Annotated in this window: 43 protein-coding genes and 2 tRNA genes (1 of these 45 running past the window's edge); 30 read left to right on the forward strand and 15 right to left on the reverse strand. The window is 41.4% G+C overall.

The genetic code is table 11. The annotated features are described in order from the left end of the window. Positions 1 to 48: 48 nt before the first annotated feature. Both OCI93_RS16600 and OCI93_RS16605 read right to left on the reverse strand, forming a co-directional pair. Positions 49 to 125 (reverse strand) — tRNA-Asn (locus OCI93_RS16600). Between the two features lie 19 nt (positions 126 to 144). Continuing rightward, positions 145 to 221: transfer RNA gene (locus tag OCI93_RS16605), tRNA-Asn, on the reverse strand. A 1,027-nt stretch (positions 222 to 1,248) separates the two neighbouring features. On the opposite strand from OCI93_RS16605, the gene OCI93_RS16610 reads away from it, so the two are divergent. The 3 genes from OCI93_RS16610 to OCI93_RS16620 all read left to right on the forward strand — a co-directional run bounded on the left by OCI93_RS16610 (position 1,249) and on the right by OCI93_RS16620 (position 8,257). Next, positions 1,249 to 2,628 (forward strand): MATE family efflux transporter, encoded by a 1,380-nt coding sequence (locus OCI93_RS16610; protein WP_261591779.1) that lies wholly within the window; start codon positions 1,249 to 1,251, stop codon positions 2,626 to 2,628. Then, positions 2,625 to 4,637 carry an excinuclease ABC subunit UvrB gene (uvrB, locus tag OCI93_RS16615; RefSeq protein WP_261591780.1) on the forward strand — a complete coding sequence of 671 codons (2,013 nt, stop codon included), beginning with the start codon at positions 2,625 to 2,627 and terminating at the stop codon, positions 4,635 to 4,637. The genes OCI93_RS16610 and uvrB overlap by 4 nt, the downstream gene beginning before the upstream one ends. Positions 4,638 to 5,329: 692 nt before the next feature. Then, positions 5,330 to 8,257, forward strand: a complete 2,928-nt coding sequence (locus tag OCI93_RS16620) for a TonB-dependent receptor domain-containing protein (RefSeq protein ID WP_261591781.1) — start codon at positions 5,330 to 5,332, stop codon at positions 8,255 to 8,257. Between the two features lie 82 nt (positions 8,258 to 8,339). Here the strand turns inward: OCI93_RS16620 and OCI93_RS16625 are convergent, their stop codons facing one another. Both OCI93_RS16625 and OCI93_RS16630 read right to left on the reverse strand, forming a co-directional pair. After that, positions 8,340 to 10,559 carry a TonB-dependent receptor gene (locus tag OCI93_RS16625; RefSeq protein ID WP_261591782.1) on the reverse strand — a complete coding sequence of 740 codons (2,220 nt, stop codon included), beginning with the start codon at positions 10,557 to 10,559 and terminating at the stop codon, positions 8,340 to 8,342. A 431-nt stretch (positions 10,560 to 10,990) separates the two neighbouring features. Continuing rightward, positions 10,991 to 13,315: a DEAD/DEAH box helicase gene (locus OCI93_RS16630; protein WP_261626857.1), complete on the reverse strand. Its 2,325-nt coding sequence runs from the start codon at positions 13,313 to 13,315 to the stop codon at positions 10,991 to 10,993. A gap of 107 nt (positions 13,316 to 13,422) precedes the next feature. Here OCI93_RS16630 and OCI93_RS16635 point away from each other — a divergent pair, with 107 nt between their 5' ends. Together OCI93_RS16635 and OCI93_RS16640 are read left to right on the forward strand one after the other, a co-directional pair. Then, entirely contained in the window at positions 13,423 to 14,253 is an 831-nt protein-coding gene (locus OCI93_RS16635; protein ID WP_261591784.1) for a M90 family metallopeptidase, read from the forward strand. A 107-nt stretch (positions 14,254 to 14,360) separates the two neighbouring features. Then, entirely contained in the window at positions 14,361 to 17,537 is a 3,177-nt protein-coding gene (locus OCI93_RS16640) for an amidohydrolase family protein (protein ID WP_261626858.1), read from the forward strand. A 203-nt stretch (positions 17,538 to 17,740) separates the two neighbouring features. Here OCI93_RS16640 and OCI93_RS16645 read toward each other — a convergent pair whose 3' ends face one another. The 7 genes from OCI93_RS16645 to pspF form a co-directional block, all read right to left on the reverse strand. Next, positions 17,741 to 20,494: a tetratricopeptide repeat protein gene (locus tag OCI93_RS16645; protein ID WP_261591786.1), complete on the reverse strand. Its 2,754-nt coding sequence runs from the start codon at positions 20,492 to 20,494 to the stop codon at positions 17,741 to 17,743. Positions 20,495 to 21,079: 585 nt separating this feature from the next. Beyond that, entirely contained in the window at positions 21,080 to 21,841 is a 762-nt protein-coding gene (locus tag OCI93_RS16650; protein WP_261591787.1) for an ATP-binding cassette domain-containing protein, read from the reverse strand. Then, positions 21,826 to 22,833 carry a peptide ABC transporter ATP-binding protein gene (locus tag OCI93_RS16655; protein WP_261591788.1) on the reverse strand — a complete coding sequence of 336 codons (1,008 nt, stop codon included), beginning with the start codon at positions 22,831 to 22,833 and terminating at the stop codon, positions 21,826 to 21,828. Before OCI93_RS16655 ends, OCI93_RS16650 begins: the two co-directional genes overlap by 16 nt. After that, the gene (locus OCI93_RS16660) at positions 22,833 to 23,726 is read right to left on the reverse strand and encodes an ABC transporter permease subunit (RefSeq protein WP_261591789.1); all 894 of its coding nucleotides are present in this window, start codon (positions 23,724 to 23,726) and stop codon (positions 22,833 to 22,835) included. The genes OCI93_RS16655 and OCI93_RS16660 overlap by 1 nt, the downstream gene beginning before the upstream one ends. Beyond that, the gene (locus OCI93_RS16665) at positions 23,713 to 24,747 is read right to left on the reverse strand and encodes an ABC transporter permease (RefSeq protein WP_261591790.1); all 1,035 of its coding nucleotides are present in this window, start codon (positions 24,745 to 24,747) and stop codon (positions 23,713 to 23,715) included. The genes OCI93_RS16660 and OCI93_RS16665 overlap by 14 nt, the downstream gene beginning before the upstream one ends. Continuing rightward, positions 24,747 to 26,351: an ABC transporter substrate-binding protein gene (locus OCI93_RS16670; protein ID WP_261591791.1), complete on the reverse strand. Its 1,605-nt coding sequence runs from the start codon at positions 26,349 to 26,351 to the stop codon at positions 24,747 to 24,749. Before OCI93_RS16670 ends, OCI93_RS16665 begins: the two co-directional genes overlap by 1 nt. Before the next feature lie 2 nt (positions 26,352 to 26,353). After that, on the reverse strand, positions 26,354 to 27,439 hold the full coding sequence (pspF, locus tag OCI93_RS16675; RefSeq protein WP_261591792.1) for a phage shock protein operon transcriptional activator: 1,086 nt from the start codon (positions 27,437 to 27,439) through the stop codon (positions 26,354 to 26,356). 186 nt (positions 27,440 to 27,625) lie between these two features. Here pspF and pspA point away from each other — a divergent pair, with 186 nt between their 5' ends. From pspA to OCI93_RS16715, 8 genes are all read left to right on the forward strand, one after another. Further along, positions 27,626 to 28,288, forward strand: coding sequence for a phage shock protein PspA (pspA, locus tag OCI93_RS16680; protein WP_261591793.1), 663 nt, complete (start codon positions 27,626 to 27,628; stop codon positions 28,286 to 28,288). Positions 28,289 to 28,364: 76 nt separating this feature from the next. Then, the gene (pspB, locus tag OCI93_RS16685) at positions 28,365 to 28,595 is read left to right on the forward strand and encodes an envelope stress response membrane protein PspB (protein ID WP_261591794.1); all 231 of its coding nucleotides are present in this window, start codon (positions 28,365 to 28,367) and stop codon (positions 28,593 to 28,595) included. Beyond that, entirely contained in the window at positions 28,592 to 29,005 is a 414-nt protein-coding gene (pspC, locus tag OCI93_RS16690; protein ID WP_261591795.1) for an envelope stress response membrane protein PspC, read from the forward strand. Before pspB ends, pspC begins: the two co-directional genes overlap by 4 nt. A gap of 77 nt (positions 29,006 to 29,082) precedes the next feature. Continuing rightward, a complete protein-coding gene (locus OCI93_RS16695; RefSeq protein WP_261626859.1) occupies positions 29,083 to 30,489 on the forward strand; it encodes a YcjX family GTP-binding protein in 1,407 nt (468 codons plus the stop codon). After that, positions 30,486 to 31,541 (forward strand): YcjF family protein, encoded by a 1,056-nt coding sequence (locus tag OCI93_RS16700; RefSeq protein WP_261626860.1) that lies wholly within the window; start codon positions 30,486 to 30,488, stop codon positions 31,539 to 31,541. The genes OCI93_RS16695 and OCI93_RS16700 overlap by 4 nt, the downstream gene beginning before the upstream one ends. 150 nt (positions 31,542 to 31,691) lie before the next feature. Then, positions 31,692 to 32,879, forward strand: a complete 1,188-nt coding sequence (locus OCI93_RS16705) for a trans-sulfuration enzyme family protein (RefSeq protein ID WP_261591798.1) — start codon at positions 31,692 to 31,694, stop codon at positions 32,877 to 32,879. Between the two features lie 209 nt (positions 32,880 to 33,088). Further along, complete coding sequence (phhA, locus tag OCI93_RS16710; protein WP_261591799.1) at positions 33,089 to 33,886, forward strand: phenylalanine 4-monooxygenase; 798 nt, start codon at positions 33,089 to 33,091, stop codon at positions 33,884 to 33,886. An 11-nt stretch (positions 33,887 to 33,897) separates the two neighbouring features. After that, positions 33,898 to 34,242 carry a 4a-hydroxytetrahydrobiopterin dehydratase gene (locus OCI93_RS16715; RefSeq protein WP_261591800.1) on the forward strand — a complete coding sequence of 115 codons (345 nt, stop codon included), beginning with the start codon at positions 33,898 to 33,900 and terminating at the stop codon, positions 34,240 to 34,242. Positions 34,243 to 34,298: 56 nt separating this feature from the next. Here OCI93_RS16715 and OCI93_RS16720 read toward each other — a convergent pair whose 3' ends face one another. Next, the gene (locus tag OCI93_RS16720; protein WP_261626861.1) at positions 34,299 to 36,545 is read right to left on the reverse strand and encodes a S9 family peptidase; all 2,247 of its coding nucleotides are present in this window, start codon (positions 36,543 to 36,545) and stop codon (positions 34,299 to 34,301) included. Between the two features lie 480 nt (positions 36,546 to 37,025). Between OCI93_RS16720 and OCI93_RS16725 the strand changes: the two genes are divergently transcribed. Then, on the forward strand, positions 37,026 to 37,763 hold the full coding sequence (locus OCI93_RS16725) for a pteridine reductase (RefSeq protein ID WP_261626862.1): 738 nt from the start codon (positions 37,026 to 37,028) through the stop codon (positions 37,761 to 37,763). A 94-nt stretch (positions 37,764 to 37,857) separates the two neighbouring features. Here the strand turns inward: OCI93_RS16725 and dapD are convergent, their stop codons facing one another. The 3 genes from dapD to map are packed head-to-tail and all read right to left on the reverse strand — an operon-like array spanning position 37,858 to position 42,152. Then, positions 37,858 to 38,685 (reverse strand): 2,3,4,5-tetrahydropyridine-2,6-dicarboxylate N-succinyltransferase, encoded by an 828-nt coding sequence (dapD, locus tag OCI93_RS16730; protein WP_261591803.1) that lies wholly within the window; start codon positions 38,683 to 38,685, stop codon positions 37,858 to 37,860. A gap of 11 nt (positions 38,686 to 38,696) precedes the next feature. Beyond that, positions 38,697 to 41,315 carry a [protein-PII] uridylyltransferase gene (glnD, locus tag OCI93_RS16735; RefSeq protein ID WP_261591804.1) on the reverse strand — a complete coding sequence of 873 codons (2,619 nt, stop codon included), beginning with the start codon at positions 41,313 to 41,315 and terminating at the stop codon, positions 38,697 to 38,699. A gap of 9 nt (positions 41,316 to 41,324) precedes the next feature. Next, on the reverse strand, positions 41,325 to 42,152 hold the full coding sequence (map, locus tag OCI93_RS16740) for a type I methionyl aminopeptidase (RefSeq protein WP_261591805.1): 828 nt from the start codon (positions 42,150 to 42,152) through the stop codon (positions 41,325 to 41,327). 227 nt (positions 42,153 to 42,379) lie between these two features. Here map and rpsB point away from each other — a divergent pair, with 227 nt between their 5' ends. The 16 genes from rpsB to dnaE all read left to right on the forward strand — a co-directional run. Continuing rightward, positions 42,380 to 43,108, forward strand: coding sequence for a 30S ribosomal protein S2 (gene rpsB, locus OCI93_RS16745; protein ID WP_261591860.1), 729 nt, complete (start codon positions 42,380 to 42,382; stop codon positions 43,106 to 43,108). 104 nt (positions 43,109 to 43,212) lie between these two features. Then, complete coding sequence (gene tsf / locus OCI93_RS16750) at positions 43,213 to 44,064, forward strand: translation elongation factor Ts (RefSeq protein WP_261591806.1); 852 nt, start codon at positions 43,213 to 43,215, stop codon at positions 44,062 to 44,064. Between the two features lie 148 nt (positions 44,065 to 44,212). Continuing rightward, positions 44,213 to 44,950: a UMP kinase gene (pyrH, locus tag OCI93_RS16755; protein WP_261591861.1), complete on the forward strand. Its 738-nt coding sequence runs from the start codon at positions 44,213 to 44,215 to the stop codon at positions 44,948 to 44,950. A 23-nt stretch (positions 44,951 to 44,973) separates the two neighbouring features. Beyond that, entirely contained in the window at positions 44,974 to 45,531 is a 558-nt protein-coding gene (frr, locus tag OCI93_RS16760) for a ribosome recycling factor (RefSeq protein ID WP_261591807.1), read from the forward strand. A 133-nt stretch (positions 45,532 to 45,664) separates the two neighbouring features. Beyond that, positions 45,665 to 46,438 (forward strand): isoprenyl transferase, encoded by a 774-nt coding sequence (locus OCI93_RS16765; protein WP_261626863.1) that lies wholly within the window; start codon positions 45,665 to 45,667, stop codon positions 46,436 to 46,438. A gap of 12 nt (positions 46,439 to 46,450) precedes the next feature. Then, positions 46,451 to 47,317: a phosphatidate cytidylyltransferase gene (locus tag OCI93_RS16770; RefSeq protein ID WP_261591809.1), complete on the forward strand. Its 867-nt coding sequence runs from the start codon at positions 46,451 to 46,453 to the stop codon at positions 47,315 to 47,317. After that, positions 47,314 to 48,513, forward strand: a complete 1,200-nt coding sequence (gene ispC / locus OCI93_RS16775; RefSeq protein ID WP_261626864.1) for a 1-deoxy-D-xylulose-5-phosphate reductoisomerase — start codon at positions 47,314 to 47,316, stop codon at positions 48,511 to 48,513. The genes OCI93_RS16770 and ispC overlap by 4 nt, the downstream gene beginning before the upstream one ends. After that, positions 48,506 to 49,858, forward strand: a complete 1,353-nt coding sequence (gene rseP, locus OCI93_RS16780; protein ID WP_261626865.1) for a sigma E protease regulator RseP — start codon at positions 48,506 to 48,508, stop codon at positions 49,856 to 49,858. Before ispC ends, rseP begins: the two co-directional genes overlap by 8 nt. Positions 49,859 to 49,929: 71 nt before the next feature. After that, entirely contained in the window at positions 49,930 to 52,401 is a 2,472-nt protein-coding gene (gene bamA / locus OCI93_RS16785) for an outer membrane protein assembly factor BamA (protein WP_261626892.1), read from the forward strand. A gap of 10 nt (positions 52,402 to 52,411) precedes the next feature. Further along, positions 52,412 to 52,930, forward strand: a complete 519-nt coding sequence (locus OCI93_RS16790) for an OmpH/Skp family outer membrane protein (protein ID WP_261591812.1) — start codon at positions 52,412 to 52,414, stop codon at positions 52,928 to 52,930. Between the two features lie 2 nt (positions 52,931 to 52,932). After that, entirely contained in the window at positions 52,933 to 53,970 is a 1,038-nt protein-coding gene (lpxD, locus tag OCI93_RS16795) for a UDP-3-O-(3-hydroxymyristoyl)glucosamine N-acyltransferase (protein WP_261591863.1), read from the forward strand. A 14-nt stretch (positions 53,971 to 53,984) separates the two neighbouring features. Then, positions 53,985 to 54,437: a 3-hydroxyacyl-ACP dehydratase FabZ gene (gene fabZ / locus OCI93_RS16800; protein ID WP_261591813.1), complete on the forward strand. Its 453-nt coding sequence runs from the start codon at positions 53,985 to 53,987 to the stop codon at positions 54,435 to 54,437. Between the two features lie 2 nt (positions 54,438 to 54,439). Next, the gene (gene lpxA, locus OCI93_RS16805) at positions 54,440 to 55,210 is read left to right on the forward strand and encodes an acyl-ACP--UDP-N-acetylglucosamine O-acyltransferase (protein ID WP_261591814.1); all 771 of its coding nucleotides are present in this window, start codon (positions 54,440 to 54,442) and stop codon (positions 55,208 to 55,210) included. Positions 55,211 to 55,291: 81 nt separating this feature from the next. Next, a complete protein-coding gene (lpxB, locus tag OCI93_RS16810) occupies positions 55,292 to 56,446 on the forward strand; it encodes a lipid-A-disaccharide synthase (RefSeq protein ID WP_261591815.1) in 1,155 nt (384 codons plus the stop codon). Then, entirely contained in the window at positions 56,436 to 57,032 is a 597-nt protein-coding gene (gene rnhB, locus OCI93_RS16815) for a ribonuclease HII (protein ID WP_261591816.1), read from the forward strand. Before lpxB ends, rnhB begins: the two co-directional genes overlap by 11 nt. Before the next feature lies 1 nt (position 57,033). After that, a protein-coding gene (gene dnaE, locus OCI93_RS16820) for a DNA polymerase III subunit alpha (protein WP_261626866.1) crosses the window boundary here: on the forward strand, positions 57,034 to 57,671 show its 5' end (the start). Its footprint extends 2,854 nt past the window's final position; 638 of the gene's 3,492 nt are visible here — the first part of the coding sequence; its start codon is at positions 57,034 to 57,036; the stop codon falls past the right edge of the window.

Genomic DNA, 57,671 nt, shown 5'->3' on the forward strand with positions numbered 1-57,671 from the left:
CCGTCGCTCTAACCAACTGAGCTAAGGGGGAACGATTACATTAACGATTGGCTCCCCCTCCCCGACTCGAACGGGGGACCTGCGGATTAACAGTCCGTCGCTCTAACCAACTGAGCTAAGGGGGAATCGTTATGATGAAAAACTTGGCTCCCCCTCCCCGACTCGAACGGGGGACCTGCGGATTAACAGTCCGTCGCTCTAACCAACTGAGCTAAGGGGGAAGCGTGTATCTCTCAACGGGGCGAAATATTAATGACCCCATAGCAAGGTGTCAACTAATAAAGTGACATAAAACTAAAAAACTGTCTTATTCGCTGCTTTTATACCCGATTTGCTGAAATTTATTGCAATTAGGTTTCGTGACAGAGTATTTGCTTAAGTGGTGAAACTTAGTCGATAGTCTAAATTTTGTATCAAACGTGCGATTATTAAGCTTTTGAGTTGATTATTAGTCGAATAGGGTGTTTTATAAACTTTTCTTTTTGATCTACATTGTGAGTACAAGATCGTTGATAAAAGATCAGGTAGAAGGAGAGTAAAATTTGTGCTCAATTTTGCTTGGTGCGCGATTGTTGTGTGCTACCACCCTATGAAAGCAGCATAGATTATCTGTGTATATTTTAAAGTGTATATAAAACAGAGGGTTAATTATTTGTTTTGTTTAACTAAATAAACTGGGGTAGTTTAAGGTACGAAAGGGGGTGGCTTTTTTTATAATGTTTTTCGTTGTGCTGCAAGCAGTTTTGATGAGAGATCAACTTGTCAGTATTAGCAGCTTGAAAATGATCTCTCTGCAGAGCCTTATTTTATTGGTGTTTATTGACTTATCCACGGAATCTGTGGATAACATTGTTTATTAATATTTAAGAAGTGTGTCAAAGCTATGAAAATAGAGCCCTGCGAGCATTTCAATATATTTCCTTAAATTATTTTTTACCCATAAAATCAATTGCTTATTAAAATCGCTTTTTATTGGCGCAGATTTTGATATAAGTGAACTTTTTATGACCAAAACGCCCTTTTGTTGTGCAAAAAAAATACGCTTAGGTGTTAAAGGTGTAACTAATTTGTCATTTAAAGGGGTTTTGTGCGCTTTTAGCCAGTAACTCGGTCTATTCAAGGCGAAAGTCATTGTTCTATGCATATTTAAAGTAAAAAGAGCAACGATAAAATGATTGATGAATTGACTGGGTTTAAAGCCTGGGATGATTTAAAATACCCGGCTTATTATAGGAGAACACGCATCATATGTCGTCTGTGCACAATCCAAATAAAGACAATGATATCTTAAGTGCAGATATCGCCACTACTTTGAAACGAATGACCATACCAATGATTTTTGGCATGATCACCTTAATGATGTTTAATATTGTAGACACGTTTTTTATTAGTATGTTGGGCACTGAACAGTTGGCTGCTGTCAGCTTTACTTTTCCAGTGACGTTTACGGTAATAAGCCTTGCAATAGGACTTGGTATTGGCACCTCGGCGGTGATAGCTAAGGCACTTGGAGAGAATAATATTGCAGAGGCAAAATTTGATGCGACGATTGCACTGTTAATATCAGCGGTCTTTGTATTTTGTTTATCGGTGCTTGGCTTTTTGTTCATTGACCCTATCTTCAAGTTATTAGGTGCTAATCATCAAGTTATGCCTTATATCTATGATTACATTTCAATTTGGTTTTTAGGCAGTGTCTTTTTAATTACACCGATGATTGGTAACTCAGTGTTGCGTGCCAGCGGTGATACTAAAACACCAAGTTTTATCATGGGATTTGCAGGTTTGATAAATGCGGCTCTTGACCCTCTTCTGATATTTGGCGTTGGACCATTTCCTGAGTTAGGTATTAAGGGTGCAGCAGTAGCAAGTGTTATAGCATGGTCGGTTGCTATGGTGATCATTTTGTATTTGCTAGCAATTAAAAAGCGTTTACTCAGCTTGCAAGGCGATCAGCAAGGTGTAGTTAGTGCAAGTCGAAAAATACTCAAGATTGGCTTTCCTGCTGCGGGAGCGAATATGCTAACCCCTTTGGCTATGGCAGTTATGACTGCCATTGTTGCAAGTTATGGGCCAGAGGCTGTTGCAGCTTTTGGTGTAGGCAGTCGTATAGAATCAATAGCAAGTTTAGTCGTTTTGGCTTTATCAATGACTTTACCTCCTTTTGTTAGCCAAAACTTCGGTGCGGGAAAATATGATAGGGTTCAGCAAGCTTACAAACAAACGCTAAAATTTGTTATGTTGTGGCAGCTCTTTATTTATCTTTTATTGTTGGTATTTTCAGGTCTGATCAGTCGTACTTTTGGTAATGAGCCTGAAGTTGTGCGTGTAATAGAACTGTTTATCTATATCATGCCGCTGGGTTACGGGCTACAAGGCATTATTATTTTAACTAATTCGTCATATAATGCGTTGCATAAGCCTATGAATGCACTAGCATTGAGTGTAGTAAGATTGTTTGTTTTTTATGTGCCCTTTGCCTATTTGGGCGCTTTACTTGGAGATCTGACTGGTCTATTTATCGGCGCCGCAGTTGGTAATTTGGTAACGGCGTTAGTTGCGTATAAGTGGTTTAATAGTAGCCTAGCGAGAATGCAAAACGCATCATTGAAGGAGTATGCAAGATGAATGATGAATTTAAATTAGTATCACCGTTTTCTCCAAGTGGCGATCAACCTACCGCAATTGCACAGTTATGTGATGGCTTAGAGGCAGGACTGGCGCATCAAACATTATTAGGTGCAACGGGTACTGGTAAAACGTTTACCATGGCCAATATTATTAGTAACTTGAACCGCCCAACCATCATTATGGCACATAATAAAACGCTAGCAGCGCAGCTTTATGGAGAAATGAAAGAGTTCTTTCCTGATAATGCGGTGGAGTACTTTGTATCTTATTACGATTACTACCAGCCAGAAGCTTATGTGGTTGCCAGCGACACCTTTATAGAAAAAGATGCGTCAATTAATGAGCATATCGAGCAAATGCGGTTATCAGCAACTAAGGCATTACTGGAGCGCAGAGACACGATTATTGTAGCATCGGTATCAGCTATTTATGGTTTGGGTGACCCTGACTCATACATGAAAATGATGTTGTTACTTAAAGTGGGTGATAGCGTTGATCAACGCGATATGCTCCGACGCTTAGCGGAGTTGCAGTATACTCGAAATGATATGGACTTTAGCCGAGGCACTTATAGAGTGCGTGGTGAGGTAATTGATGTTTTTCCTGCAGAGTCAGACTCTTACGCTATTCGTGTTGAAATGTTTGATGATGAAATTGAGCGTATCAGTATGTTTGACCCGCTCACGGGCGCGGTTGAGAAACATTTAATTCGTGCTACGATTTATCCAAAAACTCACTATGTAACGCCACGCGAAAAAATTCTAGGTGCCATTGAGAATATCAAAGTCGAACTAAAGTCACGTCGTGCACAGTTACTTGATAACAATAAACTGGTTGAAGAACAGCGGGTTGCTCAACGCACGCAGTATGATATTGAAATGATGACTGAACTGGGTTATTGCTCTGGCATTGAAAACTATAGTCGTTATTTGTCGGGTAGAACGCCTGGCGAGCCGCCGCCAACATTACTTGATTATTTACCTGATGAAGCGTTAATGATCATTGATGAGTCACACGTTACTGTGTCACAAATTGGGGCTATGTATAAGGGCGATAGAAGTCGCAAAGAGAACCTAGTGGAATATGGTTTTAGGTTACCTTCGGCTATGGATAACCGGCCTTTAAAGTTTGATGAATTTGAAGCTATCGCACCGCAGACTATTTATGTATCAGCCACGCCTGGTGATTTTGAAATGGATAAATCAAATGGTGATGTGGCAGAGCAGGTGATCCGGCCAACAGGTTTGCTCGACCCTGAACTTGAAGTGCGTCCAGTTTCAACTCAAGTAGATGATTTATTGTCTGAAATATACCTACGTGTCGAGAAAAAAGAACGCGTATTGGTCACCACGCTTACCAAGCGAATGTCAGAAGACTTAACTGATTATTTAAATGACCACGATGTAAAAGTGCGCTATTTACATTCGGATATAGATACGGTTGAACGAGTAGAGATCATTCGAGATTTACGCAAGGGTGTATTTGATGTGTTAGTAGGCATTAACTTACTTCGTGAAGGTTTAGACATGCCTGAAGTGTCGTTGGTCGCTATTTTAGATGCTGACAAAGAAGGTTTTTTACGTTCTGCACGGGCGCTTATTCAGACTATAGGTCGTGCTGCGCGCCATTTAAATGGTAAAGCTATTTTGTATGGCGATGTGATCACCAAATCAATGCGCAAGGCCATTGATGAAACTGACCGACGCCGTACTATTCAACATGCATACAACCAAGAGCATGGTATTGAACCTCAAGCACTGGTGAAGAAAATCACCGATGTGATGGATATAGGCGAAGAGGTAACCGAACAAAGCACTGTGACTACTATGCACAAAAAGCTGGGTAAAGGCCAAACAGCGATTAGCGACCCTAAACAACTTGCAGCACAAATAAGTGAGCTTGAAACTAAGATGATGCATCATGCCCGTGAACTTGAGTTTGAGCAAGCGGCTAAAGTACGTGACCAAATTCATGAGCTGCAACAGCTGTTATTAGGTATATCTTAAAATCAAACGTGTATTCAATGTAAATAAACAGCCTGTGAAATAAAACTATTTTTTGGTAAAAATTGATACTATGTGGCGCATTTACGTCATATTCTGGTAAACATGCCCTAATTGTATTAAATAAATGACCCTATTTTACGACAGATAAGTAGCTTAGTAACTAGGCAAAAATTTCGGTATGTTGTTATTCTACAAGAGTCATTTTTAACGCAGTTAATGAGTCTGTTAGTTCGCTAAAAAGATCAATTGTTTTAATGAAATTGGTATTACACATTGTATCGTTAATTTTATCATTTGCGATTTTATGTATAAGTTCAATTTTAAAAGCCGCCACTAGTGTAATTACTTGTCGTTGTTTAAAACCTGTCTCCACTTCTCTTTAAAGTTACCCTGATATTAAGTATAATTCTTTAAGTTCATGATAATTAGTTGAATAATCCTATTTGACAACCTTGGTTGAGTAATTACTAAAGTGTGTGTTACATACATTATTGGCTTAGAGTAACGATTTAATTTGAGTTTTGTAAAAAAATAGATACATTTTTGTTTTAATTGGTAAAAAAATATATCTCAATTATTTTTGTGTTGGTAGTTAATGTTGTAAATATAGGAACTGAGGGTGTGAAACATTTTGATACAACTCTTGTTACATCCTACGGATAATAAATAATTCAAACAAAAGGGATAACACAATGTTTGCTAAAAATAAAATTGCTAGCGCAATGCAAACTTATTGTCTAATTGCTACGGCTTTGTCGGGCTCAGTATTAGCAGAAGAACAGAAACAACCATCACAAGAGCTCGAAAAAATTCAGGTAACTGGCTCAAGAATTGCCCGTTATGAGCTATCGCAACCATCACCAACAATCACTATAACAAGTGAGCAAATTGAACAGGCTGGGATCCCAGATCTTGCATCTGTTCTTGCTGAATTACCTGCAATCGGCGCGACAGGAACGCTTCGAGCAAACACCGGTAGTAGTGAAAATGCAGGGTCAAGCTCAATTGACTTACGTCGTTTAGGAACCGATAGAACACTGGTACTTGTTAACGGTAAGCGACATGTTGCTGGTCAACAAGGTTCTGCAGTGGTCGACCTTTCAACAATTCCGACGGCAATGATTAAGCGTGTTGAGGTAATCACGGGCGGTGCATCGGCTATTTATGGTTCAGATGCAGTATCAGGGGTTGTTAACATCATTACTCGTGATGATTTTGAGGGCCTTGAACTTAAGGCAAGCTTTAGTGATTCACTTCACGGTGTTGGAAATCAAAGCAAAACGTTTAGCCTTGTTGGTGGTGTTTCTACCTCTGATGGCAAAGGTAATGCAACAGTATACATAACCAAAGACACGGTTAATGAGGTGATGGAACGTGATATGCCCCATTATAGTGAAAGCAGCTATGTTGCAAACCCTGCAGATACGGGGGAAGACGATGGTATTGTTGATAGAATATGGGCGCCAAATATCCTTTCTGAATGGATAAGCCAAACCAGTGTTTTAGATTTTATTGGGTCTAATTATACATTTGATAATGCTGGCAATGGTCAGTTAATGCCAGTAAGGGGATTATCTAACTCAGCTGCATTTGGTAGCTTCCCAGATGGGTGTGAGTTGTGTTTTTCGACCACTCGTTATGAAAACTTTTTGCCTGAGCGTGATAAAGTCTCCGTCGGCTCCTTTTTTAACTATCAACTGAGCGATAATGTTAAGTTTTATTCTGATGTAAAATTTGTCCGCTCTGATATTTTTCAGCAAGCTCAACCTGCATATCGTTTTGGTGAAGGTGATACCGTTAACCTACTTGAAAACCCTTATGTACCTGACGAGGCAGTAGACTACTTTGCAGATAAAGATATGCAAGTGGTTACAATCAATAAATTTTTTGATGAAATAGGCAACCGAGAAGCCCGCAATAAGCGAGAAACTTTTAGACTAGTATCTGGTATTGCAGGAGACTTTACGCTCAGTGATACATTATTTGATTATGATGTTTATTATTCTTATGGTCGTACTGAGAATGATCGTGTACAAGCAAATGATCTTATTATAGGAAACTGGGTTGCTGCGTTAGATACTGTGATCGATCCAGAAACAGGTCTGGCAGATTGTCGCTCTAATGTTGCGTCGAAACAAGGTGAAGGTTATTCAAATCCTGCTACTGTCGATGTTAATAACTGTGTACCTTACAACCCATTTGGTTATGATCAAGCATCTGATGAAGCAAAGGCTTGGATTAGTGCCAATGTCACTAGAGAAGATACAATAAAGCAAAGGTATTTTGGTGGCTCTATCTCATTTGATAGTATGGAGTGGTTTGAGTTGCCCGGTGGTGCAATGGGCATGGCATTAGGTTATGAAAAACGTTGGGAGTCTTCAGGCTCTATAACGGATGAGTTAACTAAATCTGGTGCACTGAATGAAGTAGCAACACCTGATACATACGGTCAGTATGATGTGTCAGAGTGGTTCGTAGAAGTTAACTTACCTTTACTTTCAGATGCGTTTCTTGCTCATGAACTAAGCCTAGATGGTGCATTTCGTCGAGCTGATTATTCTCATGCAGGTGAAGTAGATGCATGGAAAGTTGGCTTTATGTGGTCTCCGTTTGAAGGTTATAGCTTGCGTGGTACATACAGTGAGGCGGTAAGGGCCCCGAATGTGACTGAAGCATTTTCTCCGCGTAGTCCTGACTTTGCACGTGTTTGGGATCCATGTGATAACACGCGACTTGCTAACAACCCTAACAGAGCTGCAAATTGCGCAGCATTGGGTATTCCTGCAGATCATGTTGGACAAGATAATGCGAGTAAGCGGGTAATTTTGGGTGGTAATCCAAACCTTACACCAGAAGAGTCAACCTCATTTACAATCGGTTTTGTTGCAACTGCGTTTGAAGACTTATCTTTTAGTATTGATTACTACGATATTGAAATTACAGATGCTATTCAGTCTATTGAACCTCAAACAGTTGCTAATAATTGTGTAGATGGTCCAGAGCTAGACCCACAATTTTGTGGTCAAATAAGGCGTGATCCAAGTAATAACTCTATCACGTTTGTAGAGTCAGGCTACCTTAATACCGCTAAATTAGCACTCTCTGGTGTAGAGGCCGATATTAACTATAAATTTGATTTAGCTGATCTTTCATTACCTGGTCAAGTAAAACTGAATTTGTTTGTTAATCATGTGTTGGATTACGATTCATTTGAATTTCAAAATAGACCAGATGTCAGAGACCGAGAAGATGGACAGATGGGTGACCCAACATGGCAAGCTACGTTCAGGGCTAGCTATAAATTGGATGATATAAATGTAACATGGAGTAGCAGGTTTATAGACAGATCTGCCATTATTGACTTACGTGAAGGTGTTAACTCGCAAGGGAAACAATTAGGTGATAATGAAGAAGATAGGCAATACGCTTATGCTCCAAGTATGACATATCATGATGTTTCTGCTCGATATTCAGGACTAAATAAATTAAGCCTAGAAGTGGGTATTCGTAATGTATTTGATAAAATATTACCAGAATACGTTGGTGGGGCAGGTGTAGACTCTGCTATTTATGATCCATGGGGTCGAAGAGCTTTCGTAAATATAAGTTATAGATTCTAAGCGATAGTTTAGAAAAGGCCATAATTTCAAATTATGGCCTTTTTAATTTAAACAAAACCTTAGGTAAGCTTAAAGAGAGTAATTAGAATGTAGCGCGATAGCGTACACCAAACTCGCTGGCGTCGTTGCTCTTGATAACTAAAATGTAGTCACCTGTGTTTATGCGTGCATCATCATAGCGCTCATCAAATATATTACGACCATATAATGAGATATCCCAGTTGGCATTCACTGGTGCATATGAGATATCAAAATTAGTGGTGGTACGGTCATCAATTTGCGTCATACGGCGTGGGTCTGAACTCGGTTCACCATACATGCCATCACGATAAGAAATATCCATGCGTGCTGTAACCGCTGCGCCATTGCTTAACTCAAATTCATAAGAAGGGCTGATTGATGCGGTCCACTCAGGTGTAAGCGGTGCGACTGGCTTAACCCCATTTTGTTCTTGCACGTCTACATCCATAAAGCCAAAGCTTGAGTGCACAGTGAAACGGTCCGTTACATAATAGGTGCTTTCAAACTCAACACCGCGCGAGGTTTGCTCAACAATCAAGTTGTTAGTATCAAAACCTGCGTCAGTTACCACGTTAACTTGATAAGGTAAGTCATCATACTCGGTATTGAAAAACGCCACGCTCATGCTGAAATCATCTGTTAGCTGGCCCTTAAAGCCGGTTTCATAGTTGATTGCACTGATGTTGTCGCTGGCCAAAAAGGCATTATTAGCACGAACCGCTGCAGCGGCTTCTTCTTGCTTATCAAAACCACCGGCACCAAAGAACTGACCAATTAAAAAGTAAGGGCGGGCAGGGTACTGACCTGATTGATAACCCGTCTGTACGGTAGTATACCAATTTAAGCCACTCTCAAAGGTGTAGTTGGCGGCAAGTTCCCAAGAAATTTCATCCCACTCACGGCTTGAGTAAATAGTGCCAACAGGATCGAATACATTAGTAGACGCTGATTTGTCATCTTCGGTATAACGCACACCACCAGAGATACGAAGGTCATCAGTGGCGTCATAACCTACATTTACAAATACTGCGCGGCTTGTGGTTTCTTGGTCAAGCTCTAGCTTGGTTGGGCCACCATCAAAGCTTGCTTCTGATGCATCTTGACGGTTGCTACCTTCTTCATTAAACCAGTAAACGCCAGTGACAAAATCAGCACGGCCTAAATAGCCTGTCAGTTGTAACTCAACTGAGGTTTGATCTGCCCTACCACGCTCAGGGTAGTGATCAAGCGCTGCTGCTGTACTGTCATCATCAAGGCCTGCCTTGTACTCAGATGAGCGTTTAGAGAAGATGAATTTAGTCCCATAATCAGCTGTAATATCGTATTCAGCTGTGAATGAAACACCATTGGCTTTGTTTGAAACGGTTGACGTTTCCATCGTGCTAGTAGCGTTATCGTATGGGTCTATTGTGGTATCTGTATTGCGTAGGCCATTTTTATATAAACGGCCGTTTGGCATTTCGTCAATCAACGTGGTGTAAGGGCGAGTACCGCCTTCACCATCGTTTGCATCGGCAGTAAATACAAGGCGTAAATCTTCGCTGGCATTGTATTTGATTGAAACACGACCATGAAACTCTTGGTTTTCACCTACGTCATACTCTGCATTTGGTAAATTTACGAATTCACCCAACCCACCACGACGGTTAAAGCCCATATTAAAGTTAAAGGCTAAGTCTTCGCTAACAGCTTGGTTTGTGAAAATACTGCCTTTTAGACGACCACGAGTGCCTACTTCAGTGCTTACTTTAGTCACCGCGTCTTGATCTGGCTGCTTAGTAATGATGTTAATCGCGCCACCAATTGAGTTACGACCGTAAAGTGTGCCTTGTGGACCACGTAATACTTCAATACGCTCAATGTTAGCTAGGTTCCAATTTTGGCCTACTTGGCGGCCTAAATATACGCCATCTACATATACGCTTACGCCAGGGTCTGTGGTGATCAAATGATCTTGCAGACCTATACCACGAATGAACGGGTTAGCTGAAGAATTGTGACCTGCTGAAAAGCCAGTGATATTTAAATTAGGAACAAATTTACCCACATCAGTAATGTCTGAGATACCTTGTGATTCAAGGTCATCACCTGAGAATGCACTCATAGCAATGGGTACTTCATAAATAACTTGCGAGCGTTTGGTTGCCGTTACAGTAATGGCTTCAATTTTTGATTTCTCAACTTGTGCCTCTGCTGCCATTACTGACGCTGCAGAAAAATTTGCCAGTGCTACTGCTAATGCGCCTGCAATTGGGTTTAAGTTACGTACTGTGGTGCTCATATTTGTTCCTCAGAAACGGTTAAAATTTTTAAATCTCGTGTGTTTCGGTTATGACGATGTGACTCGCCGCGAGGAATCTTGCTACGCGGGAAACGCCAACCGTTGAATGCAGTTAATATAAGCTTCATGATGTAAAATACGCGCGTGAAAAAACGCAACCCCCTGTGGGAGACTGCTATTAAATTCTTTATAAGGCTAATTACAAAAATGAAAGGCCAGCAAAAGCTGCTATTCGATTGGGCGGGCATTATACAATCACACGTAATAACTTGGCAATAAAAATTAGTTAGGCTGTTCGGTTGGCGTGCCTTTTTTGAATACATTTATTAAAAAAAAGCACGAAAACGTAAAAATTAACTCAATTGTGTTCTGTTAGCGCAAAGCGTGCAGTGAAGTACACTCATGAAGAACTGGTGAACGTTTTGATATTGTTACTTTACATCAACTACTTTACTGGCTTTTTTGTATCGTATTTTAAAGCCAGGCCAAGCGGGAATCTCCCATTTTTTTGGGGCTTCCTTGCGATTACCACTGACGTAATTTAATAAAATACGTTTGGCGGTAAATGAGTACTCAACTTGCATTAATAAATCGTTGAGCTTTACATGCAGTGGGTGCTTTTCGATAAACGGCTCAAGCTGCCAAGTTTCAAGCTGTTGGTAGAATAGGTCTTGTGGTTCAATCAGTGCAATATCATCTTGTTCACACAGTCCAATTTCTCCGAGTTTATCGTGTAAATATTGTTTTGGTGAAATTATTTCACAAGGCGTGTTGTGAGCTTGATAATACAGCTGATGCTGAGCAAGCGACTGGGTAATTTGCTCACCTGCTGGTACGAGTAATTTGTCACTTAAAATCAAGTTTACACAAGCATCAATCAAAATATTGCCACTGGCTTTTATAAGCTGTTCATTAAGGTGTCGACCAGCAAAAGTTTGTACACATCTCACCATAATTTGGCCGTCATCTACAGTGGCACCTAAGATTTGCTGTTGTCCTAAATTAAGTTGTGCCACCATTTGTAAGGTAATCGGTGCATTGACAGTGGCAAGTGTCATGGCTTGTTTTGTGCCTTTGCCCGCTAATGCGTATGTGTCGATGACCAACATCGCTTCGCAATTGTCTTTGATGCGAGTTTCTTTTGCTGGTATCACTTCACTGTCGCCATTACCAAATGCGCCTCTGCGATTATTACGCTTTACAAATACCCAGTCGGGTTTTGCTGTTGCGATTGCTTGCACTAGCTTAGTTCTGTCATAGCTTGCGGCATGTTTGCGCTCTGGTAGGTCAAAAGCAAGGCGCAGCTGGTCGCTAAATTGCTTGGCTTCTCGCATTGCATCATGGTCGAAATCAACACAACTCAGTTGTTCACGTACCAAGGCAATTGCCAGCTCTAAGTCGCAATGATTCGGAAGTTGTTTATTCAGCTCTTCTTTGCGCTCGGTATTGCTGGGCAGCTGATAAACGCGAGCAGGCACACTGAGTACTGCAACTGCGTCAACCATCGCTTGTTGTAACGATTTACTGGGCATGGCATTAATTATATAGGCCAGTTCGGCATCAACTGGGAGTGGATAGAGCGCTTTACCAAGTTCAGTGGCTTGTTGTTGCTCATCTATGGCAGCAATTTTTATTAACTTACTTAGAGCTGCTGTTTTTGAGGTTTCTGGTAGTGCTTCAATAAACTCTAAACTATCAACTCCATTACTTGAACACCCCGCTGCTAGTACCAGTTCAGTGAGACTTTCTCGATGAATTTCAGGTGGGGTTGTTACAATAAGGGGGGCATGTTCACCATATAAACGAATGCAAATACCCTGTTGTGTGCGTCCAGCCCGGCCTAATCGTTGCTTAGCAGAATCTTTGGCAATAGCCTCTAAACTCAGGACGGTTTTACCGCCTCTTAGGTGTGTGCGCCGTTCAAGCCCTGAATCAATCACGCAGCTGACGTTGGGTATAGTCAAAGACGTTTCTGCGACATTGGTTGCTAATATCACCCTTTGGATATTTTGTACATTCAATGCTAGTTGCTGTTCTGATGCACTGCATCCACCGTATAAACGTACGATTAATACTGGTAGTTGGTTTAATGTTGACGCAACCGTCTGAATTTCTCCTTTTCCGGGTAAAAACACTAAAATATCGCCGCAGGTGTTTATGATTGCTTGCTCACATGCCATTTTTACGCGTTCAGGCAAATCATGTTTATTAGGCATAGTACGGCTGTCATCGGCCATAAATAGCTCTTTGACAGGGTACATTTTACCTTCTGAATACAACGCACAGGCATTTAAATAACGCAGCAAGGGTTGGGTATTTAACGTCGCGGAGGTAACAATGAGTCGAAGGTTTTGTTGCTTAAGTAGTGCAAGTAACAAGTCCATATCCCAGCGACGCTCATGAAATTCATCGAGCATAACGACATTGAAATCGCTCAGTTGATTGTCAAAGTACCAACGAAGTGCAACCCCTGGGGTGGCAAAAACAACTTGTGTGTGTTCATCAAAATGATGTTCAAAACGAATGGCATATCCAATTTGCTCACCCAGTTGAGTGTTTGCTTGTTGCGCTAAGTATTCAGCCAAAGAAGTACAAGCAATTCGACGAGGCTCTATTACCAGTACTCGTCCTTGTGCGCGAGCCCACAATGGTAAACAGGTAGATTTGCCCGACCCCGTAGCAGCGCTGACAACTACATGATTTTTACTTATAGTGGCTATAAACTCGGGTTGAATAGCTGCGATGGGAAGTGTCATTAAGACCTGTTCTTGGTTAACTCAATAAAGGTAAATTTTACCAAAGCTATATTGAAATTACTGCAATTTGTACCAACTATATTTAAAAGAGCGATTAAGTAATCAAAATGATAAATATTTTTCTATTGCTGGTACTGGTGGTTTTTGTGGTCGTGTATTGGCGTTGGCAGTCTATCCAAACTGTAATTTGGGCAAAAAAATACCAAGCGCAAAATTTGTCACATATTGATAAGCAAGTGTTGCTCAAATATATGCCAATTTATCGAGCCATGACCGATGCTGATCGAACTGCTTTGGAAAAGCACATTGTTTGGTTTTTAGGTGAAAAACGACTATTAGGTCGTGATGGATTAAAAATAAACCGTGCCATGGCGCTTATTGTTGCCGCTGATGCGTGCTTGCTCGTACTTAAACAAGCGTGGCCACTGTACCCTAATGTGAAAGAGGTTTTACTCTACCCCAGCAGCTATTACGTACCACAAACGAACACTGATGGTGCTGGCTTGGTTAACTACCATACCTCAATTAGGCAAGGGGAATCTTGGCCCGGAGGTACGTTAGTGTTGAGTTGGCATGATGTGCTTGAAGGTAACCGTTTACCTGGCGATGGTCATAACTTGGTATTTCATGAGTTTGCCCACCAATTAGATCAACAAACAGGGCAAACTAATGGTACGCCTCAGTTAAAAAGCAAGCAAGAGTACGCCGATTGGGGACGAGTGTTTGCGCGTGCTTACAATAATTTGAAAAGCCATGTGGCATATCAAATGCCACATGTAATGCATAGTTATGGTGCTACCAATGAAGCAGAGTTTTTTGCTGTACTGACCGAGACATTTATTGAAAAGCCAGCGCAATTAAAAAACTATGACCCCGAACTTTACCGTCTATTGATATGTTACTTTGAGTTTGATCCGAGCGACTGGCAGCGCGGTTAATCATGGCTTTTTTCAATAGCCGCAAAAATATGTATTTGATGGCATTTTACTGGCAACTTTAGTTCATTTTTGTTGTGATGGGCTAAATTTAAGTTGAGAGTCTAATAATGAAGAAAAAACAGTTTTATAGCGCACTGTCGCTCTCTATTGCACTCGCGTTGGGCAGTGCCCACGCAGAAGAAAGCAAATCAGAAAAATGGAATGTGGATGCACCACAAGGTGAGTTTTTAGATGCTAACATCTCTGTGACTCAGGGCACTTGGATGAATGTGGATATAAGCCCAGACGGTAAGACCTTAGTGTTTGACTTACTGGGTGATATTTATACGATGGCGGCCTCTGGTGGTGAAGCAACACAGTTAACCAGTGATATTGGTTGGCAGATGCAACCGCGTTTTAGTCCAGATGGTCAACATATCGCCTTTACCTCGGATCAGGGCGGGGGTGACAATATTTGGTTGATGAAAGCAGATGGAACAGAGCAAACAGCAGTGACAAACGAAACGTTTCGTTTGTTAAATAGCCCAGCTTGGAGTCCTGATGGAGACTACCTTGTAGCGCGTAAGCATTTTACAGGTACGCGTTCATTAGGTGCCGGTGAAGTTTGGATGTATCACAAATCCGGTGGTACGGGCTTTCAGCTAACTAAACGTGCGAACGATCAAAAAGACTTAGGTGAACCGGCGTTTTCACCTGATGGCCGCTACGTTTACTTTTCTCAAGATGCTACACCGGGTAAAACGTTCCACTATTCAAAAGACTCAGTTGCCGGCATATATAAAATTAAGCGTTATGACAGAGATACGGGCGAAATTAAAGTCATTCTATCTGGCATGGGTGGGGCTATTAGGCCAACACCTTCACCTGATGGTAAAACATTGGCGTATGTGAAGCGCGATGATTTTCAAAGCAGTTTGTATTTGTACGACTTAGCGTCGGGTAAAGAAACTAAGCTATATGGTAACCTTGAGCGCGACATGCAAGAAACGTGGGCCATTCACGGTGTTTACCCAACAATTGCATGGACCCCTGATAACGAAAATATTGTATTTTGGGCTGGCGGTAAAATTCATCAACTAGCAGTGAAAGACAAGTCTATCAAAACCGTTGAATTTGCGGTTAATACGACGAAAAAAATTCAAAAAGCACTGCGTTTTGCACAAAACCTTGATCAAGACCAGTTTGATGTAAAAATGTTGCGTAATGTGCAGGTATCACCCAATGGCGAAACCGCGATATTTGAAGCTATGGGCCACATTTATAAGCGTGATCTAGCATCTGGCAAAGTTGCTCGCTTAACCTCACAGAACGACCACTTTGAGTTTTTCCCTCAGTTCTCACGTGATGGCAAGAAGATTGCCTACACCACTTGGGACGATAACAAGCAGGGCAGTGTTCGGGTAGTTTCAGCTAGTAATGGTAAAGGCAAAACGATAACGACTGAACCGGGTAAATATGTAGAGCCTTCATTTAGCCCTAATGGTCAAACCGTGGTATTTCGCAAAACGCGTGGTGGTTCGATTTTAAATCCACAGTGGTCACTTAAGCCGGGCCTTTATCAGGTATCAAGTAACGGTGGCAAGCCTGAACTGATCAGTGAAAGTGGCTATCAAGCCCAGTTTGCTGCTAGTAATGATATCCTTTATATGATGGACCATGGTAAGCACCCTGAACTTCGCTCAATTGAATTAGCAACTAAAAAGACACGGGTATTGTATGAAGCCAAACATGCGACTGAGTTTAGAGTATCTCCAGATGGTAAATACCTAGCATTCGCTGAGCGCTTTAAAGTATTTGTAACGCCATTTGTGCAAACCGGTAAAACTATTTCGATTTCTCCTACCGACAAACAGTTCCCAGTTGAGCAGCTCTCACAGCGTGCAGGTGAAAACATCAGCTGGAGCGCTAAAGGCGATAAGCTTTACTGGAGCTTAGGCCCTGAACTTTATCATGCAAACCTCGATGGTATGTTTGATATTAAGCAAGATAAGGCAGCTGACTTTAAAGTGAAAAGCGGCACCAATATTGGCTTTAAGCAAGATATGGCTGAGCCTGAGGGTATGATTGCACTAACGGGTGCGACGATTGTGACCATGCAGGGTGATAAGGTTATTAAAAATGGTGTGGTTTTAACCGATGGAAAGCACATTAAAGCCGTTGGTACAGCAGCAGAAGTAGCAATACCTCAAGGTGTAGAGGTTGTTGATGTAGCTGGTAAAACAATTATTCCTGGTCTGGTTGATGCACACGCGCATGGCTCACAAGCAAGTGATGAGATTGTACCAGAGCAAAACTGGAAGAACCTTGCTGGCTTATCTTTGGGTGTAACCACCATTCATGACCCATCTAACGATACCACCGAAATTTTTGCTGCAAGTGAAATGCAAAAAGCGGGCAAAATTGTAGGCCCACGCATTTTCTCAACAGGCACCATTTTGTATGGGGCTAATGTACCGGGTTACACGGCGCACATTGATTCACTTGATGACGCTAAATTCCACATTGAACGTTTGCAAAAAGTGGGCGCATTTAGTGTTAAATCATACAACCAGCCTCGTCGTGAACAACGCCAACAAGTCGTCGAAGCGGCTAGAGAGTTAGGCATGATGGTGGTGCCCGAGGGTGGGTCACTATTGCAACATAATCTAACCATGGTTGTTGATGGTCATACAGGTGTTGAGCATTCACTGCCAGTTGCCAATATTTATGATGATGTTAAACAATTATGGTCGCAAAGCGAAGTTGGTTATACGCCGACATTAGGTGTAGCCTACGGGGGAATTTGGGGTGAAAACTATTGGTATGATAAAACGGATGTTTGGAATCACCCGCGTTTAAGTAAGTTTGTGCCTAAAAACCAGTTATTACCGCGTTCTATGCGCCGTGTAAAAGCACCTGAGCATCACTATAACCATTTTAGCAACGCCAGAGTGTCTAAAGAGCTGCAAGATGAGGGGGTATTGGTAAACTTAGGTGCGCACGGTCAGCGTGAAGGCTTAGCGGCACATTGGGAAATTTGGATGTTTGCTCAAGGTGGTATGACGCCGCTTGAAGCATTGCGTGCGGCAACGCTAGACCCTGCTAAATATGTAGGCTTAGACCAGCACATTGGCTCTATTGAAGCGGGTAAGTTGGCTGATTTAGTAGTGATTGATGGTGACCCACTAAGTAATATTCGCGATACAGATAAAGTGGCTTATACCATGATTAACGGTCGCTTGTATGATGCTGCGACCATGAACGAAGTCGGCAAAAAGCAAAGAGATAAGTTATTTTTTGAGTAAATAAGTAAAAAAAGGAAGGCATAGCCTTCCTTTTTTATGTTGATACATTTGCCACTATTGGAGACATATCAGTATGCGTAGCAAGATAATAGATTTAAATAGTCTACTTGGTTAGCTTGACTTGCATATAATCGATATGGTGAAGTTTTTTTGCTCAACCTATTAATTTGTTTGAGGTTATTTAAATTTTTTGTCATAATTTATTAAAGATTAGGTACTCCATTATGACTTTGTTCTTTTTTAACGCTGAAAATGAATTTAGCACCGCCAAACTCTGAACGTTCGCAATGAATTTTTCCATCGAGTACTTGTGAAACAAGGTTAAAGGTAATATTAAGACCCAGTCCAGCATGGCCTTTATGACGAGCTAAAGTATAAAATGGCTCAAATATTTTGCTACGTTCACTATCATTAATACCTACACCGTCGTCTTCAACAATTACCTCATAAAATTCGCCAATATCACGCATTGTCACATAAAGGTTTAACATGTCATTAGGCTCAGCATGTTCAATAGCATTGCTGAGTAATTGTTCAATAACTTGAAGTAAAGGGTCAATATAAGTGGTTATTTCACTTTGTGTTACTGCAACTAAAGTGACGTTTTGTGGTTTACCCAAGGCGTTAAAGGCCGTATGGAACGCAGTATTGACGATTTCTTCAAAGCGATAGGTTACTTGCCCCTCTCCCTTTGCCGAAACAGCAACGCGTTTAAATTGTTCTACCAACGCTGAGGTACGTTTTATTCCGGTAAAAATAAGGTCAGCACTTTGAATTGAGATGCTCAGGCATTTTATCAATTCTTGTTTCGATAATGTGCCTTTATCAGTCATCACTTCCAACTGCTTTAATTGCGCATTTAAGTGAGTGACTGCCATGATCACAGTACCTAAAGGGGTATTAATTTCATGAGCTAAGCCGGCAACTAAAGAACCTAATGCTGCCATTTTCTCTGCTTCAACTAGGCTTTGCTGCGTTGCTTTTAGGTTATCAAGTGCAGCTTCTAAATCATGTGTTCGTTGCTTTACCCGCTGTTCAAGTTCTGTATTTAAAACAACTAAATCAGCTTCTTGTTGCTTTAAAATAGTAATATCATGCTGTATCCCTGCTACTTTTAACGGCTCGTTGTTACTGCCTATTTCTACAACTTTTCCTTTGTCTTGTACCCAAGTCCACTCGCCATTTTTGGTTTTAACACGATAAGAGACTTCAAACGATTGTTCTTTTTTTTCTAATATCGCATCCAAGCATGCGGTTAAACGCTTAAGGTCGTCACTGTGGATGTTTAAATTCTCCCAATTAGGGTTGATATCATCGCACGGATTCACACCTAATTGACTTGCATTTTCTCGTGAAACTTTTTGTTTTTCAATATCCCAACTCCACAATACATCGCTGCTAGCCCAAAGTGCTAGGCTGAGTTTTTGCTCTTTTTCTTGTATCGCCTCTCGGGATTTATTTGCTAATTGAAGTGCCCGTCGATTATAGAAGAAGCCTAATAAAATCAAAGTACTTAATGCCGCTAATATCATGAAATTACGATTTGTAATTTTGTTATGAAGTTCAGCCTCTGTGAGCATAGATTCTTGTTTGATAAATTTTAAATTGCGTCGCGTTTCATTAATATTGTTTTTTACTATGAGCATTTCTATACGCTGCTGACTAGAAAGATCAAATAATGTGTCTCTGCTTGACTGATAAGTTCTTTGCATTTTATAGGCTGTTTTATAATTGCCAAGATCTGCATATGTTTGTGACAATAAATCATAGGCTTTAAGCAGCACGACATTTTTTTGAGCTTTTTTAGCATACTCAATCGCTTTAAGTAATTGTGTTATCGCAAGCTCAGGTTGGCCTGTTAAATTTGAAAGGTTGCCATGTTCCAAAAAGCCTTCAGCGATTCGGGCTGTTTCATTACTCTTTTGATAAGTTTGCATTGCAGCGTCTAAGATTCGTCTAGCATCGTCGTAACGCTGCTCGGTAATCGCAATGCGTCCCAAATATAGGTTTGTCGAACTTAGTAACTTTCGGTTTTTGAGTTTGTTCGCTAACGACTCAGCTTTGGTTAAATAAGCTTTAGCCGCTTCTAAGTCACCGGCTAAACGATAAGTTTCGCCTAAGTTATTAAACGAGAATACCATCCCTCGCTCGTAGCCTAGTTTGCGTTTGAGTTCGAGTGATTTTGTGTGCATGTTTATGGCTTCTTGATATTTACCAAGGTCTTTGTAAATAATTGCGGTGTTGTTATAACTAATGGCGAGCTTTCTTTGGTCGCCGATTTTTCTGTGTCCTTCAATCGCTCGCAATTGATAGCTTAGCGCATTATCAAAGTCACCGACAAAACGATACATTAAACCAATGCTCCCTAGAGAGCTAACTTCTCCTTTGATATCATTTACCGCAATATAATTATTTTTGGCCTTCAAGAACCACTCATATGCCTGAGGTATTTTATCTTGATAATCATACATATTAGCGATGGCTGTTTGTGCATCAGCTATTTTCTTGAGGTCGCCTTTTTTTTCGAGCATAGATAATGCTTCAAATCCATCCGATAAAGCCAATTCATAGTTCCACAGCTCTACGTACACGTCCGCACGGTGATAAAGGGCCTCTACGGAAATGTCTGAAAATCCTGCGCTTTTAGATTCATTAATTACTGTGTCGAGTAAAATTAATGCATCACGCTGTTTACCTAGCATAGTCAGCGCTACACCTTGCCATAGTTGCAATAATAACCTTTGTTGAGGATATTGTTGAAGCGGTAAATTTGGTGTGAGGGACTGAGCAAGTGCTAACGCTTCTCTGGCATTCACATTTGACTGTGCTTTCATGTATTGATTAAGCAACAACAATTGTTGTTTACCACTTGCGGCTTTCACCTGCTGGGGGGTCGGTGCAGATGGCATTGCATAAAAGCTTACAAATAAAAATATGAGTAATAACCGGATAAGCATTCATAATCTCTATGAGCTTAGAATATACCAAAGTTTAGAGCCTAAATCGTTGGTTAGCGAATCGAATATTTAAACCTATTATAGTGAGTAGGTTTGCTCCATGGTTTGTACTAAGTCGATTTGAGTAAAGATGGCAAAGTCATTGCCTGGGGCGCAGCCAACTTAGCTTTATTCGCACATGGCTGATTGATGCTAATCCGTTATAATAAACAAGTTTATTGTTATGCATAACTAAATAAACATAATAAGATTCAACAAGCAAAAATTGCAACGATGAAAGCTGATGGAAAACGGTTCAAAATCGTCTTCGGGCATTTTTTCTACGTTATTATCTAGCTTACATAGAATATCTATGGATACAAGTTTTGCCTTGCCAAAACCCCCGAATGACTGCTGTAAAAACGCACAGCAAAAATCAACAGCCTCTAAATAAATGACCCGATATCCCGACTGATAAATGGCTTAGTAATTAGGCAAAAATTTGGGTAGGTCGTTATTCTATTTGAGTAAATTTTAATATAGGGGTGAAAATCCATTAGGACTAGAGTGGGTTGTACCTATCAATTGAACGCCGAATATATGATATTAAACATTCAACAGTCGCTGCATGACGCGTGATTTTGGTTCAGCGAATATAGCCAGTGTATTGCCGTATTCAGCCACTTTACCTTTATTAAGCACCAGTAATTGATCGCTCATATGCTTTACTAAGCTTAGGTGGTGGGTGATAAGCACATAGCTAAGCCCAGACTCTCGTTGTAACTCTAACAGTAAGTTAACTGTTTGTGCTCTTACTGAAGGGTCAAGAGATGACAGAGCCTCATCTAATACTACCACTTTGGGGTCTAAAATTAACGCTCGTGCTAATGCCACACGTTGCAATTGCCCGCCACTGAACATATGGGGGTAATATTCATAGTGCTCAGTAAGTAATCCCACACGAGTCAACGTATGTTTAATCTTTTTATCTCGTTGTTGCTGTGTAAGTTCAGTGTTGAGACTTAAACAATCATCCAGCATGTCACCTATGGTTAAACCAGGGTTTAATGAGCGAGTTGGGTCTTGAAAAATTAATCGAATGTGGCGACATTCATCGCATCGAATACCATCATCTTCGATTGTTTCTCCGTTGAGTAAAATTTGCCCTTTATCTGCGTGATCGGCACCCGCTAACACTCTCGCTAGGGTACTTTTACCTGATCCTGTTTCACCGATAATCGCCAATGTTTCACCTTGACCTACGCAGAATGATATATCTGTTAACACCTGAGCATGCTTGCGTTTGAACACACCCGCACGGGTGCAAAATGATTTATTCAGCGCTTGAACTTTTAAGAGCGGTTGCATTTGGGCTTTTCCTTTACCAGCGGAAAGTGACACGCATAGGTATGACTATGGACTTTACTTTGCGTGGGGGTGACCACACATTGTTTCTGTGCTTGTGGACAGCGAGGGCCAAGGCGACAGCCAATAGGCAGGTGCTGTAATGGCGGAATAGTCCCTTTAAGGGCATAAAAAGGCTCTTTATGAGCAAGCCCTTGCGCGTAATCAGGTAAGCTTTTTACTAATGCCTGAGTGTACGGGTGACATGGTGTGCTAAATACCTTTGCGGTTGGCCCAGCTTCGACCATTTGACCGCAGTATAAAACATGCATCGCATGTGACCAGTCAGTGATCTCTTCAAGCTCATGAGAAATCATCAAAACCGACATGTTTTTTAATTGGTTAAGGCTTTTTAGTAATCTAAAAATTTGCGCTTTGGCTATGCTTTCTAAGGCGGTGGTCGGTTCATCAGCAATCAATAACTTTGGGCTACGTGCTATTGCCATGGCAATCATCACCTTTTGACATACCCCTTCGGAGAGTTCATGGGGGTAGCTGCTGGCGACTTTTTTATCGTCTCTTATCCCCACTTTGTGCAGGAGCGCTTTCACTTTGTTTTTTCGTTCACTACCGCGAGCAAAAAAACTATTTTTAAAACTGCTATCAGGTAATGATTCAGCCACTTGTTCATAAATTTTTGCTGTAGGGTCTAGGCTACGACTTGGTTCTTGATAAATCATTGCCATATCACGGCTAACTACTTTACGGCGTTTTTCAGGGCTTAGTCGCATTAAATCAACGCCTTGCCAATGCATTCTATCTGCTGTGACGCGCCAGCGTTTGTTAAGTACGCCCACAATAGCTTTGGCAATTAAGCTTTTACCTGAGCCAGACTCACCCACTAATGCGTGTACTTCACCTTCTTTAAGGCTTAAGTTTATTCTGTCTACAGCACGTATTACACCGCTTTCGGTGTGCAATTCAATCGTTAAATTGCGAATATCTAATAGCTGCATTAATCCACCTTACGCCCTTTAAGTACTTGCCTTAAGCCATCACCGACTAAGTTTGTAGACAGCACCGCAATGAATAATAACACACCAGGTAGGCCTACTGTCCAAGGCGCGAGGTAAATTAGACTGAGGTTTTCGGCAAGGATGGCTCCCCACTCAGTAGTTGGCGGTTGTGCACCTAACTTTAAAAAGCCAAGAGCTGCAATATCTAAGATAGCAGTTGATAAAGCCATAGTAAAAATGACCACAATATGCTCATAAATATTTGGTAATACCCCACGTGTTAAAATTTGCCATTTAGAGGCACCATCTAGACGAAAAGCACTGATATAGTCTTTGTTTAGTTCTTCAACAACTAGGTTTCTCACTGAATGTATATGCTGTGGTAGTAGAGCAAATATAATCGCCCATACAGTATTGAGTAGGCCAGGCCCGAGCACCGCAATAATAATTATCGCCAGTAGCAAAGAGGGGATTGATAGCGTTATGTCTAGTAAGTGGTTTAACAAACTAGAACGAAATCCTTTGCTTATCCCAGCAAAAGTCCCCAACACAACACCAATTAAAGTGGTAACCAAGGCCGCCACAATCGATAAGCCAAAGGTAAATGTTGCGCCATTCATTAGTCTTGAAAGTACATCTCGACCTAAGTCATCTGTACCAAGTATAAAACGAACATCTCCTAACTCATGCCATGAAGGCGGGAGTAACAGCGCGTCGCCATGTTGTTGGTTAATGCCATAAGGTGCAATAAACGGTGCAGTGAATGCCAGTAGCGTTAATGCAACGAATACCCATAGACCAACCAAAGCTGGATGGTTAGATTTAAACTTACGCCATAACCTAGATAGCGGTGAGCGGTTTGACTCTTCACTAAATAAACTAAACTTTGCCATGGGCCTGATTTCTCGATAATGGGTCAAACAAAGTATGGCTAAATTCAGCCAACATATTCGCTAAAATGACAAACATAGAAACAGCTAATAATCCGCCTTGAATAGCAGGGTAGTCACGTTGGTAGATGCTATCTATAAGCCAGCGGCCAACGCCGGGCCATGAGAATATGACTTCGGTGATCATCGCAAGCGTGATCAAGGTACTAAACTGCAGACCAATCTGTTTTATGACGGGTAACAAAGCGTTTCTCAGTGCGTGATGCATGATTAATTGACGTCGATTTAAGCCTTTTGCCCGAGCAGTTTTAATGTAGTTTTGCTCTAATACATCTAGCATCGAGTCTCGAGTAAAACGAATTAACACTGTGGTTGGATACATAGCCAATACCACAGTAGGCAGTGCTAAATGATGCAGTGCGTCAACAAAGGCAAGCCCTTCATAGGGGAAGCTCTGTAAAATAATATCCAGTAAAATAAAATTGCTAATTGGGTCTACTTCATAGAGTAAGCCAATGCGACCTGACATGGGGAACAAGCCTAGCCCTAAACAAAACACCATAATAAGCAACAAGGCTAGCCAAAAGATAGGTACTGAAAAGCCGAGCAAACTTAAAGAGTTAATCACTTTCTCAGGCCAACGTTTGTGATAAACAGAGGCAATTATACCGCCGGGTATACCAAAAAGAACTGCCATTGCAAGGGCATACACGCATAGCTCTAAGGTGGCTGGAAACAGTTTAACAATTTGCTCAAAAACGGGTTGTCCTGATGAGAGTGAGAGCCCCCAATCACCTTGCACAATGCGTTCTACAAAAGCTAAGTATTGAATGAATATGCCTTTATCTAACTGATATTGCTGTATAAGCTCTTGACTTTGCTCATAAGTGGGGTTTATTTGGCCTGTGATATTACTTAGTAACTCACCCGGAAACATATAGTTCAGTGAAAAAGTAAACACCGTGAGCGTGAATACCATAAAAAGCAGCAGACTCAAGCGCCTTAATAAATATTCAAATAGCATTAGTCTCGCCTCGCCTTACCAAGAGAAATACCGCCAAAGGGGCGCAAGGAGATATCTTTTATGTCACTACTTGTTGCTTGAAAGCGCATTCCATGGGCAATAGGAACCAGTGGTAGCTGCTCGATGATCATTCTTTGAGCTTGATGGTAAAAAACCTTGCGCTGTTCAACATCTGTGGTATCAAGCGCCTGAGTCAGTAGCAAGTCAAACTCAGGGTTGCACCAATTGGCCGGGTTTTTACCACTAAAAGTGGCAGTACAGCTCAGTAGTGGGCTGAAAAAATTATCAGGGTCGGGTGTATCTGCAGCCCATCCTAATAATACGCTATCATGCTCATGCTGACCAATTCGTTCTAGGAAGGTATTCCACTCATATTCGATGATTTGCGCTGAAATACCAATTTGCTTTAAATCACTTTGAATAAGCTCAGCCATTTTGCGCGCATTTGGGTTATATATTCTCGATACGGGCATAGCCCATAGTGTCATACTAAACCCTTGCTCAAAACCCGCTTCGATAAGTAGCTGTCTGGCATAGTCAGGGTTATATGCGGGCATATTTTTTTGTGCTTCATAGGCCCAAGATGAGGGTGGTAAATGTGAGCGTGCAATAATGCCATTACCATAAAACACCGCTTGCATGATTTTTTCAAAATCGACCGAATGTGCCAGCGCTTTGCGGACCAACAAATTATCAAATGGTGGCTTTTCAGTGTTAAAAGCCCAATAGCCAATATTGAGGTTGGGCGCTTTATCAACACGAATGTCAGTTCGCTCGTTAAGCACACTTAACTGCGTGGCACTAGGGTGCGCCGTGATATCACATTCTTTAGTCAGCATTTTTGCAATTCGACTGGTGCCATTGGTGGTTATATCGAAAACGAGTTGTTGCATGGGGACTGGATGTTTCCAGTAATTTTCATTGCGGTGGTAGCGAATGAGGTTATCGCGTAAGTAGTTTTTATATTTATAGGGGCCGGTACCGATAGGGTACATATCAAATAAATCTTTTTGTTCAATGGCAGCTAAGTGGTCAGCATATTCTTTTGATAGAATGACCGCAAAGTCTGTGGCTAAGTTTGATAAAAAGCTACTTTCAGCATTAAACAGCTCAAAACGAACTGTGTAGTCATCTACTTTGACGACTTGTCTAATAAGCTGATCTAAACCAACACTTTGAAAGTAAGGATAGCTGGCATCACCCACAAAGTGATAAGGGTTGTAGACATCAAACAAGCGGTTAAATGAAAACACCACATCGTCGGCTTTGAGTGATCGGGTGGGAGAGAAATAGCTCGTGTGGTGAAACTCGATGTCTTGGCGTAAATAAAATGTCACGGCTTTACCGCTGTTACTCACTTGCCAGTGAGTGGCAATTTCTGGTTTAAACTCTGCCGTTTCGGGGTCAATACTCAGCAGTGTGTCGTAGAGTTGGCTGGCAATTATATCAATGGTTGAACCTGTGGTTGTGACTTGCGGGTTAAAAGACACAGGGTTTGCCTCAGCGCAATATACTAATCCTTGCGTTTTTCTAATGGTTTGTTGGCTAGCATCTATACAGCCTAGCAAGTAGGTACATAACGCACCTAGTAGCAAATTACGCACACCTATGCCTCTTGTTTTTGACCTGAGTCTAACAAATTGTATTTTTTCAAATATCCACGTAGCTGATGATACGTTAAACCAAGCATTTGTGCAGTTTTCTTTTGGTTAAATTGACTGTGTTTGAGTGCGTTTTCTATTAAGTTAATTTCAAAATCATTAGAGAGTGATTTTAAGTCACATGGAAACTCAATTTCAGGGTCTGGCTTGACCACTTCAATTGTGGGTGATTGCTCTTGTGCAACAACGGTTGTTGCAACTGGCATATGACTATTAACTATTTGGGCTTTAACGCGCTGTTTAGGGCGATGCGGACTTTCAAATGGGTCTAACACAATATTGTGTACGGGGAGGCTTTCGCTGCCATGGCGGTACAAGCTTCGTTCGATAACATTTTTTAGCTCACGTATGTTGCCGGGCCAATCATATTCTAATAGCTTGTCTGTGGCTTTGCGCGTAAAACCACTGAAAAGTGACCAATGTAAATCGCGCGCCATATTTATTGCAAATTGTTCAGCAAGCAGCAAGATATCTTCTTGTCGGGCTCTTAACGGTGGTAGAGTGATCACATCAAAGGCCAACCTATCGAGCAAGTCGTGGCGAAATTCACCATTATCAGCAAGTGTAGGTAGGTCTTCGTTAGTTGCACATACTAAACGGGTATCTACTTTTACGGTGCTCTTACCACCCACACGCTCAAATTCGCCATATTCAATCACACGCAATAATTTTTCCTGAACCATTGCAGAGGTATTTGCTAGTTCATCCAAAAATAACGTACCGCCATTGGCGCGCTCAAAGCGTCCTTCATGGCGCTTACTTGCGCCGGTGAAGGCACCACTTTCGTGACCAAATAACTCACTTTCGAGCAAGTTTTCATTGAGCGCTGCGCAATTTAGCTTAATATAGCTTTGTTCCCAACGTTCAGACAGATAATGCAATCGTGCTGCGATGAGCTCTTTACCTGTACCTCGTTCACCAATAATGAGGACGGGTTTTTCAAGTGGTGCAAGTTGTGAAACTTGATCTAGCACAGTTAAAAAGCTGTCAGATTGACCGAGTAAATTATCCTGTTGGCGAAACTGGCTCATATTGCCTAACTCTTAGTTATTTTTACTAACTGTTAGTGTATTTGAAAAAAGCAGGGAACTAAAGATTTTTTTCAAATAATATAACTATATGATATATCTGTTCTTTTTAGGTTTTAAAAAGTTGGCAAGCAATTTGATATATGTAATGTAAGCTATTTAAATTTATAAACCAAAGAGGTAAAGATTATGGGAATTTTCTCTCGTTTTGCAGATATCGTTAATTCTAATATCAATGCCATTTTAGATAAAGCAGAAGATCCAGAAAAAATGGTTCGCCTTATCATTCAAGAAATGGAAGATACACTTGTAGAAGTACGTTCTACTTCGGCAAAAACATTAGCAGAAAAGAAAGAGCTAACACGTCGTGTTGAGCAACTAAACGAACAAACACAGCAATGGCAAGAAAAAGCTGAGTTAGCACTGAATAAAGAACGTGAAGACTTAGCCCGCGCAGCACTGATGGAAAGACAAAAGTCTGAAGATGCGGCGCAAAGTGTTCAGTCTGAATTAGAGCACGTTGAAACACATATTGAAAAACTGCAACAAGAGGTTGCTACCTTACAAGAAAAGCTCGCTGATGCCAAAGCAAGACAAAAAGCTATTGTGCTTCGTCAACGTTCGGCTGAATCTCGATTGGAAGTGAAAAAAGCGCTTGATAGCTCTAAAGTAGAAGATGCATTGAATCGCTTTGAACGTTATGAAACCAAAATTGATGGTTTAGAATCTCAAGTTGAGTCATACGATTTAGGTAAAAAATCGTTAGCGGACGAAATTGCAGACTTGCAAAAAAATGAGAAAGTAGACGATGAGTTGGCTGAACTAAAGAAAAAACTAGCAAAAAATAAGTGAACTTAAGTGGCATCTATTGCGCTAAACTCAATAGATGCCTCAACACACATTCCGTCCTTTGTTTGGAGTACACGATATGGACTTAGAAGTTTTAGTAGCCCCGATTATTATTTTTATGTTGGTAGTGGCGCCTTTGTGGCTCATTCTACACTATCGTAGTAAAAAACAAGTAAGCCAAGGTTTAAGTGAGCATGAGCATCGTCAGTTATTAGAGCTTGCCAGTAAAGCTGAAAAAATGGCTGAACGAGTTGAAACATTAGAAGCTTTGCTTGATCAAGAGGCACCACAGTGGAGACGTAAAGTATGAGCAGCGTAAAACGTGAATTATTCCGCGATCCTAAGAGAGGAAAAATAGCGGGGGTATGTGCTGGATTAAGTGACTATTTTAACATGGAGCTTTGGTTAGTACGCATTCTAGTGATCACCGCTGTGTTGTTATCTGGTGGGCCGTTATTTGTAGTTGCTTACATTGCGTGTTGGTTTATCTTAGATACTAAACCGGTTACTCAAGCACATAAGACTAGCAGTGCTTACAGTAGCCAAGATGAAGACCCTATTTCGGTTAAATTTAAAGTATGGCAAAAGGGTGAGCCGCCAAGACGCGCGCTATTTGATTTAAAAGAACGCTTAACACGCCTTGATACTCGTGTACAAAGTATGGAAACGTATGTTACTTCAAGCGAATTTACCGTTAGCCGAGAGATTAACAAACTGTAATTACAGCAAACATTAAGCTAATGTGGCGTATTAACGCCACAGCGCTTAGCTGCACAATAGAGGGAATCTACTTCTTTATGAAAGCAAAAATTGTTACCCAAAAAGCCCTCGACAAACTAAAAAATAATACTCAAAAAGCGTTAAACCGCAGTTTAGACCGGCATATTAAATTAGCGGTAACTGGCTTTAGTGGAAGCGGAAAAACCGCTTTTATCAGTGCTCTTGTTAAACACCTAACAAGCCAAGCTAACAAGCAAAACCTCCCTTTTTTTGATGTGGTACGAGAAGACCGCTTAATAGCCGCTAAACAAGTACCCCAGCGAGCACTTGATATTCCAACTTTTGATTACCAAGGAGCCAGTGCTTGTTTATTAGCGGAGCAGCCAACATGGCCCGCGTCAACTGAGCGGATTAATACCTTAACTTTGGCGCTTAAGTTTCATACTCACAGTGGCTTGCGTGCGCATTTATCGCCCACGAGTACCGTTTATTTAGAGTTAATTGACTATCCAGGTGAGTGGCTTGCAGATTTACCTATGTTGTCACAAGACTACCAAACTTGGAGTCGCAACACTTTAGAACTATTACAGCGGGATAAATATAAGCCATACAGCGACGCATTTTTATCTTTGCTTGATGTATTTAACGCCACTGATGATGTTGATGAACACGTATTGAAAACACTTGCGCAAAGTTATCAGCAGTTATTATGTAGGCTTAAAGATAAGACTAAATTAGCGCAGTTACAGCCGGGTAGAATGCTGATCCCGTCGGATTTGGCGGGGGCTCCTGTGTTATTGTTCTTTCCAGTAATGCCCGTAGATGATACTCATGAAAGTAGCCAATATAGGCAATTGGAAGCACGTTTTGAGGCCTATAAACAACAAGTTGTAATGCCTTTTTATAAGCAGCATTTTTGTCAGTTTGATAGGCAGTTGGTATTAGTCGATGTGCTCAGTGCGCTCAATGATGGGCCCGATACCCTGCAAGCACAGCGTGAAGCGCTACAACATGTAATGCAAGTATTTAACTATGGCAAATCAGGGTTACTTAAGCGGCTATTTTATCCCAAGATTGATAAAGTCTTATTTGCTGCAAATAAATGTGACCATGTGAGCCCCTCACAACAATCTGATATCGCATTGTTACTAAACGATATGTTGGGTGAACAAAGGAATGAACTTCGCTTTAGTGGTGTTGCTGTTGATACGATGGCAATTTCGTCAGTGCAAAGTACTCAAGCTAAACAAGTCAATGACAATGGCCAACACTTAGAGTGTGTTTATGGCAAAGTGCTGGGCGAAAATGATTGGACAACCTATTTACCGCCGCAGCCACCTAATCATTGTATATCGGCGCAGCAGTGGCCAAAGTATGGATTTGAATTCTTGTCTTTTTATCCACAAAAAGCGCAACAAGGTAATTTAGGCCATGTTCGGCTTGATCACGCATTGCAATTTTTAATTGGAGATAAGCTAGTATGAGTCAAAGTGATGAGCTGCGTGCGGGCAGGCGTATAGAATCAATAAACGAACCTCCCATAGAGCAAGATAGTACGACAGCCAAGGGAAAGCGTGTTGAAGCGCTGCATATTGATGAAGTAGACGATAACGCAACAGCCGACTCTTCTTCATTAGAGAGTAACGAGATTGAATTGGAACCGGTGTTTAATCACTCATCTAAGCGTTTTAGTTTTGGCAAACTCTTTTTATTGAGTTTATTGCTATTGGTAGTAGTAGAGAGCATATATAGCATAGCGGCAGCGATGCAAAATTCTTGGCTGCTGGCACTACTTTATATCAGTGTACTGGGGCTAGCCATAATAAGTACCGTGGTGTTTGTGGTAAAAGAAGCCGTTGCATTGCGACGTTTAAAGCATCATCAACAACATCAACAAGACGGTGTTCGTTTACTTAATAGTATGCAAATTGGGGAAGCACATCATTGGCTCGAACCTTTATTAGAGTCTCATCCAAAATCGCAAGTGGCTGAATTTAAAGCAGCTGTTCAAGCACACCATACCGACAAAGAAGTACTGCAGCTATACGAGTCTAGCTTATTGCAATCGCAAGACCAAAAAGCAAAACAGCTTATAAATCAACACGCTACTACGAGTGCGATGTTGGTTGCCATGAGCCCTCTCGCGCTGGTGGATATGCTGGCAGTGCTTTGGCGCGGAGTACATTTAATTGAAGCGATCACTAAGCATTATGGTATGACATTGGGTTATCGCAGTCGTATTACCTTGTATAAATTGCTGGTAAAGCAAATGGTGTTTGTGGGGGCAACAGAGTTAGTGTCTGACTTAGCTGCAACAAGCTTGGGGGCTGAATTACTTGGTAAGTTATCAGCAAGAGCTGGGCAGGGGTTAAGTGCTGGGGTATTTACCGCGCGTTTAGGCTACAAGGCAATGGAGCTATGTAGACCATTACCGTGCTTAGAGCATAAACCGAGTTTGTTAAAGTCAACGGTAAACCAGCTAGTAAACACATTACTTAAGCGAACTGAGCAAAGTGAAAAGCAAAGTAAAAGATGAGGTGACAACAATTTTGTACACTTAACGCTAAGTGATTAGCATAACCTAGCCGTCTTAGCGTCTGGCTTGCTTGTGAATTTTGGCGTGCTGACTTATTTATATATTTATTAAATAAATCAATTAAAGAATAATAAGTTAGCAGGTTAATTTATGAAGAAGTACCATGACAACACACAATGTATTCACGGGCCAGAGCATTTCAATGACCCACATGGCGCATTAACTGCTCCATTGTATCAAACCTCTACATTTAGTTTTAAAGATGCAGCGCAAGGGGCTGCTCGCTTTGCAGGAGAAGAGGCGGGCTATATCTATACGCGACTTGGCAACCCGACTACACGAGAGTTGGAACAAAAACTCGCACAGTTAGAAGAAATGGAAGACGCAGCCGCAACGGCAACAGGTATGGGTGCAGTATCTGCATCGGTATTGAGCTTTTTACAGCAAGGTGACCATCTAATTGCATCTAGTGCGCTGTATGGGTGTAGTTTTGCATTATTTGCCCATATGTTGCCAAAATTTGGTATCGAAGTGACGTTTGTTGATATGACCAATGAAGCCGAGCTAAAAGCAGCAGTTAAACCAAACAGTAAAATGTTATTTGCTGAAACCCCCATCAACCCAAATATGACGGTATTAGATTTAAAAATGTTGGGGGATTTCGCTAAACAACACCAGCTTATCAGTGTGATTGATAACACCTTTATGACACCCCTGCTGCAAAAGCCCAAACATTTTGGTATCGATATTGTTATTCATAGTGCCACTAAATATTTAAATGGCCATGGTGATGTAGTCGCAGGGGTTGTATGTGGTACTCAAGAACATATTGAAGTCATTAAGCTGACTGTGCTCAAAGATATTGGTGCAACAATAAGTCCTCATGATGCATGGTTGATAAATAGAGGTTTAAAAACATTAGCCGTGCGTATGGCTAGACACTGTGAAAGCGCACAAAAAGTGGCTGAATTTTTAGACAAGCACGCCAAAGTAAGCAGAGTTTTCTACCCAGGACTCAAGTCGCATCCGGGCTATAAGTTTCTTGGTGAGCAAATGAAAGGGGCTGGCGGCGTAATCGCTTTTGAAATCGACGGCAGTTTACAAGATGGAGAAGCGTTTATTAATGCCACAGAGCTTTGTACACTTGCGGTAAGCCTTGGCGATCCTGAGACATTAATACAACACCCTGCATCTATGACACACTCACCTTATACACCTGAAGAGCGTCAAGCTGCTGGGATCTCAGATGGTTTAATTCGTATTTCTATCGGTCTAGAGGATGTTGAAGATATTATTGAAGACTTAGAACAGGCATTTTTAGCTTTTGGTGTAAATTAAAAATTACACTAAAGTGTCATGAAACCCGCCGTGTAGGCGGGTGTTTTTTTGACTGTACAAAATTGTACGTTTAAATTTACAAAATGGAACTTTATCCACTAGGCGTTGTTAGGCTGTACTATTAAACTTTTCCTTACTTTTACATAGTATCGTAGCTACAAGTTGAAGCGCGATCATTAACGGTCGTCCGATGTAGTGAGAAGGTTATTATGGCTAAATCGAGTAAATATACCTCCAAGCAACCTGATGCAAATGGCATCATTGCTTGGAGCGATGAAGAGAACCAAATTTGGTCAGAGTTAGTAGCTCGTCAGCTAAAATGCATAGAAGGCAAAGCGTGTGACGAGTATATGGAAGGGCTTAAAAAAATAAACCTACCACATGATCGCATTCCACAATTACACGAGCTTAATGCAGTACTTGAAAAAGAAACCGGCTGGCAAGTTGCTCCAGTACCAGCGCTTATTGATTTTGATGAATTTTTCCGCTTGTTAGCGAACAAACAGTTCCCAGTAGCCACTTTTATCCGTAGTCGGGAAGAGTTTGATTATTTACAAGAGCCAGATGTTTTTCATGAGATATTTGGCCATTGTGCCATGTTAACTAATCCTGATTTTGCAGAGTTTACTCACAAATACGGTCAGTTAGGTTATGCAGCAGCCAAAAAAGACCGTGTGTATTTAGCTCGCTTATATTGGTTTACGGTTGAGTTTGGTTTGATGCAAACGGAAAATGGTTTACGTATTTATGGTGGTGGTATTTTATCAAGCCCGGGTGAAACACAGTACGTATACACGGACAAGCCTGATATCTCACCATTAGAGGTAACCGATGTATTACGAACTCCGTATCGCATTGATATTATGCAGCCTGTGTACTACACCATTAACTCAATCCATGATTTATTTGATATTTCACAAATGGATATCATGTCGTTGGTTGAAAAAGCAAAAGAGTTGGGCTTATTTGAGCCAAAATTTCCCCCTAAAGAAAAATTAGCAAGTTAAGGATTTATTAGATGTCTGATTTAAGTGCACAAAAATGTGAAGCGTGTCGTGCTGATGCGCCTAAGGTGTCAGATGAAGAGTTAGCGGTACTGATCAAGCAAATTCCTGATTGGGTGCCTGAAGTGCGCGATGGCATTATGCAGCTAGAGCGTGTATTTAAGTTTAAAAACTTTAAAAAGGCGCTTGAGTTTACCAACCTTGTAGGTGCAATGGCAGAAGAAGAAGGTCATCACCCTGGTTTGTTAACCGAGTGGGGCAAAGTGACTGTAACTTGGTGGAGCCATTCTATCAAAGGTCTTCATAAAAATGATTTTGTTTGTGCCGCAAAGACAGACGATGTGTTTGCCGCACTGTAAATTGGCGTCAATATCTTACAAGGGCCTCAATTGAGGCCCTTATTGTTTGTGACTTGCTACCAACTTAGTTCATACTCTTTTGGAGGCTTAGCACCAAGTAAGTGCTCAACAAAAAAATCCCAGCGTTTGCGTACAAAGTAAGGGTTTTTATCCAGTACATGCCCCATATTTGGGTAAATCATAAGTTCAAAATCTTTGTTTGCTTCAATCAGTTTTGAGGCCAACTGCAAGGTGGCAGCAGGATGAACATTGCTATCTAGTTCTCCGTGCGCCAGTAGCAGTTTTCCTTGTAAGTGTTTGGCCATAGTAAGGTTAGATTGTGCATCCCAATGAGATGTAACGGGGTAGCCCATCCACATCTCGTTCCATCCGGCTTTGTCGACGCGAAAGTCATGATTGCCAGATGCAGCTACGCCCACTTTGAAAAAGTCAGGATGTTTAAACATTGCATGTGCTGTATCGTAACCGCCGGCACTAAAACCAAAAATACCTACTCTGTTGATATCGATATATGAATGCTCTTTTGCTAGTTGCTTTATTGCTACAACATGGTCATCAGTCCCGCCTCCAAGATTCTTAAATGAGTACTCATGAAATGCGCGCCCGCGTTTGTGAGTACCTCTACCGTCCATTTTTATAACGATAAAACCCAGTTCGGCAAGCGCATTCGCTTGTGTGCTATAGGTATTGAAAGATTTTGCGGTAAAAAAGTTGTGTGGGCCTGTGTAAATATCATCAATAATAGGATACTTTTTATTTGGGTCGAAATTGGAGGGAAGGTACATTAAGCCATAAAGTGGTGTTTTATTGTCACCTGCAAGTACCTTAAATGGCCTTGGAGGTTGCCAGCCAGTTGCAATTAATGCACTCGTATCAGCGCGTTGCAACTGACGTATTACTTTTCCTGTTTGACTATCGCGTAAAACACTCACTGGTGGTGTAGTGGGTGTTGAGTAAGTATCAATGACATATTTATAATCATCAGATAGTTGGGTGCTATGCTCTGCCGCTTCCGGTGTAAGTAATGTTAACCCAGTACCATCAAGGTTAGCTCGATATAGGTGTCGGTAGTAGGGATCTCTGCCAGCTTCTTTGCCTGAAGCTTCAAAATAGATGTGCTTACTTTGGCTATCTATCGCTCGGATAGCGCGAACAGTCATAGCTCCAGAGGTAATCGCATTTTTTAGTTTACCAGTGGTAGTGTCATAAAGGTATAAATGCTGATAACCGGAGCGCTGTGAACTCCATACAAAGGCGTTAAGTTCAGGAAGGTGCCAATATAGCTGTGTCCATGGGTCGACATATTTATCATCTTGCTCAGTTACTAAAGTACGTACCGTGCTTTGTTCAGGTATTACTTCGCGCATATGATAAGTTTTGTTGCCACGCTCTCTGTCATGATAAACAAAGCGCCCATTATCTTGCCACCACCCCCAAATCGGGCTGCCATAATAGGTCTGCATAACAGGAGGAGTATCCAGCGTAGTCACGCGAGCTGTTTTGGTATCAATTAAGATTAAATTAGCCATCGGGAGTTGCTCATCACCAGCCATTGGATAGTAGTAGCTGATAGCTCTGGGTGTTAGCCCTTTATAGGTGTTGGCTTGTACCAAAGTGAGCTTATTTGTTTTACTTCTATCTATTTTGTGCGTAATTACATATCGGCTGTTGTCAGACCACATTACGCTGAAATTATCATCAGGGTAGGGTGTGCTGTTTTTAAAGCTAGCATGAGGGTTTGGGTGGGTAAGTGCATAAGGAAATAGCTCGCTACCATCGTGAGTTAATTGCTGCTGGGTACCTTGCTCAATAGAGTGAAGTACTAGGTTGTAATTATTAACTGAGACCTGCCAGCGACCATCTGGCGACAACCCTGAACTAGGCGTGTTTGGTTTTATGACCTCGCTACTGTTACATAAGTAATGGGTAAGATCACATTGCCACTGCTGTTCATTTAATTGAAAGTTGAGACTGTTAAGTGTGATAATTGGTTGCTTAAGCGGTAGGTGAGTAGGGCCATTTACTTCAATGCCATGCTTTTCTATTGCTTTCATTAACTGAGTGTGATCAAAAGCAGGCCCTTGCAAATTGTTTTTTGCATCAACCATGATAAATTGATGGCCATTATTGGCGACTTGCTGGCGAAACCAAAACATGTCTTTTCCTGATAACCAGTGCGCTTCTAGCCAATTATTTTTTATTAAGGGTTTTAAATTATGAGGTAGAAACTGTTCAGCTCTATGATATTGCTCGCTACTAACCTGCTGATTTATAGTCATTGCTTGATTTGATGATGAGCGCATATTTAGGCATCCGCTTAAGGTTGCGCAAACACTAAGTAATATTAAAAGGTAATGGAGTTTTATCTGCATAGTAAAGTAAACCAAATTTTTGCTTAAGAAAGATGAATATCATGACTATATACAAATGTATATTGTATGCAATAATTTGATTGTTATTTTTTTGTCAGATATAGAGCAAGCATTTATAAAGTTAGTTTAGTGTTACCAAGCCATTTATTTAATGCAACTAGGACTATCAACGTTAAGATAGCTATTCTAATCGTTGATTTTGATTGAACCCTTAAGGTGTGTTTTCTACGTTATCATCTGACTTACATAAAATACCAATGGATGCAGGTTCTGCCTTGGGAAAATACTCGAATGATTGCTGCAAAAAACACTCAGTAAAGATCAACATGGTTTAATATCGACGAGTATGCCTGAGTGAGAGAGCAACAGCGGCAACAATTAGAAATGGACTATTTAAGGCAGTAAGAACAAATGAGCAAATATCAAAAAGTAGTTGTTATTACTGGTGCAGCAAAGCGGGTAGGTGCTTATATGGCGCGTTACTTTCATAGCAAAGGGTGTAATGTGATTATTCACTACCAACGCTCAGAGCATGAAGCCCATGTATTACAAGATGAGTTAAACGAGTCACGCAGTAATAGTGCCAAAGCACTTGTAGGTCACTTTAATAGCTTGGAGGATTATACATCTTTTGCAGCAAAAGTGATGGCATGCTGGGGTAAGGTTGATGTGTTAATAAATAATGCATCTAGTTTTTTTCCGACACCGATAGGCTCTGCTACCCCTGATGATGCTGCAGGTTTACTGCACAGTAATTTAACCATGCCTGTTTTTCTTATACAGGCAATGGCCCAGACTTTAAAGAGTAACCAAGGTTGCGTTATTAATATTTTGGATATTTATGCTCACTCGCCACTAAAAGATCATGCGTTGTATTGTGCTGCCAAGGCTGGGCTTGTAAGCGTGACTAAATCGATAGCTAAAGATATGGCACCTCAAATTAGGTCCAATGGGATTGCGCCAGGCAATATTATGTGGCCCACTGACTGTCAGTTAAATGCGCAGCAAAAACAGCAACGTTTGTTGGCTATTCCACTACAAAGGCAAGGTCACCCTAAGGATATAGCCAAAGCTGCATATTTTCTTGCTTTTGAAGCTGATTATATAACAGGGCAAATATTGAATGTAGATGGTGGTAAAGCGCTATAGTCAGACAAGGCTATATCTATTGGTAGGTTATTTTATAAAGCACAAGCAGGGGTAATATAAAGGGAGAGCGATTCTCCCTCTATAACATTAAAGGTTACTCGTCAATTGAGCGAAGTAGCGCATTGATGCCGACTTTTTCACGTGTTTGTTGATCAACTTTTTTAACAATAATAGCTGCGTATAAACTATGCGAGCCATCTTTACTAGGCAATGAGCCCGGTACGACTACGGCACCTGCAGGTACACGTCCATAGTGGGTTTCGCCTGTTTCACGGTCATAAATACGGGTACTTTGTGAGATATACACACCCATTGAAATAACCGCACCTGTTTCAACAATCACGCCCTCTACGATTTCAGAGCGTGCTCCGATAAAACAATTGTCTTCGATAATGGTTGGGTTCGCTTGTAGTGGCTCCAAAACGCCGCCTATGCCAACACCACCGGATAAGTGTACATTCTTACCAATTTGCGCACACGACCCCACAGTGGCCCATGTATCAACCATGGTGCCTTCATCAACATAAGCACCAATATTAACGTAAGACGGCATTAACACCACATTTTTACCGACAAAGCTGCCTTGGCGAGCGATGGCATTGGGCACCACACGCATGCCACCTTGTTGAAACTGCTCTGGCGTATAATCACTGAACTTTAACGGTACTTTGTCAAAGTATTGGTTAACACCGTCGTGCATGGGTTGGTTATCGCGAATACGAAACGACAATAAAACGGCTTTTTTTAACCATTGATGTACAACCCATTCGCCACTGATTTTTTCTGCGACGCGAGCTGCACCCGAATCGAGTAGAGCAAGGGCTTGTGTAATGGCACTTTTAACGGGTTCTGACACCTGAGATGGTGAAATACTATCGCGTTGTTCCCACGCTTGTTCAATAGTTAGCTTTAGATCTGACATAACGTCCTCTTTTATTCTGATTCTGCGTTTAACTTTTTCATTAAATCACGATGCAATTCTGCTTTGTGCTCTTCGCTTAAAGCTTGATAATTTTCATCTGATACCACAAAGAAATCTTCTGCACGTTCGCCCACCGTTGTAATTCGAGCTGCATGAATGTGTAGTGAATTGGCTTGAAATACTTCGGCAATTTTGGTTAGTAATCCTTGTATATCAATCGCTTGAATTTCAATTAGATTCCTATCACTGCGCGCATGTGGGCGAACAATGATTTTTGGTTTGATATTAAAGTCTTTAAACCGTTGCGAGCGATTCTTCTTAAGTCGTATTTTTTTCTTAGGGCCTTGGAGCACCGCGTCAATACCTCTGCGAATTGAGTTTGCGCGTGTACTTGCAACAGGGTTACCACTTACTTCTAAAATCACAAAACTAAAAACCACATAACCATCTTTTGTTGTCATCACTTGTGCGTGTTGGATTTGCGCTTTTTTTGAACCGATGACACTGACGAGTTTGGTGAACAAAGTTGCTTCATACGGGCTATATACAAAAACTTGTGTACCACCATGCATTGGCTTTTCACTCACCACTACACTAGCTTGGCTTAAGTCTTTTGCTTTAAGTAAGTGTTCACTATGCCAAGAAATTTGCTGCTCGCTAAAAGCCGTAAAGTAATTTGCTTTAAAACGTGACCAACTTAAATCTATAAATTCTTCTTCATAACCTTTGTTGATGAGCCTTTGTTTTGCTTGATGCTTTTTATCGCGAATTTGGTCGCGCATATCCATCGGGTTTTCAAGGCCTAAACGCAGCGCCCGTTGCGCGTGTAAATATAATTCTCGTAAGAGTGTGTTTTTCCAATCATTCCAAAGGTTATCATTGGTGGCGCGAATATCTGCAACGGTTAAGCAGTACAGGTAATCAAGTTGACGCTCATTTTTTATTTGAGTCGCAAATTCATTGATAACATCTGGGTCGTTAATGTCTTTGCGCTGTGCGGTTACTGACATGAGCAGGTGGTTTTTAACCAGCCAAGCAACCAGTCGAGCATCCGAATTGGTAAAACCATGCATTTTACAAAAAGCGAGTGCATCTACAGCTCCTAGCTCTGAGTGATCGCCGCCTCGACCTTTAGCTATATCATGAAATATTGCCGCTAAGTATAGTAATTCCGGCTTATCCATGCGGGTAACGATTTCACTGCAGATCGGGAATTTACTGGGTTGTGTTTTATCAAAGTACTGATAAATATTGTTAATTAACTTGTGAGTATGTTCATCTACTGTATAGGCATGAAATAGATCAAACTGCATTTGCCCAAAAATGTTACGCCACTGGGGTAAGTAAGCCGCGATTAATCCATGCTTGTGCATCAATGTAAACGCACGGCCCATACCATTTGGGTGTTTTAAAAGGCGTAAAAAAGCATCTCTGCACCCTGCGTAATCTTGTAAGTCACCTAATAACCGTCGACGCACTTGGCGCATGGTACGAATGGTACTGGGGTCAATATTAACAATTTCAGGTTTTTCGGCAATGTGCTCAAACAGCACAAATAATTGGTCACGCCTAAAAAAGACCGATGGGTCTTTCACTCGAATCTTATTACCTACCCGCTCAAAGTTTCTATCAAGTGGTACGGGCATTTGTTCTTTGTATTCAGGAAGAATGCTTTGCTCGAAGTAAGACAGCAGCATTTGGTTCATTTCACGAACTCGGCTCATGATCCTAAATAGTCGCTTCATCATTCGCTCTACTGACGCTTTACCCTCTGCTCCAAAACCGAGTAACTCGGCGGCGTTGGGTTGATGGTCGAATAGCAATCTGTTTTCATTGCGCCCGGCAGCTAAATGCAACGCAAAACGAATATTCCACAAGTTTTCTATGCACTCTAACAGTTCTTGATATTCTTCATGAGTGAGGTAACCGTGACTGATTATTTCTTCAAGCGTTTCGGCATGGAAATGCTTTTTTGCGACCCAGAAAATCGTTTGCAAGTCGCGCAAGCCACCAGGGTTTTCTTTGATATTTGGTTCTAAGTTATAGGCCGTACCATGACATTTTTTATGGCGTACTTTTTGCTCATTAACTTTCGCAATAAAAAAGTCATCGGAGCGCCAAATTGGTGTTTCAACGATATGGCTTTTCAAGCGTTCAAATTCAACATGATTACCGCAGATCAAGCGGCTTTCTAGTAGGCTGGTGGTAAAGTGAACGTCTTGTTGCTTTTGTTCTAACACCTGCTCGTGGGTGCGAACACTGTGACCAATCTCAAGGTTAAGATCCCACAGCAAAGTGACAAAAGTCTCTAAATTTACTTGTAGTTGTTCATCAGGAGGGGACTGCACAAGTAATAAAAAGTCAATATCAGAATAGGGGTGTAGCTCACCACGGCCATATCCACCAATGGCTATTAAAGCTATTTCTGGATTATGTGCAAGGCCAGTTTCGTTAAATAGTTTGATCAATAAGCGGTCAATGAATTCTGCACGTGCATTGATCAGATTTCGTACTGGCTGTTTAGAGAATTCGTTGTTTAGCCATTTATAGAAATAGACAGAACAATCTTTTAATTCGCAGAGCTGCTCGGCATCATCGAGCAGCTTTTTTACTTTATTAGGCAGTGCCACCGAAGGCTCCTAGTGTTCAATCACGCGTTCAATGGTTTCATCACTGCGCAAAGTGAGGATTTCTACGCCATTGTCAGTGACCAATAATGTATGCTCCCATTGGGCAGATAGACTACGGTCTTTAGTCACAACAGTCCAGTCGTCTTTTAACAGCTTACACTGGCGTTTGCCTGCATTAACCATAGGTTCGATGGTTAAGCACATCCCTGCCTGTAACGCTTCACCAGTACCTGACTTGCCGTAGTGCATCACTTGTGGCTCTTCATGAAATTCTTTACCGATACCATGACCACAGTACTCGCGTACAATTGAGTACTTAAAGCCTTCAGCATATTTTTGAATGGCAGCACCAATATCACCCAAGCGCACTCCAGGTTTAACCATTTTAATGGCAAGGTAAAGACTTTCTTGTGTGATTTCACTCAGACGCTTACCTTGAATAGATGGCTCACCCACATAAAACATTTTTGATGTGTCGCCGTGATAACCATCTTTAATGACAGTTACATCGATATTGATTATGTCACCCGCTTTTAGCGGTTTATCGTTTGGAATACCATGGCAAATTACGTGGTTAACTGAGGTACAAATAGACTTTGGAAAACCATGATAATTGAGCGGGGCAGGCACCGCTTTTTGTTCATTTACAATATAATCATGACAAATAGTATTTAGCTCATCTGTGGTGACCCCAGGCTTTACATAAGGCCCAATCATTTCTAATACTTCTGCGGCTAAACGCCCGGCAATACGCATCTTTTCGATTTCTTCAGGGGTTTTTATCACTGCACTCATTGAGACTCCAAGTCGGTTTTTTAAGTTAGCAACAGCGCACAAATTTTGTGCTTTTCGTTGAGTTATGCTCTTTTATATGGTATAAAGCGCGCCGTCTTTTTACAAATATATCTTACGAGGTTGTTTGTAGTTAAGGCAAACACATTATTCATACTAACACACACACATATCGACACATACACTTGGGTGCATGTCTTGGTAATTTACTAAGCATGTTGGTGCTATGGGATATGTGGAGGCTTAACCCTAAACAATTAGAGGAAATTAAAATGGCAAACGTTTCAATGCGCGATATGCTTCAGGCAGGTGTTCACTTCGGTCACCAAGCTCGTTACTGGAATCCTAAGATGAAGCCTTTCATCTTCGGTGCTCGTAATCGTGTACATATCATCAACCTAGAAAAAACAGTTCCAATGTTTAACGATGCACTTCGTTTTTTACAGAACACAGCATCTAACAAAGGTAAAATTCTTTTTGTAGGTACTAAGCGCGCTGCAAGCGAAGCAGTTAAAGAAGCAGCTCTTCAAAGTGATCAGTACTTCGTAAATCACCGTTGGTTAGGTGGTATGTTGACTAACTGGAAAACAGTTCGTCAATCAATCAAGCGTCTTAAAGACCTTGAATCTCAAAGCCAAGACGGTACTTTCGAGAAACTGACTAAAAAAGAAGCGTTAATGCTAACTCGTGAAATGGAAAAGCTTGAAAAGAGCCTTGGCGGTATCAAAGATATGGGCGGTCTTCCTGACGCTATCTTCGTTATCGATGCTGACCACGAGCACATCGCAATTCGCGAAGCTAACAACCTAGGTATTCCAGTAGTATCTGTAGTTGATACTAACTCGAACCCAGATGGTGTTGATTTCATCATCCCTGGTAACGACGACGCTATCCGCGCTATCCAGCTTTATACTGGCGCTGTAGCAACTGCTATCACTGAAGGTCGTGAAAGCAACATCGTTGTTCAAGCTGAAAGCGATGATTTCGTAGAAGCTGAGTAATTAGCTGTCATCAAGTCTTCATCTAAATAAGGTGAAGACTTGATATTCTTGAAGAGCGGTTATTCCGCTTCCCTAAAACAGATTTCATATTTGAGGATATTCTAATGGCTGTAACTGCTGCCCTAGTAAAAGAATTACGCGAGCGTACTGGCGCTGGCATGATGGATTGTAAAAAAGCGCTAACTGAAACTGATGGTGACATTGAGCTGGCGATTGAAAACATGCGTAAGAGCGGTGCTGCAAAGGCTGCTAAAAAAGCAGGTAACATTGCTGCTGAAGGTACAATCCTTATCAAAGAAGGCGAAGGTTTCGCTGCATTATTAGAAGTTAACTGTCAGACTGACTTTGTTGCTAAAGACGAAAACTTCCTAGCGTTCGCTAACTCTGTACTAGAAGTTGCTGCTGCATCTAAAACAACAATTGCTGAATTACAAGCACAGTTTGAAGAAGCGCGTGTTGCACTAGTTGCTAAAATTGGTGAAAACATCAACGTTCGTCGCGTTGAGTACATCGACGGTGCAAACTTAGCTAATTACCGTCACGGTGAGCGTATTGGTGTTGTTGTTGCCGGTGAAGCTGACGAAGAAACACTTAAGCACGTTGCGATGCACGTAGCTGCGTCTAAGCCTGAGTTCGTAAACCCTGAAGATGTGCCAGCTGACGTAGTTGAAAAAGAAAAAGCGGTACAAATCGACATCGCTATGAATGAAGGTAAACCTGCTGAAATCGCTGAGAAAATGGTTATCGGCCGTATGAAGAAGTTTACTGGTGAGATCTCTCTTACTGGTCAAGCTTTCATCATGGAACCTAAAAAATCTGTTGGCGAAATTCTTAAAGAGAAAGGCGCAACAGTATCTAACTTCATTCGTTTAGAAGTTGGTGAAGGTATCGAGAAGAAAGAAGAAGACTTCGCTGCAGAAGTTGCTGCACAAATCGCTGCTGCAAAAGGCGAATAAGTTTGTTCAGTCGCAAAAGTAAATACCGAAGGTTAATCGTCAATTTGCTTTTGCTTCGATGCTGAAAATTCTTTAAAATAGCCGCGCATTTATGAATATCATAAGCGCGGTTATTTTTTATCTCACTTTCACAAATGGCCCGGAAAATATGACTATCAATCGAAAACCTGTTTTTAGACGCGTTCTTCTTAAATTAAGCGGTGAAGCTTTAATGGGAGATGAAGGCTTTGGTATCGATCCAAAAGTGTTGGATCGTATGGCGCAAGAAATCAAAGAACTTGTAGAGCTCGACGTAGAAGTGGGTTTAGTTATCGGTGGTGGTAACTTTTTACGTGGTGGTTCGCTTGCCGAAGCGGGTATGAACCGCGTTGTTGGTGACCATATGGGTATGCTAGCAACCGTTATGAACGGACTTGCAATGCGTGATGCATTACATCGTGCTTTTGTTAATTGTCGTTTAATGTCGGCAATTCCGTTAAATGGTGTCTGTGATGCGTACAACTGGGCAGAAGCAATTAGCTTGTTAAAATCAGGCCGTGTAGTGATATTCTCTGCAGGTACTGGTAACCCATTTTTCACAACCGACTCTGCAGCATGTTTACGCGGTATTGAAATTGAAGCCGATACAGTGATTAAAGCAACCAAGGTTGATGGTGTATTTAATGACGACCCGGTTAAAAACCCAGAAGCCACGCTTTATCGTCATTTGACGTATAATGAAGTGATTGATCAAGAATTAAAGGTGATGGATTTAGCGGCATTTACGCTTGCCCGTGACCATGATATGCCGGTGAGCGTATTTAATATGAACAAACCAGGCGCGTTGAAACGCGTTATTATGGGCGAAGAAGAGGGCACGTTAATCTCTTCTGCAGCCTCGGAATAATTAGTTAAGACTAGGATTGAATTGTGATTAACGATATTAAAAAAGATGCGCAGGAGCGCATGCAAAAAAGTGTAGCAGCACTTGGTAGCCAATTATCTAAAATCCGTACTGGCCGTGCTCACCCAGCTCTTTTAGATGGGATCACTGTTTCTTATTATGGCGCAGATACTCCCCTTAATCAGGTCGCGAATGTATCAACAGAAGACTCACGTACCTTGACGATTAGTGTATTTGATAAGGCGTTGGCCCAAGCCGTAGAAAAGGCGATTATGTCATCAGATTTGGGTTTAAACCCAATGTCTGCAGGCACCATTATTCGTGTGCCATTGCCGCCACTTACTGAAGAGCGCCGTAAAGACCTTATCAAAATAGTACGCGGTGAAGTTGAAGGTGGTCGTGTTGCTGTTCGTAATATTCGTCGTGATGCAAATGGTGATATTAAATCTTTACTAAAAGAAAAAGACATTTCTGAAGATGAAGCACGTCAAGCAGAAGACGAAATTCAAAAGCTAACAGATAAGTTTATTAAAGAAATGGATACTCAACTGAGTGCAAAAGAAGCTGAGTTGATGGAAATCTAATAAAAGAGCAGTTTATCTTTTGGGTTGAAGTTTGTTCAACCCAAAAAGGCCAATAGGTGCTGGTAAATTTATTAGTTTTGCAACGCCGTCTAGGGTATACTAGGCGGCGTTTTTTTTTATCTAAATCGGGATTATGGTTTTAAACGCTGAAACGATTTCACAGCAGTCTTTGCCAAGGCATATTGCCATCATAATGGATGGCAATGGCCGTTGGGCACAGTCACGCAATAGACCTCGCACATACGGACACAAAAAGGGGGTAGACTCAGTTCGAAATGCTGTTCAGTTCTGCTCAAAGTTAGGGGTTGAGTCTTTGACGCTTTTTGCATTTAGTAGTGAAAACTGGCGACGTCCTGAAGATGAAGTCAGCACACTGATGGAGCTATTTTTATTGGTTCTTACAAAAGAAGTGAAAAAACTACACAAAAACAACGTAAAGTTAGCGGTTATAGGGGACTTGGAGCGCTTTCCCAGCTCGCTGCAAGAGCGTGTGGGCGCCGCACATCAGTTGACGAGTGAAAATACTGGACTAAAACTTAATGTGGCTGCGAACTACGGAGGTCGCTGGGATATAACTCAAGCGGCACAAAAGTTGGCAAAACAAGTAGCTGATGGAACTTTAGCACCCGAGCAAATCACGGAAGAGGAACTGTCAAAAAATCTTACTATGGCAAACCAAAGCGAACTTGATTTACTTATACGTACCGGTGGCGATTACCGAATAAGTAACTTTTTGCTTTGGCAAGCAGCTTATGCTGAGCTTTATTTTACAGATACTTTATGGCCTGACTTCAATGACGAAGCGTTTGCAGAGGCAATTGCATGTTATGTATCTAGAGAAAGGCGCTTTGGCTGCACTGGCGATCAAATAAAACAACTACTCGCCGCGCCAAAAATAACAAGTTAAAGGTAAATTAATTTGCTAAAACAACGAATTTTAACCTCAGCGGTGCTTGCACCACTGGCAATGCTGTTGGTGTTCTATACACCTTTAGCACTATTTAGTTTTATTGCAGCTGCAATTGTATTGCTTGGCGCATGGGAGTGGTCAGCGTTTATGGGCCTATCTTGCGCCAAAAAACGCGGTGGTTTTGTCGCCTTAATGGCCGCAGTTTTGCTATCGTTGCATTGGCATTGGCCCATAACGTCACTTTGGCAAGCTGGTAAGTTGCAAGCAGATGCCAATTATGTATTCACGCTTGCTTTTGCGTGGTGGCTAGTTGCGACCTTTTTGGTTTTTAAATACCCCAGTAAGGCAAAAGCTTGGAACGAAGGCATGATTATGCGAGCCGTTGCTGGTTTATTAACGTTAGTCCCCTTATGGCTTGCATTGAATGTTTTACGCAGTGCTGAATACCAGCAAGCTCAGCAGTATGGCTCGACACTGATAATGGTTGTGTTAGGTATTGTATGGAGTGCTGATATTGGCGCTTATTTTGCGGGTAAGAATTTTGGCAAGCATAAATTGATGCCAAATGTGAGTCCAAATAAAACCATTGAAGGCTTAGTTGGTGGTGTTATAACGGCGGTGTTGTTTGTCGTGATATTTTGCTACTTTGCTCAGGTTGAACAAAAATTATGGCCTGTTTATGGTGCCATAACCATCGTTATCGCGTTATTTTCTGCAATTGGAGACCTACTTGAGAGTATGTTTAAACGTGAAGTGGGTCTAAAAGATTCTGGGGCTTGCTTACCAGGGCACGGTGGTATTTTAGATCGGATTGATAGTTTGACGGCTGCAGCGCCAATTTTTGCATTATGTTACGCATGGACGGTGACCCTATGAACCCAACAGAGCAGGTAGTTGTTCTCGGCGCAACCGGCTCTATAGGTTTGTCTACGCTAGATGTAATTGCACGTAATGCAGCGCGTTATCAAGTGTATGCATTGGTTGCAGGCCAAAATGTTGAGCAAATGACGAAGTTGTGTTTAACACATAACCCCAAATTTGCCATCATGGACTGTGAGCACGCGGCTAGAGCCCTTAAAGAGCATCTAAAACACACACGCACTGAAGTACTTTGTGGTGCTCAAGAAATGGCGCATATTGTTGCTCATACCGATGTTGATATTGTGATGTCTGCGATTGTTGGTGCAGCAGGGCTTCTTCCCACGCTCTCGGCAGTGGAAGCAGGTAAGAAGGTGTTACTGGCCAACAAAGAGTCTTTGGTGATGTCAGGGCAATTATTTATGGATAAAGTAGTGCGCCATGGTGCAACTTTATTGCCTATTGATAGTGAACATAACGCTATTTATCAATGTTTACCTCACGCTTTGCAGCAAGATACAAATAAAGGGTTAAATCAATTTGGGGTCAGTAAAATCCTATTGACGGGTTCTGGTGGTCCGTTTCTAACACGTGACATAAATAGCCTAAAAGAGGTGACGGTTGAGCAAGCAGTTGCACATCCAAACTGGTCTATGGGGCAGAAGATTTCGGTAGACTCTGCAACTATGATGAATAAAGGGCTTGAGTTCATAGAAGCCAAATGGTTGTTTGCGTGCCAAGCGGAGGATATTGATGTGGTGATCCATCCACAAAGTATGATCCACTCAATGGTTCAATACAACGATGGCTCTATTATCGCGCAAATGGGCCAACCTGATATGCGCACGCCAATTGCTTATGGCTTAGCCTACCCTGAGCGTATAAATGCGGGTGTTGAGCCTTTAGATTTTGCATCGATTGCAGATTTTACGTTTACTAAACCTGATTTTGCGCGCTATCCAAACTTAAAATTGGCTATCGATGCGTGTAAATCAGGGCAAGCGGCTACAACCGTAATTAATGCTGCTAATGAAATAGCCGTGGCAGCCTTTTTGAAAAAACAAATTGGCTTTTGCGATATCTATCGTGTTAATTCACAAGTACTTGATAAATCAATATTAGGTTCTTTAGGTACTATTGATGAAATTATGGCGCTTGATGCTCAAACAAGGCAGCTCGCTCGTGAAGTCGTGGAGCACATAAGTAATGTTTGATTTTTTTTGGAATCTTGCCTCATTTATTGTTGCTTTAAGTATTTTGGTCACAGTACATGAGTATGGTCATTTTTGGGTAGCGCGTAGGGCTAAAGTAGAAGTACTTCGCTTTTCTATCGGGTTTGGGAAACCGCTTTGTCGTTGGTATGACAAGCAAGGTACTGAGTATGTGATTGCAATGATCCCGCTCGGGGGGTATGTCAAAATGCTCGACGAACGTGTTGATGATGTGCCCATTGAAAGACGGCACCTTGCATTTAATAATAAGCCGGTATTATCACGTATAGCGGTTGTGGCTGCTGGGCCACTTGCAAACTTTCTATTTGCGATTTTAGTGCTTGCTGTGATGTACATGATAGGAGTACAAAGTGCGAAACCTGTTGTTGGTGAAGTGCAGGTGAATTCTCGGGCTGCAATGGCTAACGTGCAAAGTGGCGATCATATTTTAATGATGTCTGATAAAGAGGTGGAGACTTGGCAGGATGTTACCTTTAGCCTTATGAGCCATTTGGGTGAAGAGTACATAGAAGTCAAAGTTCAAGATGCACAGCAACAAATAGCGATCAGAAAAATTAATGTCAATGGCTGGAAGCTTGATAAACAAGACGAAGCTCCTCTTCATGCGATTGGTATTACCCCATTTAGACCCGCATTGACGTTAACCTTGGGGCATATTGCAGATAACTCGGCAGCGCAACAAGCGGGGTTAAAAGTCAATGATACGTTGCTGGCTGTTAATAATCAGCCGCTATCGGATTGGCAGCAATTTGTGCAGATAATTCAGTCTTCTGCTAATCAAAACCTCACTTTAAGTATTGAAAGAAATACAATTAATCAAAGTTTAGAAATAACGCCGCATGAACGCAGAGCTGATGATGGCACATTGCAAGGGTTCTTGGGGGTCGTTCCGTTACTCGAAAAATGGCCTGATGGTTATATCGAAACTAGACATTATGGCCCTTGGGATAGTATGGTGCTGGGCGCTGAGAAAACTTTTGATTTAATCCGTTTAAGTTTTGACATGATTGGCAATTTACTGAGCGGACAAGTATCAGTAAAGAACTTGAGTGGTCCGGTCGGTATTGCGGTCGGTGCTGGAAACAGTGTTAGTTATGGTATTGTTGCGTTTTTGAGCTTTTTGGCATTAATTAGTGTGAACCTTGGTGTTTTTAATTTATTGCCTCTGCCTGTCTTAGATGGTGGGCATTTAATGTATTACATAATTGAACTAATTCGCAAAAAACCAGTCTCTGAAAAGACACAAGAGTTGGGGTTTAAGGTAGGTGCGATGGTACTTATCGCTTTAACTTGTTTTGCATTACTTAACGATGTATCGAGATTGTAACTCGAATGGCGAAAATGACGCCCATCAAAGCGCATAAGGCGCTAACTGTTGTAAAGGATAAAGATAATAAAATGCCTATAAAAAAACATCTTGCAGTAACGAGTTTACTTGGCGCTAGTTTTGCCGCTTTAGGGCAAACCTCCTTTATCGTTGAAGATTTGAAAGTAGAAGGGTTACAGCGGGTTGCTTTGGGTGCTGCACTGACGCATATTCCAATTAACGTTGGTGACTCAGTTGATCAGTACACAATCTCTCAAACTATTAAATCGCTATATAAATCGGGTCACTTTAATAATATTGTGGCGTATCGTGATGGCGAACAAATCATCTTCAAAGTACAAGAAAGGCCAACGATTGCAGGCATTGACTTTGATGGCAACAAAGACATCAAAGATGAGCAATTAAATGAAAGTTTAGAGCAGCAAGATATTCGTGTTGGTGAACCGTTAGATAAAACGGTTGTAGATAACATTGAAAAAGGGCTGATCGAGTTCTTTCATAGTATTGGTAAATATAACGCTAAGATTGATGTCAGCATTGTTGATTTACCGCGTAATCGGGTGCGTTTATTACTTGATTTTGACGAAGGTGATGCGGCCTCAATTCGACAAATTAACCTAGTTGGTAATGAGTTGTTTTCTGATGAAGAACTGCTAAAGCTTGCTGAGTCTCAACAAGACTTACCTTGGTGGAAGTTTATGTCAAACGACCGCTATCAAAAGCAGACCATCGAAGGCGATTTGGAGAAAATTCGCAGCTATTATTTAGACCGAGGCTACTTGCGTTTTAACATTGATTCTACGCAAGTATCGGTCAGCCCTGAGCGTGAGTCGGTTTATGTGACGGCAAATATTACTGAAGGTGAAACGTATACGGTTAAGGGCTATGACTTTATTGGTGATTTACTCGGCCGCGAAGAGTTAATGAAAAGTGTTATACCGCTTAGAGCTGGTGAATTGTATAACGGCTCTATTGTTACTTCATCAGAAGAATTTATTAAAAGTTATTTAGCGCGCTTTGGCTATGCCAATGCTGAAGTGCGTACTATTCCAGAAATAGATGATGAAAATAAAGAAGTGCAACTTACTCTATCTGTAAACCCAGGTAAGCGTGTTTATGTACGTCGCATTCTGGTTAACGGTAATCAGGTTACCGCAGACGAAGTTGTGCGTCGTGAAATGACGCAATTAGAAGGTGCTTGGCTTTCAAATCAAAGCTTAGAGCGCTCGAAGCTGCAAATACAACGCCTTCCTTACATGGAGAAAGTAGACTTTGAAGTGAATCCTATCGCAGGCGTTGATGACCTTGTGGATGTAGATTTTACTGTTAAAGAACAACCTGCAGGTAGCTTTCAAGCTGGTGTGGCGTATGGTTCATATGGTGGTTTACAGTTTAATGTTGGCGTCAGTGAATCAAACTTTTTGGGAACAGGTAATCAGCTTGCGTTTAATATCAGTACTTCGCGAAGTTCTGATAGCTATAGCATCTCCTATACAGACCCCTACTTCACTCCTGATGGGGTATCGCAAGGTAGTAGTATTTTCTACAACAACTTTGATGGTAGCAAAGTTGGTTTAATTGGATACGATTCTCGCCAATACGGGCTTGGAACTAGTTTTGGCTTCCCGATTAACGCGATTAACCGCATTAACTTTGGCGCACGTTGGATTGATGAAAAGCTAGATTATATTGCTGACTATGAACAAACACGTATTTTAAAATTGGCATTTTTAAATCCAGAAGACCCAGATGGTGCATATAACTTTACTAAGTACGAACTGAGTGCCGGTTGGTCACGTGTGACAGTTAACCGTGGTATGTTTCCAACGGCAGGCTCTCGTCAAAGTTTAACGTTTAGGGCAACGACACCAAATTCTGATCTTAACTACTTCAAAGTAGATTATGACTCACGTTATTACTGGCCAATTAGTAATGATCACCGTTGGGTGTTCTCTACAAGAGCAGGGCTTGCATATGGTAATGGTTATGGTAAAACCAATGGTTTTGAGCAAACATTGCCATTCCAAGAGTTTTTCAGAATTTCGGAAAATGAACTACGTGGTTTTGAGCGTAACACCATTTTGCCTCGCGCGATTCAACGTGGTATGACTGAAATTCCTGGCTCAACGTTACCAGATGGTACAAGCACAGCAAACATTGGTGGTAACACCGAGTTTGACCGAATTTCAGAAGGTGGTCGAATCGGCGGTAACGCAAAAGCAACTTTAGGTGCCGAATTAATTGTTCCAACACCATTTTTAGATGAAGAAAACACCAGTTCGGTACGAACTAGTTTATTTGTTGACGCGGCGAACGTTTGGGATACTGAGTTTGATATCAATCGGTATTCCAGTTTACATGAAGACCAGTTTAAAAAGCTTACGGACTACTCTGATCCAAACCGTGTCAGAGTATCTACAGGCTTATCAATACAGTGGATCTCACCAATGGGACCAATGCTGATCAACTTTGCATATCCGCTTAAGAAAGAAGATGATGACGAAACGAAGACGATCAGTTTTAATATTAGTAATACATTCTAAGGAGTTAATTGTGAAAAAACTTATAAAAACAACGGCAATGGGTTTGATGGCTGCACTTATGATGGGTACGTCTGTAAGTGCGTTGGCTCACAAAGTAGGCATTGTAGATATGCAAAGTATCTACAAGCAATTACCACAAATGGCTAAAATTGAACAGCAATTGCAAAGTGAATTTTCTGAACCTCGTCAAGCGCTTGAAAAGCTTCAAGGTGACATGCGCTTTGAAATGGAAAAGTTTCAACGTGAAAGTGCAACGATGAGCGATGCAGATAAAGAAGTTTTACGTACAAAAATTCAAGGTATGCAAAAAGAACTGGCTGAAAAAGGTCGCCCGTTAGAGCAAGCGATTAAACAACGTCAAAACGAAGAGTTAGCAAAAGTACAAAAATTAATTATCGATGCAATCGAAGATGTTGCTAAAAGCGGTAAGTTTGATGAGGTTAAAGTAAAAGATACGACAATTTACTTTAACCCTGATAAAGTAGCGGACCTTTCTGACAAAGTTGTTGAAGCGGTAAGCAAAAAGTAATGATCAAACGTTATAGTTTAGCTCAACTAGCAGCATCAATTGATGCATTGCTAGTTGGCGACGGTGAGAGTCAAATAGAAAAAATTTCGACACTTACTCAAGCGACAGATAAAGATATTAGCTTTTTAGCAAACAGTAAATATCGCACACAATTGGCAACCACTAACGCCGGTGCTGTTATTTTATCTGACTCTGATGCTGAACATTTCAATGGCAATAAACTGGTTGTAAAAGACCCCTATATCGCGTACGCAAAGTTAGCACAATTGATGGATACTACACCAAGGGCTGCCACTGGCATACACCCTAATGCGGTGGTCCACCCAACAGTTAAACTTGGTAACAATGTTGCGATAGCCGCAAATGCGGTGATCGAGGCAAATGCTGTGCTGGGCGATAATGTTCAAATTGGTGCAGGCTGTTTTGTCGGCGATAGTACAACGATTGGTGACAATACCAAACTTTGGGCAAACGTTAGCGTTTATCATGAAGTAGAAATTGGTCACAATTGCTTATTTCAATCCGGTGCTGTGATTGGCAGTGATGGCTTTGGTTATGCCAATCAATCAGGTAACTGGATTAAGATCCCCCAAGTTGGTCGGGTTATTATCGGTGATAGTGTTGAAGTCGGTGCGAACACGGTTATTGATCGCGGCGCACTGGATGATACGATTATTCATAATAATGTGATTTTAGATAACCTAATACAAATTGCGCATAACGTTGAAATTGGTGAAGGGACTGCAATTGCAGGTGCTTCGGTAGTAGCCGGCAGTACTAAAATTGGTAAAAATTGCCAAATTGCGGGGCTCGTGGGTATTAATGGCCATATGGAAATCTGTGATGGTGTTATGATCACAGGTATGACGATGATCACAAAATCAATTACTTCTGCGGGTGTTTATTCTTCGGGTGTACCTCATAGCACGAACAAAGAATGGCGACGTAATATGGCACATTTACGTAATCTGACTGATTTTAAACAGCGATTAAAAGCGTTAGAATCTTTAACACAAAAGCTAAAACCAATAGATGAATAAAAAAGGACGCTATTTTGGCAAATGAACTGAACGGTTTTGATATTCAAGAAATCTTAAAGTTATTACCGCATCGTTATCCAATGCTGTTAGTTGATAAAGTAATTGATTATAAAGCGGGTGAATATCTACATGCGGTCAAAAATGTAACTGCGAACGAACCAGTTTTTACGGGGCACTTTCCAGAACAACCTATTTTTCCTGGTGTAATGATTTTAGAAGCCTTAGCACAAGCTACTGGTTTACTGGGCTTTAAAACGGTCGAAAATCGTAGTGAAAACGAGCTATACTTATTTGCAGCAATAGACAATGCACGTTTTAAGCAGCCAGTGCTGCCTGGTGATACCATGAATTTGCATGTCGACTTTGTAAAAGAGCGTCGCAATATTTGGAAGTTTTATGGCGAAGCAAAGGTCGATGGTAAAGTGGTATGTAGTGCTGAGATAATGTGTGCTAGAAGAGAGTTATAATCGTGATCCATCCTACTGCAATTATTGAATCAGGCGCACAGTTAGGCGATAACGTCTCTGTGGGTCCTTACAGTTACATCGGGAATGATGTAGTGATTGGCGATAACTGTATTATCGAATCACATGTGGTAATCAAAGGACCTTCAACCATCGGCTCTGGAAATCATATTTACCAGTTCGCGTCAGTGGGTGAAGCTTGCCAAGATAAAAAGTACAAGGATGAACCAACACAACTTATTATGGGTGATAACAACATCATCCGTGAATGTGCGACAATTCACCGTGGCACCATTCAAGATCAAGGTGTGACTAGAATTGGTAGTAACAACTTATTTATGGCCTATACACATGTTGCGCATGACGCAGTGATTGGTAGCAATGTGATTTTTTCAAATGGTGCAAGTGTTGCAGGGCATGTACACATTGGTGACTGGGCTATTTTAGCGGGTAACACCGGCGTGCATCAATTTTGCAAAGTGGGTGCGCACGCCTTTATTGGCATGTATTCAGGTGTAAGTAAAGACGTACCACCTTTTGTGACTACCACAGGCACTCCTGCGAAGCCAGCGGCTATTAATACTGAGGGTATGAAACGCCGTGGTTATAGTAGTGATGAAATTATGGCTGTACGACGAGCTTATAAAGCGCTTTATCGTAAAAGCTTGAACTTAGAAGAAGCCATAGCCGCTATGCGTGAAGACGCAGCAGAATTTGCTGCAGTTCAGCATATGATAGACTTTTTTGACACCTCAGAACGTGGCATTATTCGTTAGAAAATGCCCGTGATTGCCAGAATTGATAAACGCCATACGATACTTTTGTATGGCGTTTTTATTTATAGATAGATTAATGTGATGAAAAAAAACAAAAAATTAACTATTGGCCTAGTTGCAGGCGAACTATCTGGTGATATCTTAGGTGCAGGGCTCATTGAGGCACTTAAAGATAAATACCCTAATGCTGAGTTTATCGGGATAGCTGGCCCCAAAATGCAAGCTGCTGGTTGCCGTACTTTGTTTGATATGGAAGAACTCGCTGTAATGGGCTTGGTTGAAGTGCTAGGGCGATTACCCCGTTTACTTAAAATCCGTAAACAGTTAGTTCAGTATTTTATTGATAATCCGCCTGATATTTATGTGGGGATCGATGCGCCTGACTTCAATCTTCGTGTTGAAAAGCCACTTAAAAAAGCGGGTATTAAAACCGTTCAGTATGTTAGCCCATCGGTTTGGGCTTGGCGACAAAAGCGTATATTTACGATAGCAGAAGCCACCAATTTGGTATTGTCACTGCTGCCTTTTGAAAAAGCATTTTATGACAAGCATGATGTGCCTTGTAAGTTTGTTGGCCACACGTTAGCGGATGAGATTGCGCTGGATCATGATAGCAGCAGTGTGCGCCGCGAGCTTGGGTTGAAAGAGGATGACTTGGTCTTAGCATTGCTTCCAGGCAGTCGAGGCTCAGAAGTGGGCTTACTCAGTGAAACATATTTACAAACAGCACAAAAGTTAAGCCATCGTCTGCCTAACTTGAAAGTGCTAGTCCCTTTAGTTAATGCCAAGCGTCGAGCACAGTTTGAACTGATTTTACAGCATGTGGCACCAAATTTGTCTCCTATTTTAGTTGATGGGCAATCGAGCAAGGTGATGGCGGCTTCTAATGCTGTTTTACTCGCATCGGGTACCGCCACACTCGAAGCGATGCTGTATAAAAAACCAATGGTTGTAGGCTACAAGTTTAAGCCATTGAGTTACTGGATTTTTAAACACTTCTTTACTTTTAATATTAAATATTTTGCATTACCAAATTTACTTGCCGATGCGCCATTGGTTCCTGAGTTCTTGCAACAAGAGTGTAACTCGGATGCATTGGTTGATGCATTGTACCCGATGCTGAAAGGGAGTAATGAAGCGTTGATCAATAAGTTTTATGAAATTCATAACAATATTCGTCTAGATGCTAGCAAACAAGCGGCAAATGCAGTTGAGGAGTTGATTGATGCAAATTGAGCGTCCTGATGTACAGTACATTGCAGGTGTTGACGAGGTTGGTCGTGGCCCTTTGGTAGGTGATGTGGTGACCGCCGCGGTTATTCTTGACCCAAACCAGCCTATAGTCGGACTGGCAGATTCCAAAAAATTAAGTGAAAAAAAACGCCTATTATTGGCACAAGAGATAAAACAAAAAGCGCTTTGCTATTGTATTGCTCGTGCATCGATTGAGGAGATTGATGAGCTTAATATTTTGCATGCAACGATGTTGGCTATGAGTCGAGCTGTAGAAGGGCTTAGCATTGCACCTGACTTTGTATTTGTAGATGGCAACCGTTTACCCAAACTAACAATGAACGCGCAAAGCGTTGTGAAAGGAGATAGCTTAGTTGCAGAAATAAGTGCCGCCTCTATCATTGCCAAAGTAGCACGGGATCAGCAAATGCTGGAACTAGATATGCAATATCCAGAGTTTGGTTTTGCGGCCCATAAAGGTTATCCGACTAAGGCACATTTTGCGGCACTTGAGCAACATGGCATCACACCGCATCACCGAAAAAGTTTCAAGCCTGTACAACGTATTCTTGCCATGAAGGGGCTGTGATATGACTACACCGGAGTTTGTCCATTTACGTGTACATAGTGACTTCTCAATGGTGGATGGTTTGGCGAAAACCAAACCTATTGTCGCTCGTTCCAAGGAATTGGGTCTGCCTGCATTGGCGATTACCGACCAAATGAACTTATGTGGATTAGTTAGGTTCTATGACACTGCTCATGACGCGGGTATTAAGCCAATTATAGGTGCCGATATTTGGCTCAGAAGTGATGAGTTTCCTGATGAGCCAAGTCGGCTTACTGTGCTTGCTAAAGATAATGAAGGCTATAAAAATCTTACCTTACTAATTTCAAAAGCATATCAGCGAGGACATGTATTTCATCGTCCCGTGGTTGATAAACAATGGTTGAGTGAACTTAAGTCGGGCCTTATTTTATTATCAGGCGGCAAAGATGGTGATGTTGGTAAAGCGCTTTTAAAAGGCAATCAACAGCTAGCACTTGATACATTGATTTTTTATGAGCAACACTTCAAAGATCACTTCTTTTTGGAGCTTACTCGTGCAGGGCGTGCGCAAGAAGAAGAATATTTACATAGCGCAGTTGCACTAGCCAGTGAGCGAGGCGTACCGGTTGTTGCCACTAACGAAGTGGTTTTTCTACATGAAGAAGACTTTGAAGCGCA

Source organism: Pseudoalteromonas holothuriae (assembly GCF_945859825.1).
Taxonomy (GTDB): domain Bacteria; phylum Pseudomonadota; class Gammaproteobacteria; order Enterobacterales; family Alteromonadaceae; genus Pseudoalteromonas; species Pseudoalteromonas holothuriae.

What these genes read in the sequence shown, in the direction of transcription:
- uvrB (WP_261591780.1), top strand. Translation starts at nt 2,625, where the DNA reads ATGAATGATGAATTTAAATTAGTATCACCGTTTTCTCCAAGTGGCGAT.
- bamA (WP_261626892.1), top strand. Translation starts at nt 49,930, where the DNA reads ATGCCTATAAAAAAACATCTTGCAGTAACGAGTTTACTTGGCGCTAGT.
- OCI93_RS16610 (WP_261591779.1), top strand. Translation starts at nt 1,249, where the DNA reads ATGTCGTCTGTGCACAATCCAAATAAAGACAATGATATCTTAAGTGCA.
- dapD (WP_261591803.1), bottom strand. Translation starts at nt 38,685, where the DNA reads ATGTCAGATCTAAAGCTAACTATTGAACAAGCGTGGGAACAACGCGAT.
- OCI93_RS16625 (WP_261591782.1), bottom strand. Translation starts at nt 10,559, where the DNA reads ATGAGCACCACAGTACGTAACTTAAACCCAATTGCAGGCGCATTAGCA.
- OCI93_RS16630 (WP_261626857.1), bottom strand. Translation starts at nt 13,315, where the DNA reads ATGACACTTCCCATCGCAGCTATTCAACCCGAGTTTATAGCCACTATA.
- rpsB (WP_261591860.1), top strand. Translation starts at nt 42,380, where the DNA reads ATGGCAAACGTTTCAATGCGCGATATGCTTCAGGCAGGTGTTCACTTC.
- OCI93_RS16655 (WP_261591788.1), bottom strand. Translation starts at nt 22,833, where the DNA reads ATGCAGCTATTAGATATTCGCAATTTAACGATTGAATTGCACACCGAA.
- OCI93_RS16720 (WP_261626861.1), bottom strand. Translation starts at nt 36,545, where the DNA reads ATGCGCTCATCATCAAATCAAGCAATGACTATAAATCAGCAGGTTAGT.
- tsf (WP_261591806.1), top strand. Translation starts at nt 43,213, where the DNA reads ATGGCTGTAACTGCTGCCCTAGTAAAAGAATTACGCGAGCGTACTGGC.
- OCI93_RS16660 (WP_261591789.1), bottom strand. Translation starts at nt 23,726, where the DNA reads ATGGCAAAGTTTAGTTTATTTAGTGAAGAGTCAAACCGCTCACCGCTA.
- rnhB (WP_261591816.1), top strand. Translation starts at nt 56,436, where the DNA reads ATGCAAATTGAGCGTCCTGATGTACAGTACATTGCAGGTGTTGACGAG.
- phhA (WP_261591799.1), top strand. Translation starts at nt 33,089, where the DNA reads ATGGCTAAATCGAGTAAATATACCTCCAAGCAACCTGATGCAAATGGC.
- OCI93_RS16640 (WP_261626858.1), top strand. Translation starts at nt 14,361, where the DNA reads ATGAAGAAAAAACAGTTTTATAGCGCACTGTCGCTCTCTATTGCACTC.
- OCI93_RS16695 (WP_261626859.1), top strand. Translation starts at nt 29,083, where the DNA reads ATGAAAGCAAAAATTGTTACCCAAAAAGCCCTCGACAAACTAAAAAAT.
- ispC (WP_261626864.1), top strand. Translation starts at nt 47,314, where the DNA reads ATGAACCCAACAGAGCAGGTAGTTGTTCTCGGCGCAACCGGCTCTATA.
- pspC (WP_261591795.1), top strand. Translation starts at nt 28,592, where the DNA reads ATGAGCAGCGTAAAACGTGAATTATTCCGCGATCCTAAGAGAGGAAAA.
- pspF (WP_261591792.1), bottom strand. Translation starts at nt 27,439, where the DNA reads ATGAGCCAGTTTCGCCAACAGGATAATTTACTCGGTCAATCTGACAGC.
- OCI93_RS16620 (WP_261591781.1), top strand. Translation starts at nt 5,330, where the DNA reads ATGTTTGCTAAAAATAAAATTGCTAGCGCAATGCAAACTTATTGTCTA.
- pspB (WP_261591794.1), top strand. Translation starts at nt 28,365, where the DNA reads ATGGACTTAGAAGTTTTAGTAGCCCCGATTATTATTTTTATGTTGGTA.
- OCI93_RS16725 (WP_261626862.1), top strand. Translation starts at nt 37,026, where the DNA reads ATGAGCAAATATCAAAAAGTAGTTGTTATTACTGGTGCAGCAAAGCGG.
- lpxB (WP_261591815.1), top strand. Translation starts at nt 55,292, where the DNA reads ATGAAAAAAAACAAAAAATTAACTATTGGCCTAGTTGCAGGCGAACTA.
- OCI93_RS16650 (WP_261591787.1), bottom strand. Translation starts at nt 21,841, where the DNA reads ATGCAACCGCTCTTAAAAGTTCAAGCGCTGAATAAATCATTTTGCACC.
- OCI93_RS16705 (WP_261591798.1), top strand. Translation starts at nt 31,692, where the DNA reads ATGAAGAAGTACCATGACAACACACAATGTATTCACGGGCCAGAGCAT.
- OCI93_RS16665 (WP_261591790.1), bottom strand. Translation starts at nt 24,747, where the DNA reads ATGCTATTTGAATATTTATTAAGGCGCTTGAGTCTGCTGCTTTTTATG.
- pspA (WP_261591793.1), top strand. Translation starts at nt 27,626, where the DNA reads ATGGGAATTTTCTCTCGTTTTGCAGATATCGTTAATTCTAATATCAAT.
- OCI93_RS16715 (WP_261591800.1), top strand. Translation starts at nt 33,898, where the DNA reads ATGTCTGATTTAAGTGCACAAAAATGTGAAGCGTGTCGTGCTGATGCG.
- rseP (WP_261626865.1), top strand. Translation starts at nt 48,506, where the DNA reads ATGTTTGATTTTTTTTGGAATCTTGCCTCATTTATTGTTGCTTTAAGT.
- pyrH (WP_261591861.1), top strand. Translation starts at nt 44,213, where the DNA reads ATGACTATCAATCGAAAACCTGTTTTTAGACGCGTTCTTCTTAAATTA.
- OCI93_RS16645 (WP_261591786.1), bottom strand. Translation starts at nt 20,494, where the DNA reads ATGCTTATCCGGTTATTACTCATATTTTTATTTGTAAGCTTTTATGCA.
- OCI93_RS16635 (WP_261591784.1), top strand. Translation starts at nt 13,423, where the DNA reads ATGATAAATATTTTTCTATTGCTGGTACTGGTGGTTTTTGTGGTCGTG.
- OCI93_RS16765 (WP_261626863.1), top strand. Translation starts at nt 45,665, where the DNA reads ATGGTTTTAAACGCTGAAACGATTTCACAGCAGTCTTTGCCAAGGCAT.
- OCI93_RS16700 (WP_261626860.1), top strand. Translation starts at nt 30,486, where the DNA reads ATGAGTCAAAGTGATGAGCTGCGTGCGGGCAGGCGTATAGAATCAATA.